The sequence below is a fragment of the Brevibacillus sp. M2.1A genome, assembly GCF_013284355.2.
In the GTDB taxonomy this organism is placed as follows: domain Bacteria; phylum Bacillota; class Bacilli; order Brevibacillales; family Brevibacillaceae; genus Brevibacillus.
The window spans coordinates 3,995,930-4,053,600 of the sequence record NZ_JABSUY020000001.1 but is presented as its reverse complement, the minus strand read 5'-3'; the positions used below and the strand labels follow the sequence as shown (position 1 = coordinate 4,053,600).

Genomic DNA, 57,671 nt, shown 5'->3' with positions numbered 1-57,671 from the left:
ATGCCAATGATGTTGTCTTTGGATCAGTTGTTTCGGGACGTCCTTCTGAACTCGTTGGTGTGGAAGAAATGGTTGGGTTGTTTGTCAATACGATCCCAATGCGGATTCGCAGTGAAGGCAAACAGACATTTTCGGAGTTACTCGGACAGGTGCAACAATTCTTCACAGCCACAAGTAGCTACCAATACTTGTCTCTGGCGGATATTCAGTCCGAAACCGCATTAAAGCAAAACCTGATTCAGCATCTTATGGTCTTTGAAAACTATCCATTGACGGAAGAGGCATTCGACGAAGATGGAAAAGGCGGTTTATTCGGAATCACGGATGTCCAAGGATATGAGCAAACCAGCTACGACTTCAACTTGTGCATTATTCCCGGTAAGGAACTAGAAATTCACTTTATCTATAATGCACTTGCCTACAGCGATTCCTATCTGCAAAAAGTGCAAGCGCATCTGAATCAGTTGGTTCAGAGTGTCATCCGCAATCCCGACCAGCCAATTGCAAACATGCAAATGGTTACGGACGAGGAGCAGGCTCTCATTCTGGAACAATGGAATGACACGGAGATGCTGGTTGACCAAACGCGAACCATTGACCAGCTATTTAAGGAACAGGTCAAAAAGGGGCCGCATCACATTGCCGTGGTCGATCAGGAAGGCAGCTACACGTATCAGGAATTAGATGACAAATCCGATGCGCTGGCCCACGTTCTGCGTGAGAAAGGGGTAAAACCTGGCAGCATTGTTGGTGTGATGGTGGAGCGCTCTACTGCTTACAGCCTCGCCATCTTGGCCGTTTTGAAAGCAGGCGGTGCTTTTCTCCCTATTAGCACTGACCATCCGAGTGAACGGATCAGCTATATGATGGAAGATAGCGGGGCCAGCATTGTTTTGGTCCATGATCCGACAGTAGCGTATGCAGAGCGTATTCTCTCTGCAGCAATGGTGATCAATCTTGATGGTAGGAGCGTATACAACGGCGTTACATCTGATGTAGAGTCCCTTCATCGTTCCAGTGACCTGGCCTACGTGATTTATACCTCCGGGTCAACGGGGAAGCCAAAGGGAGTAAGGCTGCACCACGTCGGAATTGCCAACCTCCAGCAGTTTTTCATCAACGATCTCGGTATCACCCAAAATGACAGGGTGTTGCAGTTTGCCAGCATCTCCTTTGATGCCTCTGTTTGGGAGTTTACGATGGGGGTATTGACGGGGGCGAGACTTGTCGTAGTTTCAAAGGATGTCGTACTCGATCCGCAGGCTTTCAGTGAGTATCTGCTGCGGCATGAAGTAACAGTCGCAACGCTTCCGCCTACCTTTGTGACGTATTTGGAACCGGAAAATTTCCCGAAATTGCAAACGTTAATCACCGCAGGTTCCGCAGCAAACTGGGAGCTCGTCCATAAATGGAGCGCCCATTGCCGCTACATCAATGCATACGGTCCAACCGAAACAACCATTTGTGCAACGACTTGGACGTATGAAGGGCAAGAGGAGCTGCCGCAGCAAGTGCCAATCGGAAAGCCCATTGCCAACACAAAAGTATACGTGCTGGATGCGCATGGTCATTTGCAGCCCCAGGGAATTCCTGGTGAGTTAGCGATCGCGGGTATTAGCGTCGCTGATGGCTACATCAATCGCGAGGAATTGACAAACGACAAATTCGTGGCAGATCCGTTTATTGCCGGTTCGAGGCTCTACAAGACGGGAGATATGGTGAAATGGCTTGCGGATGGAAGTCTGGAATATTTGGGGCGAATGGACAACCAGGTCAAGATACGCGGTTTCCGTATCGAGCTTGATGAGGTTGAAAACGTGATCCTATCCCAGGCGGGAGTGAAGGAAGCGGTCGTGTTGGCCAAAAAAGAGCAGGGAGGAGATGCCTGCCTGATCGCTTATCTGGTCTGGGAGCAGCCTGATTGGAACAGAGATTTGCGTCAGGAGCTTTTGGCCACCCTTCCAGCCTATATGGTACCAACGTATATCCACGTCCTTGAGAGAATGCCTGTCACACCGAATGGAAAAATAGATCGGAAAGCATTACCTGAGCCTGTCATGATCAGGGAGGCAAGTAAGCAACTGAATCCACCTGTTACAGAGCAAGAGATTAGGCTGGCAGAAATCTGGAAAGAAGTGCTGGACCTCCAGGAAATCAGTGTGGATGACCATTTTTATGATCTGGGCGGGCATTCTATCAAAGCGATCCAACTGGTAGCACGACTGCATAAGGAAGGCATCGAAGTGAAGATTCAAACGATCTTCCAATACGACACAGTCAGAGCGCTGGCAGGATATGTAGATACCGTAAATCGGATTCGTACCACAAAAGCGCAAGATAAAAAAGAGCTGGAAACCTTGATCTACGCCCATTTTCAAGTACGAAGCAACTATGTAGAGGTGCCGTTCGGCAGCAAGCACCGAGCTGTTCTGTACGTGGAAGAAAATGCGCGGGACAAACATCAAGAAATCCTGTCCTTATTGCGCAGGTCTTGCGATCCTGCGATACAGCCGCACGCCATTCAATTTCTGGATCTCTCGCAAAAAGCATGGGAAAAAGAGAAGAATCATTTGCAACAAGCTGCGTTCGATGAGAAGGAAACGATGCCATGGCAGGAGCGCCTCTTCAACGACCTCGATCAGAAGCTCCTTCATTATTCGGAGGCGATCGTGAATCAGCAAGCTTTCATCAGGCAGCCACTGTCACCTTCACAGCGCTATCATGTACAGGAAAAGGACATTTCTGGAACAGTAATTCGCTTTGAGCGGATGATCGATCCGAAGACGCTGGAAAAAGCCTTCCTTGACGTTTTGAAGCGGCATCATTTACTACGATGCACGCTAGCTTTTGAGGAAGCAGAGCCATATTGGAAAGAATATCCTTGCCCTAGTGAAATTGAGCTTCCAGTTGTTGATGTATCGGGCGAATCGGAAGAAAGAAAAGAAGCGGTGCGCCAACTTTTACTGAGCGAATATTTTTACCAGCAGCATGATTCGATCGGCTCCTTGTCATACAAAGTGATCTTGCTGAAAGAGAGCGAGAAAGAGTACTCGTTCATATTCCCGGCATCGCATCTCATTTTTGATTTGATTAGCAGCGAGGTTCTGCAAAACGACATAAACCTGTATTACGAAGCATTGGAGAATGGCACAGACCTCTCGGAAAATGATCGGAATACGTATTGGGATTTCGTCCAGCAAATTACGAAAGGTCCAATCGGAATCGAAGATCAACAGCTTATGGAGGAGTTTGATCTCCTCGGATTTGAGAATAGTCTTTTGTCCATCGAAAGCCAGCTTCCATCTTCATCTGCTTTGGACGGATACACGATTGTTACCTGCGAACTGGATATGGATAACCCGCAGGAGACAGAAAATACGCGAATTCCGATTGCTCTTTTAGCCAGATTTTGCGAAAGAAGTTATGGAGTCCAAAAGGCCCCCATCTTCCTTATGAACTTTGGCAGATCCTTTATGGGGAACCATTTCTTCGATGTTCTTGGCGAGTGCATCGATCATATTCCACTTCATATTGATTCGTCGTGGAGTCTCGATGAGTTGGAAACGTATGTGAAAGTTCGGTTGGATCTCGCAAAGGAGAGGAACATCCATTTCACCAATCTCGTGCAAAATCCTGACGTAACGGAAAACTATCCTCTTTCCCACCAATCACTCATCCAATCCTTGCAGATGACACCTATTATTTGCAACTTTTTGGGTGAGCAGAACAAGAGTCAACCAAGTGAATACGATCACCTGTTTATCAAGGGAAAGAAGCGTATTCTCTTTGAGGCTTCCTATACATCCATGGGCAAAATGACTATTTTTATGGCTCTGCCATATCAAGAGGATGAAAGGAAGCTGCGAGTGCTCTTAGAGGAAGAAGCGAAAAAATTGATAGGAATGCCTCTAGTCATACGCTAAGAGTCCGCTAGGCATCGTATTGGAAATCGGCAGATGGATTCCGCTCTATTCCGGGGGTATTGTCCGTGAAGTGTAGCGGGATCATCTTGCCGAAATAAATCATCACCTAGAGGGATTACTATTCAGGGAGGTTAAGATGGGCAACCAATCATACGGATTAAATATTTTTCTCTTTTCTTTTACTCGTTTCATTACGGAATTAGGTAGCGGTGTATACAAATTTGCTCTTGCCCTGTACATTGCGGATATGACGGGTTCTTCCGCTGCATTTGCAACTGTTTTGGGCTTTTCGTACTTGCCGGGGGTGCTGATTAATATTTTTGCAGGCGCCTATATTGATAGACACAACAAGAAAACGATCATGGTTGTCACCGAGCTGCTAAGCGGTGCGCTCGTTCTCTTGTTTTTACTGTTTTTCCTCCAGTTTCCCACGAATCTATGGCTGTTTGTAGGTTACGCCTTCGTGATTAGCACCATTCAGGCTGTTACGTATCTCGCTTTGCAAGCATCCATTCCAGAGCTGGTAGATGAGGACAGAGTAGGAAGTATGAACTCTATTTACCAAGCGATCAGCGCCATTCTCAATGTAGCGGGTCCTTTGGTAGGGGCGGTTGCCTATCGTTTAATGGGGATGGAAATGATTTTGCTGATTGATGGTCTTTCTTTTATCGGAGCAGGTATCTTGCAAATGTTCCTCCGTTTCCGCAAGGCCGAGGTAGTACAGGAAACAACACAAAGCTATACAGAAACAATCAAGGAAGTCTTCCAATATATCCGAGAACAGGTTGTTATCAAGTACTTGTTCCTGATTTTCCTTGTGCTCAACTTTATTTTCCCTCCGCTCATGTATGTGGGGCTGCTGCATATTGCCTATCGAGTCGAAAAGGTATCGATGGAGCAATTCTCCTTTATTCAGTCCTCCTGGTTTATCGGGATCATTATCGGAGCGGCTATTGTCTCTATGAAAAAGGTAAGCAAATACGTTGAGAATAAAATCTTTCTTTTGATTCAAGTGCAAGGGATTCTATTGATGTCGTGGATCTTTCCGATTTTTGTTCCGGAAACGAGTAACGCCTCGTGGATCATTACGGGCGTGTTTGTCGGGATTTTATTGGTCTCCGCCATCTTCAACTCCATGGGGAACATCCCGATCTTTACCTTTGTTCAATTGAACACGCCTGAGCATTTGCGTGCCAGCATGTTTGGTGTGGTCGGCACATTTACCGGTGTGGCCGTACCATTTGGGATCTGGTTGTACGGTATTTTACTGGAGGCCGTTTATTGGCCGTATCTCCTGTTGGCCTCAGGTGCTCTCATTTTCGTGATCGCCTTGATCGCTCATCTGAACAAGCAAGTGAGTCAATACTTTAAGAAAAAAGAAGAGCAGGTTGTTGCTACGGACAAGTCTGCTTGAGCAAAGTCACGATAACGAGAGAGAGAATAGGATGTCAGCTTCTTTCAAAAAGACAATGACAAAACTACTGGAGGACTCTACGTGAAGAGTATGCACTATGTCGTTTTGACCGTTGTACTGATGTTCATCACGGGGTGTGGAGTGGAAACGAAACAGGAAACGGAGCAAACCAAACAAAAGATCGTGCAGGTGCACACCGTAAAACAGACAGATTCCTTGCCGACTCCTCTTACTGCTTTCGTTGAATACAAACAGGAGAGCCACCTAGCCTTTGGGGCTTCTGGTACGATTGAACGAATGAACGTAACAAAAGGGGCAAAGGTAACACAAGGCCAGGTATTAAGTTCCTTAAATACGAACTATTATCAAAAAGGGCTGGAAGCGGCACAAAGCCAGGTCCAAAGTGCATCTGCGTTGCGTTCAAAAACGTTGCAAGGAGCAAGCGCGGATCTCATCAGCAAACAACGCTTGGCAGTGGACAGCCAGGAAAAGCGTTTGAAGGATGCCCAGCGGAAATGGGAGACAGCCCAGGAGCTGTTTAAGGGCGGCGCTATTTCGCAGAGTGAGCTGGACAGTGCCCAGTCGGAAAAAGAGCAAATCGAGATTTCGCTACAAGAAGCGCGAATTACATTGGATAAGTTGCTAAAAGGAGCGGAAGTCAACGAGATTGCCAGTGCAGATGCCGAATTAAAACAAGCAGCCAGTCAAGTAGAGCTCGCAAAGAAAACCCTTCAAGAAACGCAACTCGTCGCGCCGTTTAGCGGTACGGTCATCGATGTGACCCAAAAGGCAGGCAGTCTTGCCCAGCCAGGTGAAAGTATCATTCACTTGGTTGATAGCTCGGAAGTAAAGCTGAAGGTCGATGTCCCATTGGATGTGATAGAAAACTACAAGCAAGGGGACAAGGTGCCAGTGACAGTGGAGGGAAAGGCCAAAAGCACAGGGACCATAACATTTATCTCGCCCGTTCTTAACGCAGAAACGGGAAAGTATTTGGTAGAGATAGCTGTCTCCAATAAAGACAACGTGTTGATCGAGGGAATGATCGCGACTGTAGAGATGTCACGCAAGGTAAACGGGATGCTCGTTCCTGTCCAAAGCGTGGGCATTAAAGAAACACAGCGCTTCGTCATGGTTGTCGAAAATGGAGTCATCAAGAGACGCGACGTGGAAGTTGGGCGAATTTTTGGAAATAACGTCGAGATTCTATCGGGCTTACAGACGGGCAATCAAATCCTAATCTCCGGCATAACGTACTACGCCGAAGGAGAAGTCGTTACGGTGAAAGGGGAGTAACCGATGGACAAGGTCATTCTCTTTTTGCTGAAACGAAAAGTGATCCTCTATTTGTGCACATTCCTCATCGTGCTTACCGGAATCGGTGCTCTCTTTTCCTTCCACGTGGAGCTCGTACCGAAAACGAATTTGCCTTGGATTGAAGTGAATATTTCAGGAGGAGCGCTGCCGCCTGAAGAGATGGTGGAAAAGGTCACGGAAAAAATAGAGCAGGAATTGAAATCTGTGGCTGGGATAAAAAATTTCTCATCGAAAACAGGGACGGGGTTTTCTGGCATCTCGATCCTTGCAGAGGATGGGGAAGGTGAAAAGGTCAAGCAAGAGACCCAAAATATTGTGAATCGGCTGCGCAATGAATTTCCCAAAGTAGTGGATACCGTAACCGTCACTCAAACGAATTTAGGTGATGAGGACTTAATCGACTACGCAATGGTTGGTGCCGATACACAGACCATGCTCACCTTGCTGAAGACGACCATTAAGGATCGAATAGAATCCGTCCCGGGTGTGAAGGAAGTGGTCGTATCCGAGGACGGTTTTGAAAATAAGGTTGCGATAACATTTCGTCCTGAACGGCTTACTGCCTATCGAACGACAGCAGCGGATGTTGTTGGTCAGCTACAGGGGACCAATTGGAAAAAAGCTGTGGGGATATTGGAAAATCCCGGATTCGACACCGTTGTGATGATTGACAACAGCTTAAAGAATGTAGAAGGGTTCAAAAACATTTTGATCAAGACACCCAAGGGCAAGGTTGCACTCGAACAACTGGCAACGGTGAGTGACCTGCGCGGAAGCGTGAAGGACGCTATTTCCATGACAGAAGGCAACCTCTTTGTACAAATCAGTGTAAAGCGTGCTCCGGGGAGTGACCTGATCACCACACAGAAAAAAGTCGAGGAAGTTGTGAGGCAAATCAATGAGGAGGCAGGTGGAAACTACGAGCTGAGAGTCATGTTTGAATCCGTCTCCTTTATTAAAAAAGCGATCACCAATTTGAGTCGAGATGTTGTCATCGGGGGCATATTGGCAATCCTCGTACTCTGGGTATTCCTGCGAAACTGGCGTGTGACGATGGTCATTGCCACGACGCTACCTCTCTCCATCCTGATGACTTTCATCGCGCTGAAAGCTGCCGGTTACAACATTGACATGGTGGTATTAATATCACTGAGCTTGTCAATTGGATTGATTGTTGATGCGGCGATCGTTGTTCTGGAGAGTATTTATCATTTGAGAGAAAAGGGAATGCAGCTGAAGCAGGCCATCGTACAGGGCTCAAAAGAGGTGATAGCACCTGTTTTTGCTTCCCAATTAACCTTGATCGTTGTGTTTTTACCGCTAGTGGTCGCGGATTTTGAACAGTGGCTGAAGCCTATTCTTCATACCATTGCGTTTACCGTTACTTCTACCATTCTTGCGTCGACGATTGCAGCTTTTCTGTTTGTTCCGATTTTTTCCGAGCGTTTTCTCCAACATGATAAACAATTGCAGCCCCGTAGCGAAAAAGGGAAAAAAGGGATTGTTTCTCTCTTTCAGCGATTACTGTTGTTAACCCTTCGTCATCGCGTTCTCACATTGCTGGTGGCTCTTGCAATGTTTGTAGGGGCCTTGAGTCTCTTCCCGTTGATTAAAATAGGAAATGGCTTGAATGCCAATGAGAATCAGATTTTTGCCACGTTAACGATGCCCGATGGCACTAGCTTGGAACAGGCACAAACCGCAGCGGTTGAAGCGGAAAAAGCGTTAAGAGAGCTGTCTGACGTGAATCAAGTCTTTTTTACGGCAAAGAAAGAGACAGTGGAGTTAAATATTACATTAGTGACCAAGTCGCAACGAACGCAAGAGAAAGAAGAATTTATGCAAGAAGTAAACGGTCGCTTGAATGCCATTGACGGCGTGGAACAAACGAGTATGACATTTGGATTCTCGGGTAAATCGGCTCCTATTGAGTTGCAGGTCGCCGGCGAAGATTTGGAGGTCTCGCGGTCGATTTCCGCAAAGGTAGAAGAAATGCTGGCGAGCATACCCGGTGTAGTCAATATTCGGAATGATTTCGAAAGAGGGAAGGAAAAAGTAACGCTAATACCCAATCAGGAGGCAATGTCTCAATTGCAGGTTGACTCAGATTCGTTGGACAGCCAAATCAGCATGCTGCTTGGGGAGCAGCCCCTATCCACAATCAGTCAAAATAGTATCGAAACCTCGATTGTTGCCAGATTTCCAGAGACATGGGTGACACATCCTGACCAACTCCAGCAGATCATGATACGAACAGAAACAGGTTCGCATGTGCCGTTACACGAGCTGGTTGATTTTCATTTCAGCAAATCTCCGATTACGATCAAACATGAAAAAGGAGAACAAATCATCACGGTATCCGCAGAACTGTTGGGCACGGATATTGGTACGGCGGGCAGACAAGTAAATGAGAAGCTGGGTACAGTGGAATTGCCTGCCGGGTACAAGATCGAGATCGCTGGTGATTTGAAGGAACAAAATAACACCTTTACGCAAGGAATTATTGTCCTGGTAGCGGTCGTCTCCCTCATCTATGTGATTATGGTGGCACAGTTTGGGAGGTTGTCTCAGCCGTTTATTATCATGCTGTCGTTGCCAATGGCCTTGGTGGGAGTTATTCTTGGATTCGTGGTCACACAGCGAACGTTTGGTGAGATGGCGATGATTGGGCTCATCATGCTGGTAGGAATCGTTGTATCCAATGCAATCCTGTTAATTGACAGAATCAATCTGCTCCGCTCACGGGGGATGGGGTTGGAAGAAGCAATTGTACAGGGCACGCGGGATCGTGTTCGTCCGGTGATTATGACCAAACTGACAGCGATACTCGGTATGCTGCCGATGGGACTCGCTGTTGCGGAAGGAGCGGAACTAGAGGCGCCGCTTGCTACCGGGGTAATTGCGGGGTTGATTTTTCACACGCTCGTAACGCTTGTATTGGTTCCTGTTCTTTATTCGATCTTTGAGGGGATTCGCGAAAAGAGAGTAGCGCGAAAAAAAGCAACTCGCATTGCTGATATGTAAAAAGGAAAACGGGGCACGGCGCTTGCGAACCAGCGTTGTGCCCTCTAACCATTTCATAGAGCCGAATAGCTTGACGACAGGTGAGTCGACCAAGGGTGAAACACAACGATTTCTTTGCAACAAAATATTGGATGATTGCCATGTTGCTTGGTCACACTAAGGTGGGAGGTGTAACCATGGAACGAACTATTCAGGTCAATGGTGAGGATTATCATTTCGAGTCAACATATGATGGGGATTCACAGTACAACGTACAAGTACGATGTGGCAAAAAAGTGGTATCGAGTTTCAAAATCTCGGCCGGATCGGAAAGTGAAGTGTTTGAGGCAGCCCGTGCTCATTTTAGTGCAGATAAGGAATTGGGCAATCTAAATGGATAGAGATTGGTCTCGGAACGCAGCTTGCGAATGCAGGGCTGCGGTTTTTTCTTGCGTAAAAGGAAGTCTCATGATAAGGTTATTTTGTTTCCATGGAAACAAAGATAGAACATATAAGGAGCTGATGCTGCATTGGACCCTAAAAAGAAGCTTTGGAATCGATGGATCACCTTTCTACACAAACAGGAGGAGCGCAGCAAGCTACGTGAAGAAATGCTATTGCGCCAGATTAAAATCAGCGTACCTGATTACGATAGAGTTGGAAGGTTATCCGTAACAGAGCTCCACGTCCTTCAAGAGGTAGGGAGGAAAGATCGAGTCAATGTTACGACAATTGCACAGCATATTGGGGTAACAAAGAGTGCGATATCCAAAATAACAGTCAAACTTTTGAAGAAAGGATTACTCGAGCGGTATCAGCTCGAAGACAATCAGAAGGAAGTTTTTTTCAGGCTGACATCAGCAGGAGAGATGGTAAACGAGATTCATGAACACTATCATCAACGCCTGGAAAATGACATGTACCGATTCTTGGATAGGTATACGCCTACTGAATTGGCATTTTTGGAAAAGGTCATAAGAGAAGCAACAGAAGATTAGGGGAAACATACTACGGGTGTTCATTATTTTTTTTTGTGAAATTGTTTCCAAGGACACAATATTAGAGAGATAAGAGGAGAGCAACCATGAATCCAAAAAAAGTACTGTACCTACTTGGGATAACGCTAATGCTAGGTATGTTCGCGCAAAATTTGTTCATGCCTATTTTACCAGCCATGCAAAAAGAATTTCAGACGAGTGCAACCATGATTAACTGGACTGTTTCAATCTTTACCGTCATGCTCGCGATTATGCAAATCATCTACGGACCATTTATTGATAGGTTCGGTCGAAAGCGTGTTATGATACCTGCCCTGATCCTATTTACGATCGCGTCAATTGGATGCTATCTGGTCGATTCGATTTATGGGCTACTATTTTTCCGGGCTTTACAAGGGGCGGGATTTGCTGCCATTCCGATCGTAGCCGCAACGATTATTGGAGACATATTTACAGGAGTCCAACGTGCATCTGCGATGGGTACTTATCAGATGCTGCTTGCGCTTAGTCCGGCCCTTGGTCCACTGTTAGGAGGCTGGATTGGCGGCATCGGCGGACATTCTGCGGTCTTTTTGTTTTTGGCGATCTGCGCAGTCTTTCTTGTCTGCATCAATGCTGTATGGTTACCTGAAACGAAAAAGGCTCAAGCTACATCATCAGGCGGTTTTACACGAGGGTCCTTCCGTAATATTTTGCTCCACCCAGTCGGAGCATCTGTCATTTTAATCGGTTTTAGCCAAATGTACGCCTATTATTGCTTTCTGCTGTTTCTCCCAGTCCAATTGACGAACCACTACGCAGTCACCGTTGAAATAATCGGTTTGGTTTTCTTGCTCGTGTCAGTTGTCTTTATTATCAGTAGCAAGCTGTCTGCTGTGTTGCAAAATCGATGGGGAGCACGGAAAACATTACTGGTGACGACAGGTGCAAATGCTTTGGCGATGTTTCTTTTTATGACTGCGGCTGATGTTTCTTTTCTCCTGCTTGTGCTAACAAGTACGCTGTTTGCCTTAACCTTGGGTGTAGGTATGCCTGCACACACGATTTTGCTATCCGAAGTATTTGAAGCAGAGCGTGCAACGTCCATTGGTGTGTACAATTTCATCCGCTATACGGGCATGGCTGCAGGTCCGGTTGTAGGTGCGATGCTGTTAGAATGGGGAGGGGTCTGGTTTGAATTTGGTATGGCCGGTATCCTCATTGCTTTCGCGACCTTATTCGCACGACAAAAGGTGAAAAGAACCGCTGTGAACATTCAAGGGGAGCTCTAATGTTCGGACAGACTTTTCATGTTCGGCTAAATATGCTACAACAGGGATGAAACAATGGAGCGGGAGGAGCTATCAAAAGATGCAGCATCAAGAAGAACGGGACCCGAGGTTACTGATTGCAAGCTTTAGCGAAAATCCGTCCAGCATCCAGTCGCTAACCGAAGGCGAATGCCTGACATTCCTGCAAATGCTCGAACAGTATCGCCAAGAACATCCAGACGAAGAGCTTGATTTGACGGAAGCGATGGTGCTGACGCGGATGTCTGCTTTGCGGATGCACAAAACAGGAGGCCATACACTTGCGGCTGAATGGGTAGATCGTGCGCTTCAACTAGCCCCTGATTATCGCTACGCTGGAGAAGTTAAGCTTGAGCTGTACTTTACACAGTTGCGATCCCATGCCTTTCTCACTGAATTCAAGTCAGTGCGTGAAACGGATAACGTCGTCATGCGCAGGAGAACAGTTGAGGTACTGGAAGAGCAGGCAACCAATGAGCTAGCTGACATCACGAAGTGGCGCTCTCTTGCGGAGGAGACGCTACTGGCAGCGCAAAAGTGGAACGATTCAGAGGCGGAAACTACGGCTGCTGGCCTCGTGCTGTTATACACGGAACGACAAAATTTATTAGTACAATTGCAAGAACGTGTTCAAGCGTATGGAGCGTCTTTATCCGGGGTCTTTTACTCCAGTGAAATGCTCGTCCAATTGCAAGAGACGATTCGCGCTTTAACGAACCAGCAAGAACAGAAAGAAAAGCTTCTGCCGCAAAGGAACGAAAGGGTAGAAGATCGCGAAAAAGCTCCTCAGCAAGATAGGGGTGCTTTAGAGCAATTGGAGCAGTTGATCGGCTTGGACGAGATCAAGCATCGGGTTCGGCAGCTGGCGCAATTTCTGCAGTATCGCCAGCTGCGTGAAGAAAAGGGCTGGCATATGAAAGATCAGCTCCCCCTTCATCTTGTGCTGATGGGAAACCCAGGCACGGGGAAGACGACTTTGGCTCGCTTGATCGCCAAGCTGTATCAAGAGCTCGGGTTGTTGGAAAAAGGACAGCTCATCGAGGTGGATCGTTCTCAGTTGGTCGGCGCTTACGTGGGACAAACAGAGCAGCGCGTCATGGAGGCGATCAAGCAGGCAGACGGCGGCGTCCTGTTTATCGATGAGGCATACAGCTTGAAGCGTCCAGATAGCTCTGGCAGTGATTATGGACAAGTCGCAATAGACACGCTTGTATCCGCTATGACGAGTGGCGAGTATGCAGGACGCTTCGTCGTGATGCTGGCGGGCTATCCCGAAGAAATGCGTCACTTTTTGTACGCCAACCCTGGGCTAAATAGTCGTTTTCCAGAGACGGGCCACTTTTTGCTGCCGGACTATCAGGCGGACGAACTGGTGCATATTGCAGAAGAAGTAGCCGTACGGAACGATTTTACTCTGACAGAGGCGGCAAAAGTTACGCTGCGGCAGCGCATTGAAAAAGCACAAGTAGACGAGACGTTTGGCAATGCAAGGACAGTCACCAATATCGTGCTCGATGCTATCTTTGCCAAAGGACGCGAAACAGACGGTAAAGAACTGAAATGGGATGACTTTACGATTCTGAAGCCCGAGGATGTACGTGGCTTCGATCCGCCGCAAAAAGAAAGAAATGCGGAAGCTCGACTACAAGCGTTGATTGGTCTTGCTCAAGTGAAAACGGAGTTGAAAAAAATCGCGGCATATGTGTCCATCCAGCAAGAACGCGCAGCGAGAGGCCTGCCGAAAAGTCCGATTGAGCTGCATGCCGTCTTTACTGGAAATCCAGGTACAGGGAAGACGACGGTCGCCCAGCTGTACGCACAGATTTTGCAAGAAATCGGCTATTTGAAACGCGGTCATCTAGTTACGGCGAGTAGAGCCGACTTGGTAGCAGGGTATGTCGGTCAGACCGCAGCGCTTACTCGCAGAAAAGTTCGCGAAGCCTTGGGTGGCGTCTTGTTTATCGATGAAGCGTATTCGCTGCTCGGCGGAGGAGAGCGGGATTTTGGGCAGGAAGCGGTTGATACGCTCGTAGAGGAGATGACCAAACACGAAGAGAATCTCGTCGTGGTCCTCGCAGGCTACCCACTCGAAATGAATGCATTACTAATGAGCAACCCTGGACTATTGTCACGGTTTAAAAAATATATTGCGTTCCCCGACTACACGGTGCAGGAACTCGTACACATTCTTGAACAGGCTGCATGTGATGTGGGGTATGTGATTGAGAAGAACGTGTTGGAAATGATCGCACAGTCCTTGGATAAAGCAGACAGTGATCATCGATTGAATGGCAACGGTCGTTTTAGCCATAACCTGTTGCAAGAGGCGATCCAAAACCAGGCTGTGCGACTGATAGATATTCCGAAGCAGGAATGGAATCAGGAAATGCTCATGCAGTTGGCATGGGTCGATTTTCAACCGCTATTACAGTGGACGGCAGAAGAGGATGGGACAAAAAATTAGTTTTTGTCCCATGTCTATGCCTTCTTACTCTTTTGACAATTCACCCTTTCTCTTATAATGGATAGAAATGGTTTTATTATGCCATGGGGGGAAGGGTGTTTGGTTTGCGAAAAAAATGGCAGGCAGCTTTATGCGCGACACTTGTTCTGACACTTTCGCTGGAAGGCATTCCGGCGGATGCCAAACAAGAGGGAGAGCGTCGGGGCAATATCCAGATCGAAGCGGATGAGGGTCTGGCCCTGGACAAGCTTTCGTCGAAAAAGAGAGAGTCTGAGCTCGTCGTTATTCAGTTATCCGGTCCTGTTCGTGAGGAGTGGAAAGAAGAACTGGAAGAAATCGGCGTCACGCTTGGTGATTACATACCGGATTTTGCATTCATCGCAAAAATGGAGGATGAACAGGTAAGAAAGGAAGTCGAGAAGCTGTCCTTTGTCGAAGATGTAATGTCCTTTACACCGAAGTCGAAGGTATCGTCCGAGCTTCGTTTTGAAGGAGGCAAAAGAGAGCGGGTCGAGGTTGCCGTCGTCGGTTTCAATCAACGGGTGGACATGTATCGAGCGATGACAAAATTGACGGAGGATCAAGATATAGGAGACATTCAATCACCTGAGGATGCTCCGCATATATCAATCGCTAAGATGGATCAGGAAACGATTGAACAAGTGATCGAATCAGATGATGTCATTGCGGTTGTCCCCGTGCCAGAAAACAAGCTGCACAATGATGTGGCAGCTACCATCATTCATTCGGACAAGCTGGCCTCGACAGGGTACACAGGCAAGGGACAAATTGTCGGAGTCGCCGATACCGGACTTGATACAGGGAAGCTCCAAACGATGCATTCAGATTTTAAAGGCCAAATTGAGAAGCTCATTTCACTTGGCCGACCGAATGATGCGAGCGATGTCCACGGTCATGGTACGCATGTAGCTGGCTCCATTGTAGGCACAGGTGAAGCATCAGATGGACAGTATAAAGGAACGGCACCGGGTGCCAAGCTCGTATTTCATTCCATAGAGAACGGGAAAGGGAAGCTCGTTACGGATGTCGAGACCATTTTGCAGGAAGCATACGAAGAGGGAGCCCGCATTCACTCCAATTCATGGGGGGCGAATGATAAGGGAGAGTACAGCTTGTCATCGATGCTGTTTGATCGCTTTTTATGGGAGCATCCAGATATGACGGTGCTTGTTGCGGCTGGAAACGAAGGAGAGAAAGGTTTTAAAACGATCGGGAGCCCAGCCACCGCTAAAAACGTCATCGCCGTTGGCGCTACAGAAAATGTTCGTCCGAACTTGGGGAAGAACTCCGATAAAGCGGATGACGTGTGGGTATCGAGCAGTCGCGGCTTAACAGGCGACGGGCGTTTGAAGCCGGATATTGTCGCGCCTGGTACAGCGATCTTATCCACGCGCTCTTCACTGGCACCGAGCAAAAATTTCTACAAGCGTTTTAATGAACATTACGCGTATATGAACGGCACGAGCATGGCGACGCCGATTTTAGCGGGCGGTGTGGCACAAATCCGGGAATTTTTGCAGGAAGAAGGGGAAAAAAATCCGAGCGGTGCATTAGTAAAAGCCATGCTGTTGACGAGTGCAGACAACTTGGATGAAGACATGCGAGAGCAAGGCTTCGGACGAGCCAATCTGGCGAATGCGGTTGAAACGAACTACAAGGACGAGAAGGACGGCATTCGCACGCGTGAAAAAGTTACGTATAAGGTCAAGGTCTCGGATGATTCCAAGCCTTTGGCAATTACGCTTGCGTGGACGGATTATCCTGCTGCCATTGTCGCAAAGCGTGCACTCGTCAACGATTTGAATCTGAAAGTAACGACACCGAGTGGAGAAAAACTGAACGGCAACGACTTTTTTGAGGCCCCTTACAACGACGAAGTGGACAACCTGAACAACGTCGAGCAAGTATGGATTACTGAACCGGAAGAGGGAATCTACACCGTGACGGTCGAAGGCTATAACATCCCGAAAGGGCCTCAGCCGTATGCGCTAGCAACTACGGGAAAATGGCAAAAGGCCGATGACGAGGAAGAGGAGAAGCCATCGGTTGAACAAGAGCCATTCCGAACAGGAAAGCTGGCGAAAAAGCAGAAATACATGGACTATTCCATTCGCATCAGTGAGCCAGGGGATTTGGAATTGTCCGTAGACTGGAAAGAGGATGCAGATGTTGATTTGTACGTGTATAACAGTCGTTCCAAAGAGCTTGCGTCTGCTACAACGTCCAGCAATCCTGAGCAGCTAACCGTGAATATCGAACAAACCGGCTTGTACAAAATTCGTGTCGTGCTGACGGAAGGCAAAGAAGCGAAGTATCGCCTTTATATGAATAAGCCGGGGAAATAAATCTAAGACACAACCTCCATCTTCTGAACAGATGAAAGGTTGTGTCTTTTTTTAGTGCTGCTCTTCCTTGTTTAACCAGTCTCTCGCTCGCATGGCGATTTCCAAGCAAATCCGGTTTTGCGTTGCTGTGTAATCCTTTCCGAGAATTTCTTCGATTTTTTCCAAGCGATGATAGAGCGTTTGACGATGAATGAACAGTTTTTCCGCAGCTTCCTGTTTGGAGAGGTTACCATCCAAATAGACACGCAGCGTATGAACGAGCGAGGAGCCGTGTGCTTGGTCATGGGCTAGCAGCGGACCGAGGTAATCGCTTATGAAGGCCTTTAATACAGGCTCACTAGGGACGTGGAACAGGAGTCGGAACAATCCGAGATCAGCGAAAAACGGACTGGATGATTCCTGACAAAAAGCCAGTGCCTGTTCCGCTTCCGCGAGGTGCCGTCCAGCATCTGACAACCGTTTTCCGGCTCGACTGACGCCCATCCGTATTTGAATATCTGCTCCTAGCATTTGCGTCATGATCCTTTTGACATCGCGAAAGGCTTTTTCCAGGGTACGCCGGGAATCTGCAAGCGGACGCTGCTCGATCAGCAAAAAGTAAAAGCGATGGCCCATGCATCGTATGAAAGGCCGAAAGTGATGACGGGTCAAAAGTGAACGGAAAATAGCAGTCAGATCGTGCGGCGGAAGGGAGTCCTGGGCCAGGTTCTTCGGCTTCTCAAACGATAAAATAATCATGTGATAGGCCGAGGCTTTACCGCTGCCCGTGATACCAAGCAAGGAACGCATTTGTTCCTCTGGAATGGAGCGGTTGGCAATCAAATCATCAAACAGTCGGTTTTCGGTAGCAAGCGCCTGTTCTTCCACAAACATTTTCCGCATTAAAATTTGTGCCATCGCGCTGACCGTATTGTCTAAGGTCAGGAGCAAATACTCATCCGGACTGCGTTCATACAAAACAATGCCGACATAGGCGAGCACGTGCCCCATTGCCATCACGGGTTGATAGGCAAGCTGTCTGGTCGCAGATAGAGAAAGGAAGCGGACACCAGCTCCACTACTATCCAGTCCGGAAAAATGAGACCGCATCAAATCGCTCATCTCCACTGCAACATCATGTGGTACCACCGGAGCAAATTGTGTCGAGCCATCTGGTGCGTAATAGAAGACCTGCGTCTGAACCGCCACCTGAAAATGCTGCAATAGCTTGAGTATGCCCGCTGCCTGCAGGCTGAGCTGTTGCAAACTGCGAGAGTAGGCTTCGAGATTCCGGAGTGCTTGCATCTGCGATTGGATCAAATGCTCGTGCAAATCTTGCGTGATGTCCACAAAGCGGACAGGCTGATGGAAAACGAGCAACGGAAACTGGTGGTGGTTCGCCAGCTCTAGCATATCTTCCGGGATGGAGGGGATGTAACGTCCCAGCTCGATGCACAGCCCGACTGCTTTTCGCCGAATGAGCTCTGTTAAATACGCAAGTCGCTTTTCCTTTTCTTCGCCAAATCCTAGCCCGGTTGATAGGATCAGTTCGCCGCCATTTAAAAACTGTCCCGTATCGGCAGTCTCCAAGACGTGAACCCAGCGAACAGGACGGGACAGGCCACGATGCCCTGCCACCACTTGAGCATGTTGAAACAATGGACGCTTGATGATTTCTGCAATGGTCAGGCGCAAATCGTTGCTCAATAGGATCACCTCCTCCAGTTACACTCTGTAAGATTAACCCTACGTAATGCGTTACACTTTGTCTAGTGCTGACAGGCATTATTTTTGGATAAAATGGAATTGTCAATCAATTGAACGTGAGGAGTTGAAGGGATGAACACAGCTATCGTTGGAAATCCGTTGCAAAACTACATCGGGGGCCAGTGGGTAGATTCACTGACGACACGTTTTGAAGATGTACCCAATCCGGCAACAGGAGAATTGTTGTCACGCGTACCACTGTCGACGAGAGAAGATGTGGACAAGGCTGTTGCTGCTGCAAAGGAAGCGTTTTTGAGCTGGAGTAATACCCCTGTCGTGGATCGTGCGCGCATTATGTTTCGTTTTCATAGCCTTCTCGTCAAGCACGAGGATGAACTTGCCCGGATGATCACCATGGAGAACGGCAAAAATCTGCCTGAGGCACAGGCAGAGCTATTGCGTGGGTTGGAAATGGTAGAGTTCGCCTGTGGGATGCCGACACTGATGATGGGAGAAACGTTGCCTAATATCGCAAACAGCATCGACAGTCAGGTGATCCGTTTTCCGTTAGGGGTAGTCGGCGGGATTACACCGTTTAACTTCCCTGTGATGGTCCCGATGTGGATGTACCCGATTGCGATAACCGCAGGAAATACGTTTGTCTTAAAGCCCTCGGAGCGCACGCCGCTGTCTTCGATTCGGATTGCCGAACTGCTAAAGGAAGCAGGGCTCCCAGACGGTGTATTCAATGTGGTAAACGGAGCGCATGATGTCGTCAATGGTCTGTTGGAGCATCCGGATGTGAAAGCGATCTCTTTCGTCGGCTCACAGCCGGTAGCAGAATACGTGTACAAGACAGCAGCGGCGAACGGGAAGCGTGTGCAAGCACTGGCTGGAGCGAAGAATCATCATTTAGTCATGCCTGACACGGATTTGAAGCGCGCGGCAAAAACAATTACAAGCTCCGCATTCGGCTGTGCAGGAGAGCGGTGTATGGCAGCCAGCGCTGTCGTAGCTGTCGAGGAGATTGCCGATGAGCTGATCGCGCATCTAATCGAGGAAGCGAATGCTCTCGCGATGGGAAATGGTTTGGAGGAAGGTATCGATCTCGGTCCTGTCATCCGTGATTCGCACTTGTCTAAAGTACATGACTATATTGAAAAAGGTGTCGAGTCTGGTGCCGCACTGGTACGTGATGGTCGCCAGGATGCGGAAAAGCTGCCGGATGGCTACTTCCTCGGGCCAACGATTTTTGACAAGGCAGATGCCGAGATGGTCATTGTACGTGACGAGATTTTCGCGCCTGTCCTGAGTGTGATGCGTGTGAAGGACTTTGAAGAGGGCTTGGAGACCATTAGCCGCTCGCGTTTTGGCAATGGGGCGACCATCTACACGAACAACGGAAAATGGGGAAGAGAATTCGTTCAGCAAGTGGAAGCGGGGATGGTCGGTGTCAATGTAGGGGTGCCTGCTCCGATGGGCTTCTTTGCCTTCTCGGGCTGGAAACAGTCTTTTTACGGTGATTTGCATGCAAATGGAAAAGACGGCGTCCTCTTTTTCACGAAGAAAAAAACGGTCACATCCAGATGGTTCGAAGATGGCGATACCAGCATTGGCTCGCAAAAAGTGTTTGTAAAATAACCTCTTACGAAAAAAGAAGGAGGATTGCGCGATGGAGCAAGGACAAGTGACAAAAGATTTTGATAAAGAGAGCTTGCTGGATGCCGACCGTTCGCATATGTGGCACCATATGTCCCCGTACAACCCCAATCCGATGATCGTAACGGAAGCGAGCGGATCGTGGATCACCGATATCGACGGGAACCGATATCTAGATGGGATGTCTGGCTTGTGGTGCGTCAATGTTGGCTATGGCCGACAGGAGCTCGCAGACGCTGCTTACGAGCAACTGAAGCAATTGGCGTATTTTCCACTCACACAAAGCCACGTACCTGCTATTCGTCTATCCGAGAAGATCAGCGAATGGCTTGGAGAGGAGTATCGCGTTTTCTTTTCCAACAGCGGCTCGGAAGCGAACGAGGTCGCATTCAAGATTGCCCGTCAATATCATCATCAGAACGGGGAGCCGGGCCGTTACAAATTCATTTCGCGCCATCGCGCCTACCACGGGAATACGATGGGGGCCCTCGCTGCAACTGGTCAATCCATACGCAAGGAAAAATACGAGCCATTAGCGCCTGGCTTCCTGCATGTACCGCCGCCTTACTGCTATCGCTGTCCGGCAGGAAAATCGTACGGCAAATGCAATCTGGAGTGCGCCCAATATTACGATCAAGTGATCAATTGGGAAGGAGAAAAGACCGTGGCTGCCGTCATCATGGAGCCGACTATTACCGGGGGAGGCGTCCTCGTTCCTTCGCCGGAATACATGCCAAAAGTGCGTGAAATCTGCGATAAGTACGGTGTGTTGATGATCGTGGATGAGGTCATCTGTGGATTTGGTCGCTCTGGTCAAAAGTTCGGCCACCAAAACTTCGGAATCAAACCAGACATCGTGACCATGGCCAAAGGTATCACAAGTGCATACTTGCCACTTTCTGCAACAGCAGTACGGGCCGAAATCGCAGACAAATTCAATGAGCAGGGGAATAATCTGCATTTCCGACATGTCAATACGTTCGGCGGCAATCCGGCGGCATGTGCGCTTGCCCTGAAAAATCTCGAAATTTTGGAAGAGGAAAAACTGGTGGAGAGAGCGGAGGAACTCGGAGCAGAATTACGTGCCAAGCTTGCTTTTCTCGCAGATCATCCATACGTTGGAGACATTCGCAGCTTCGGTTTCCTGATGGGGATCGAGATGGTAGAGGATCGTAAAACAAAGGAACCTGCGGCGCCGGCGAAATTGACACAGGTCATTGCCGAGTGCAAGAAGCGGGGATTAATTATCGGGCGCAATGGCGACACCATTCCGAGCTTCAACAATGTGCTGACACTCTCACCACCATTTACCACGACGAGCGATGATCTCGATTTTATTGCGCAGGTTATGAAGGAAGCCTTTGATACACTGGAGTAGGAGTAGCTAGAACGAAAAGACGATTAGACGAAAGCAGCGGTAGACTAGGAGATGCGAAAATCCTAGACTGCCGCTGTATGTATTCAACGATGGAGCTGATAGCGCTTTTGCAGCTTTGCTCGATGTGCTTCCAAAATCTCCTCAAAAGGAACCTCGTATTGGTTTGCCAGCAAGATTAAATTCCCAAGTACATCGCCCAGCTCTTCCACCAGCTCCTGCCGCGCTTCCGCTGCGGGTTTCTCCCCTTCATCTGGACGATCTCGACCAATTTCAATGGCGCGTACAGCTCTTGCCAGCTCGCCAGCCTCTTCCATCAGAAAACCTACTCGAATAAACGGACCATACCCTGTCCAACCTCGTTCTTGATAAAAATCTCCTACCCATTTTTGGAACTCAGTTATATTCATATATATCTGTCCCTTCCTGATTTTAGTATAATTATATGACACGCAAAGAAATTTAGGAAAAGCCATTCTACTTCAACAAGTTTTGGGAGGATGACATGAAACGTATTTGTGTTTATGCAGGTTCCAATCCGGGTGTAAATCCACTTTTTGAGCGGTCCGCACAGGAGTTGGGAAAAGAACTGGTCGCTCGTGGTCTTGAATTGGTCTATGGTGGTTCCAGCATGGGACTGATGGGGCGCGTTGCAAATGCAGTACTGGAAAGCGATGGAAAAGCGATCGGCGTCATGCCTACAGGACTGTTCCGCGGAGAAATCGTACATAAAGGGCTGACAGAATTGCATGAGGTCTTGACGATGCACGAGCGCAAAGCGAAAATGATCGATCTGTCTGATGGCTTCATTGCTTTGCCAGGTGGATTGGGTACCTTTGAAGAAATTTTTGAAGTGGTGAGCTGGGGTCAAATTGGCATTCACCAAAAGCCAATTGGACTGCTGAACGTGGATGGCTACTATACGCCGTTGATGCAAATGGTAGAGCATGCAACTGAAGCCGGATTTATTCCCGCTATGCAGGGTGAATTGATCCTGTGCGAGAGTGATCCCGCTGTCTTGCTAGATCGGATGCGAGATTACACACCGCCAGTGAAAGTGAACAAGTGGTCGGAGCTGGATAAATAGAACGTGAAAAAATAACCCGAAGCCTTCCATGTGTGGGAGGAATTCGGGTTATTCTAGTTATTGACAGGATGAATGCAGAAGTGTTAATGTAGTTGATTATATCCCTAGTAAACATATAGGAATAATATCAATATGATTCTTCTTCATACGTCAGGAGGATACTTCATGAACAGATCAGCGAAATGGCTACAACTCTCCACTTCGGCAGCCGTACTCTCGGCGGCGCTCGTTTTTCCAACTGCAGTCGGTGCAACAACGAAAACAACGGTAGAAGCACACGTAGAGTGGAACAGCTTTTTGCAGCAGCAATACGGTGTGAAATTTGACAAGACGGTAACTCGCGAGCAATTCGAGAAAGCATTGCTCAAGATCGTATCTACTACCACAAGTATATCGGAAAAAGACTTGTCAGCCAAAACTTTCTTGCCTGCATCCAAAGATGCCTCCAAGCTGGTTGTATGGGAAGCAGTCAGTGCTGCCGTAAAAGCTGCAGAGTTAAAAGAGCTCGGGTATACATATAGCGAGGAAAAAGCAGCGGCTGCCTTGAAAAAAGCAGGGATTTCGTATAAAAAAGGCAGCACGCTTACTTTGCAGGCTGCACAAGAGCTGGCTGTAGCCATTGACACGGGGCTTGTGTCCGCCAATGCGTTGAAGTCAGCTTCTATAGAAGGAGCAGTATCCGCAGAGCTTGCTAGTCAATTGCTAGCAAAAGTAGCAGAGTTCCATGGCTCTGCCAAAAACTTTCTGGGAACAATCGCCGATGAAGAGATTTTTGGCAAGCTCGCACAGGCGTGGAATGAATCGCAAATCATTAAAGCAGGTGAATTACAAGAGCTCGTAGACAAAGGCTTGAAGCAAAATCTGATTACTGGCTACAATTTGAAGGATGCCGCATTCGATCCTCATTTTGATCCGCAGCGCACAATTACGTATGGGCATAGTGATATCGCTCACGCCATTCAATTAATCGGCCTGTTAAAAAGTGAAGGCGTCAATGCCAAGGTTCAATTTGAACCAAAAACATCTGCCTTCATTTACTTGAAGGAATGGGGAGAGCCCGTTCAAACAGCCGATTATGAAGTGGTTCAGATTGAAAACGGCAACTACATTGCGTATGCCAAGGAGTACGATCTCAGCCTGGAATTCGACAGCGTAGAAGCGAAGAAGAAATTCCAGCCACTTGTTTTGAAATATGCCAAACGGGATCAAGAGGACATGACTGGATTGCTCAAGGCTTCTTGGTGGCAGCCGCTTTATCATTCCCGTACAGAGCTGGCAGATTATGCTGTCATTACGAACAACGTGTTAAAAGATGGTCGTTATGTCGTGCAGTCTTTCTCGCTGAATGAAGAATCTCCAAAAGTTGTGGAAGGCTTCCATAAGCTGAATGACAAGGTAAAGGTAGAGACATACAAGTTTTGGGTAGATCAACCGTTCTTCAATTATCTCAACGGTGAATCGAAGTAAATCAAGTGCATTGAAAAGCGTCCTTCCCTTCAAAAAATGGGGGAAAGGACGCTTTATTCTGTTACATTGATAATGGATAAAAAACTTTTTAGCGGATTTTGTCTATTTCTGGTATAATTTAGGGATAACCGTTGTTTTATGGCGATGGTTGTATAGTCATGCTGATAGTTTGGGAGGGAATGAAGTGGAAAAGAAAGCGATAATGCTACTGTTGTCCTGCTGTTTGTTCGCTTCGACAGCATTCGCAGCAAGCGCATCAACGACAATGCCAATCACACCGCAAAGCGGTACTGGAACATCCGTGCAGGCACCAGCAGATTTGTCAAAAGGGCTGCTCGTGAATACCTTCACTTCCCATCAGTGGAAACAAGATTCGCTTACGAAGCTACTGGGAAAATCCGTGAAAGAATTTGATGATTATGTGTATTATCCACAAGGAATCAGCATGAAGTGGGACGAAAACAAGCAAGCGTTTGCCGTTCTCGTTGAACCTTCCTATAAAGGCGAAGTTGTCAAAGGGATTACGACCTCCAAAAGAAAAGACGAGATCGTCCGAGTCTTGGGTAAACCACATTTTTCCGATGAAAAGCTTGCGTTGATTGGCTATGCAGAACAGGGCTATTACTTGTTTTTCACATTTGCGCAGGATAAAGTAAAAGCCATTTCTATTTATCGGCGTGATCAGATCACCGATACGAAAGCACTTGTTGATATGGCAAAAAATTTACAAGACGATGGTGAGAAATTAGGGGCACCCGCCGAATATGCTGATTTTTCTATCTTTGGTGCTTGGGGTAAGCCGGATTTTACGTATCATCTCAGGGGAATCGGTACATATGCGTGGGAGTATCCATCCAGAGGCATCGCCTACGATGGTATGCCAGAGGATGCAACGCTAACCATCTACAGTAATTTTTCGAGCAAAGACACGCTCGCAGATTTGAAAAACGTAAAGAACATCGTCTTTTCCAAAGAAGATTCCCTGTTCTTGATCGAAAAACTGAGAATCGAAACGGAAAAAGAAAAAATCGAATTAGCGAAAAAAGCTGGAATCCCTTCACCAGACAAGAAAAAAATCGCAGTGATTGATTCAGACAATTTGTACAATACCGCGAATATTCGTTTCTACCAGCCGGATTACACACCTCAAGCTCAACTATTTCCAGGTTATTTTATCGATGAAGTAACATGGTTGGACAACAACTGGGTCTTGTATCAGACAATGATGGGTGTGGGAGTTTATCATGTCACAACACATGAAAAGATAGAAATTGTAGGGATGGAGAAAAAGGCAAACGAGCCTTTTGATATGCTGGATGTCAATGCAGTCAAGCCTGATCTGACGAAAAAAGCAATTGTGTTTGAGGTCAGCATGAAAGAGAAGAAACAGACTTTCACGGTTCGCTATCAAATCACGGGTGACAAAATCACGTTCTCCTGGTAGAGAATAGGGATTAGCGTTCTTTTTTTGCGCTGATGGGTGAGCTGGCTGCTTCCTTTTCAGCCAAATACGAGCGCATGCCTCGAACAAACAACTCACGAAGGACTTCCTGCTGCGTTTTGCTGCTGACGAGAGAGCGAATGAGCTCCAGCTCAGCTACCAATTCTGAATCAAGGTGAAGGTTGACAGTTTTCCCTTTGGTTCGTGGGTGCAGCTCGTAGTACTCCGTTGATTTTTTTACGATTCCTTCGAAGACAACAGCTTCGTCCAACCATTCCTGGTCGGGTATAAACAAGCATGGTGCTTCTAAAATAATATGGGTCAGTTCTTCGCTAAATCGAATAGCGAGGGTCTGGCCCTTTTTTTTATGCAAGTCGCGGATTTGTCGTGATCGCTCTTGATTGGCAACTGTATTTTCCAGCGTGATTACGGCCAGTTCCATAGTGCCTCCTTACGGGATGAGCAGTTCTTCTTCCGGTACCGACAACAATACTTCTCTCGTTTTTTCCAATTGGACTTGGTAGGTGAAGTGCTGATCGCTTCGCTCGACGGAGGTGATGATTCCCCAGTAGCAAGTGCTATCTTTTGTGAGCTGGACACGATCCAAAACCTCGTAGCTCGGGCGAAGATACCCTTTTTTATATAGATAATTGAGCACGGATTCACGAGGAAAAAGAAATCTTTTGTTTCCTTGTTTACTGACCAAAAGGGGGAAGGTCTCCCGTTCGTCTATACAATCCCCTAAATAACCTTGATCTGCCCAGCGTTTGACGGTAGCCATACTGCCGATACGGCCAACCTTTGTCTCCAGGATGTCGAGTATTTCGCGTGAAGAGAGAAACGCTCTGCGCCTTTCGAGTTGCATCAGGTAGTTTTTGCGCTCGGTTTCCAAGTGGCTGAGAAGCGCTTGTGCTTCCGCGATTTTTTGTTTCACTACCTTGATCTCCAGATCGTAATCCTTCATACGGGACGGCCCTTTCTTCCTTGTTTGTTTTTATCCTATTCGATCATGAAATCATTCATGTCAATTCCAGCAGATTGATTTCGTTTCCTCACTAGGCAAATACGAAATGTAACAATCATAAAAAAGCGATTTCGCACATTGATTAATAGCAAGCATGTTTAGATCTGGTGAGGAGGTTGTGGACCGATGAGCATATCGAATGAGCTCGCGAAAAATTTCGCGGAAGTCGTGCCTGCCCTAAAACCGATGGAAGCCATCCATGAGGCGAATCGCTGCCTGTATTGCTACGACGCACCCTGTATCAAGGCTTGTCCCACGTCGATTGACATCCCTTCCTTCATCAAAAAAATTGCGACCGGAAATTTGTTCGGATCAGCCCGGACGATCATGGAATCGAATCCCGTCGGGGCGAGCTGCGCGCGCGTATGTCCAACAGAGGAGCTGTGTGAAGGGGCCTGTGTACTCAATTCGGCCTCCAAGCCCATCATGATCGGCCTTCTCCAGCGTCATGCGACAGACTGGGCAATCGAAAATCAAGCAACGCTTTTTTCAAAAGGCGAAACAAATGGTAAACGGGTAGCCATCGTCGGAGCAGGCCCGGCGGGATTATCAGCAGCGCGTGAGCTTGTGCGTCTCGGCTACACGGTTACGGTTTTTGAAGCAAAGGAAAAAGCGGGAGGATTGAACACGTACGGCATCGTGTCGTTCCGGCTGCCACAGGAAATTTCGCTATGGGAAGTAGAGCAAGTAGAGGCATTGGGGGTAGAGATACGTACGAATACGCGAATCGGCGTGGATGTAGGGACAGAGGAGCTATTGGACCAGTATGATTCTATTCTGTTGGCAGTCGGTATGGGCAATGTCCCTCAGCTTCATATCCCGGGAGAAGAAGTGGAAGGTGTCCTCGATGCCATTGCACTCGTGGAGGAGACCAAGACTAAACCACTGTCAGACGAGATGCTCGGCAAAAAAGTCGTCATTATTGGTGCGGGCAATACGGCGATTGACGCTGCCACCTGTTCCAAACGGCTGGGTGCAGACAATGTTCAGATTTTGTATCGGCGGACCGTTCAAGAGATGTCCTGTTATCAGTTTGAATACGAATTCGCCAAGCAGGATGGCGTAGAATTCCGCTGGCTCGTTGCCCCAACCCGTGTAATCGAGGAAAACGGCCGAGTGAAGGGACTGGAACTCGTGCGAATGGAGCTAGGTGAGCCGGATGAGAAAGGTAGAAAGCGTCCAGTAGAAATTCCGGGCAGTCATTTTGTCATCGAAGTAGATTATGTCGTGAAGGCGATCGGACAAAACAGACATTTGTCATTGATTGAAGCATTCGGGCTCCAGCATCGCAATGGGATTGTTGAGGTCGAGGAAGGCACCTATCGAACCTCCCATGTCAAAGTTTACGCAGCGGGCGATGTCATTTTTGGTGGAGGCAAAACAGATGCGATGGTAGTCGATGCAGCCAATCACGGGAAACGAGCGGCTTATGCCATCCACCAATCGCTCCGTGATCAAAAACAGCCAGTATAAAGGAGGAGACCTATCATGGCAGATCTCAGCATTAATCTGGCGGGAATCCAGTCCCCGAATCCATTCTGGTTGGCCTCTGCACCACCGACCAATTCAGGCTACCAAGTACAGCGTGCCTTTGAAGCGGGCTGGGGTGGCGCGGTCTGGAAGACACTCGGAGAGCCGATCATCAACGTCACTTCTCGCTTTGCCGGTCTGAACTTCGGGGGACAGCGCGTCTTTGGTTTCAACAACATTGAACTGATTACGGACAAACCGCTTGAGGTCAATTTGAAGGAAATGGATGAAACGAAGCGTCGCTTTCCGAAGCACACGTTGATTGCTTCGCTCATGGTTGAACATAAACAGGAAGCATGGCACGAGATTGTCAAAAAGGTGGAGGCAATTGGTGTAGACGGTCTGGAGCTGAATTTCGGCTGTCCGCACGGCATGGCAGAACGCGGGATGGGCTCTGCGGTCGGTCAGCATCCAGATTTGATCAGGCAACAGGTCGAATGGGTAAAAGAAGTCGCCCAAACCCCTGTCATCGTCAAGCTCACCCCAAATATTACGGACATTCGCTTTACTGCACGGGCCGCGAGTCAGGGAGGAGCCGATGCCATTAGCATGATCAACACAATTAACAGCTTGATGGGGGTTGATCTCGACAAATGGCTGCCGATCCCACATGTGGATGGAAAAGGGGCACACGGCGGCTATTGTGGACCAGCAGTCAAACCAATCGCTCTGAACATGGTCGCAGAATGTGCACGCGATCCCAAGGTTGGTATCCCGATCTCTGGCATTGGAGGTATCTCGGATTGGCACGATACCGTTGAATTTTTGCTGATGGGTGCAACGGGTGTTCAAGTATGTACAGCCGCCATGCATCATGGATTCCGGATCGTGGAAGACATGATTGATGGGCTTAATAATTACCTGGATCAGCGCGGAATTGCCTCCGTGATGGACATTATCGGAAAAGCCGTGCATACGTACTCGGATTGGGGACATCTGAATCTGAATTACAAGGTCGTGGCGCGCATTCATGAAGAGACCTGTATCAATTGCAACAAGTGTCATATCGCTTGTGAGGACACCTCGCATCAATGCATTGACATTGTTCCTGATCCATCGACTGGCAAAGAGCGTTTGGTTGTACGAGAAGAGGATTGTGTAGGCTGTAATTTGTGCTCCATCGTTTGCCCAGTGGAAGGAACGATCGAGATGGTCGAAATCCCGAGCGACAAAGCCCCTCTTAGCTGGAATCAGCGACAGGCTGCTTTGGCTGCGGGTGGCAGCTGTGAGCTGTAGTGTAGTCATGTTTTCGGCGTGGGGTGCATAGCGTGTACAAGAGAAGGCATGTCTACTCGGTGACGGGTTGAAGGGGAGATGATCATCGGATGAAAAAATGGATTCGAAATGGCACAGTCGTGACAGCGTCAGACACGTATCAGGCGGACATTTTGATCGAAGGGGAAAAAGTAGTCGCAATCGGCTCCAATCTGGATGGGAAAGATGCCGAAATGATCGATGCTACCGGATACTATGTTTTCCCAGGAGGGATTGACCCACATACCCATCTTGATATGCCTTTTGGCGGAACGGTTACTTCCGACAATTTTTATACAGGCACGAAGGCAGCGGCATTTGGAGGGACAACGAGCATCATCGATTTTTGCCTGACGAATAAAGGAGAGCCGTTGCATTCATCTATTTCGACCTGGCACGAAAAAGCAAGGGGCAAAGCGGTTATCGACTATGGCTTCCACTTGATGGTTTCAGATGCGAACGATCAAGTGCTCGAGGAATTGGGAGCAGTCGTACGAAATGAAGGGATAACTTCGCTCAAGGTATTCATGGCCTACAAAAATGTGCTGATGGCCGATGATGAGACGCTATTTAAAACGCTGGTTCGGGCTAAGGAACTAGGTGCCCTGGTACAGGTTCATGCAGAAAATGGAGATGTTCTGGATTATTTGATCAAGCAGGCGATTGCAAAAGGGCAGACAGACCCCGTGTACCACGCTTACACTCGTCCACCTGAAGCAGAAGGAGAAGCGACAGGACGTGCGATTGCATTGACTGCACTGGCAGATGCCCAGCTGTATGTCGTGCATGTATCGTGTGCAGAAGCGGTGCGCCGGATCGCAGAGGCTCGCGAAAAGGGATGGAATGTGTACGGGGAGACATGCCCGCAATATTTGGTGCTCGATATTACGGATCTACAGAAGCCGGGCTTTGAAGGAGCGAAGTACGTCTGGTCCCCTCCGCTCCGGGAAAAGTGGAATCAAGACGTCTTGTGGAGCGCGTTGAAAAACGGCATCTTGCAAACGGTTGGCTCTGACCATTGCGCCTTTAATTTCTCCGGTCAAAAAGAGCTGGGGCTAGGGGATTTCACGAAAATCCCGAACGGTGGACCAATCATTGAGGATCGGATGCGCCTCCTTTTCTCGGAAGGGGTAGCGAAGGACAAGATCAGCCTCAATCAATTCGTCGATATGACCTCTACAAAAGTAGCCAAACTGTTCGGGATGTTCCCGCAGAAAGGAACGATTGCGGTAGGCTCAGACGCGGATATCGTATTGTTTGATCCAAATTTGAAACGAACGATCTCCGTTGAAACTCACCACATGAATGTCGACTACAATCCATTTGAAGGAATGGTGGTGAACGGCGATATTATCTCGGTACTTTCGCGCGGCTCTTTTGTCATTCGCGATCAGCAATTCTTCGGGCAAGCCGGGGCTGGACGCTTTGTAAAACGATCGACCTTTGCAAGACCGTAATAAGGGAGAGCGTAAAAAGGCGAGGAGGGCGTTTATGGCAGATATCATTCGTATCGGCTTGATTCAGGCGAAAAACGATGTCGACGGAGACGAACCGGTTCATTTGCACAAAGAAAAAGCCATTGAGAAGCATGAGAGGATGGTGCGGGAGGCTGCGGCCAAGGGGGCACAAATCATCTGTCTGCAAGAAATCTTCTACGGCCCGTATTTTTGTGCCGAACAGCAACCGAAATGGTATGAGTCAGCAGAAGAAGTCCCAAATGGGCCGACTGTGCAACATTTCTCTTCCCTAGCTCGCGAGTTAGGAACCGTACTCATTTTACCTGTGTACGAACGCGTCGGGATCGGTACGTATTACAACACCGCCGCAGTGATTGATGCGGACGGCACGTATTTGGGCAAATATCGCAAGCAGCATATTCCGCATGTCGGAGTGGGCAGCAGTGGCTGCGGATTTTGGGAGAAATATTACTTTAAGCCCGGCAATCTCGGGTATCCCGTTTTTGAAACCGCTTTTGCCAAGGTCGGGGTCTATATATGCTATGACCGTCATTTTCCAGAAGGCGCACGATTGCTTGGCTTGAACGGAGCAGAGATTGTCTTTAATCCGTCCGCGACGGTAGCGGGCTTATCCGAATACTTGTGGAAGCTTGAGCAGCCTGCTCATGCGGTAGCCAACGGTTATTATGTGGCTGCGATCAATCGGGTAGGGACTGAAGCACCGTGGAACATGGGCGAGTTTTACGGACAATCGTACTTGGTCGATCCGCGCGGACAATTTGTCGCTATGGGGAGCAGGGATCAGGATGAGGTTATTGTCGCTGAAATGGATCGCAACAAAATTCATGAGGTGCGGGATACGTGGCAATTTTACCGGGATCGCAGACCGGAGACTTACGAAGATATGGTAAAGCTATTACCTTAATAAAAGAGTGAGGGAGGTGCTGGATACGCGCCTTCCTCCTTTTCGCATCATTGGAAGGATTCCATCAGAGTCAAAAGGAGCGTTCAGGGATGAGGCAGACTGTATATCGAGGGGTCGAATATGGCGAGGGACTTCGCGTCGTGAAAGCGCAAAAGTATGAGAGGGCAGAACGGCGTCATTTTACAAACGGTGCGAGTGCAAAGGCAGTGTTTGGGGCAGGTGTTTACTTGGTGAGCAATCCCGAAATCGCCGCACAGTATGCGATTTGTCATGCAGAAACCAATGGGGAGAAGGCAGTGGTGCTAAGCCAGCGGCTTCATTTGCAGGGTCTCGTTTGTTTGGACGAGCGCTATGGGGAAAATGAACTGCGCATCGATGCATTGCGTGCTGCTTTTTCAGAAGAGGAACTCGAACAGAGACAAAACGGAATGGGCTATGAAGAGTGGCTGAAATGGACAGGGGATAAGGTGCGTGCGTATCTGATTGCCTGTGGATACCGGGGGATTCGGTACCGGATCAGCCCGGAGCTAACGTATTATATTTGCTATGAGCCTGATGTTCAAATTGAAGAGATTGCGATTCTATCTGTGCTTGATGTGTGAGAAAGAGACGGTGACTATCGACTTATGTAAGTAAGGAAAACGAAAGACTGGCAAACCCAACGAGGGCAGCCAGTCTTTTTTGGTAGCTTGCTATTAGGAAGCAATCGTTTGTTTGTTGTTTGCCGTGATTTTCTCGTAATCGTTGGCACTCAAGATCGAAGCATCATTTTTCATCATCCACGTGTAAATCACGAGTGAGATCAGTAGTCCGACAGTCCAAGCATTGTCCCAAATAATGGTTAAGCCCGGAATGTATTTACTTATAAAAGGAATCGCAATCCCGATTAGCATTGCCCAGATGGCTCTGCCATTAAAGCCTGTTTTGTAGTTGTAGATCCCGTTTGTTTTGTACAACTCTGTTAAATGAATGCGCCGCTTGCGCACGAGCCAATAGTCGGCGATGGCTATTCCATCAATCGGGCCTAACAAGGCTCCATACGTTCCGAGCCATAAAAAGATGTAGTTGCCGAAGTTCTCTAAAATGTACCAAGGCTGCATCAAGAGTGACACGACCCCGGCGATGACGGCGCCAGCTTCATACGAGAGACGGCGAGGGGCCAGATTCTCCACTGCCCGGGCGGGAGCAACGATATTGGCCGCTACGTTGGTCGTCAATGTGGCAAGAATAATTCCAATTGTTCCGAGGAAAATGGCGAAAGGCGAGAATTTGGCCAACACGGCAGCAGGGTCCCACAACGCTTCTCCGTAAATAACGACAGAAGCAGAAGCGACAGCAACTCCGATGAACGAGAAGAAACCCATCGTGGTCGGCAACGAAGAGGATTGTCCGATGACTTGGGCTTTTTGACTTTTGGCATACCGACAGAAATCCGGAATGTTGAGGGCCATTGTTGCCCAAAAAGCAATCGCTCCCGTCAATGCTGGGAAGAAAACCTTCAGGAATTCTGCAGTGGTAGTGAATTTCGAAGGGGCAGAGAGCATCGGTCCCCATCCGCCTGCTTTCGTAAGCGCCCAGACGAGGAGAGCCAAACTCATAATGATCAGGACGGGAGCAGCCCAAGCCTCCATTTTTTTGATCGCTTCGGGACCTCGATACGCGACCCATACGTTTAACAGCCAAAAGCCAAAGAAGGATATCCAGAGATGTCCGGGAACATTTGCCCAGCCTGTCATCGACATGAGGAGTGTATCGATGGCAGCACCTCCGAACCAACAGTTGATGCCAAACCAGCCAGCACCAATCAAACCGCGTGCAACAGCAGGGATGTGCGCTCCTTTGGAGCCGAACCAGAGGCGCGCAAAAACAGGATACGGAATGCCGAATTTCGTCCCGGCATGAGAATTGAGAAGAATAGGAATAAGGACAATACAGTTACCGAGAATGATCGTCAAAATGGCCTGCCACCAGTTCATACCCAAGGAAATTAACCCTGCCGCCATTGCATACGTCGGCAAACAGATCGACATACCAATCCACAAGCTGGCGAAGTTGTAAGATGTCCATGTGTGCTCTGCTGTCCTCGTCGGCCGCAGCCCTTCATTATAAAGCGGACTGTTCTTGATTGCATCTTCGCCTTCTTTTGTCAGGGTAACGATTCCATTTGATACCGTTTGCGTCTTCACTTCTTTCCCTCCTTTGCTTTTCAAGATGTCTCGTATTCGGACAAGCGCCCTAGTTTGTCTTGAATACAAGTTGTAACATTATATTGGGGGAAAGAAGGCCTAATACCTGATTTTTTGTCGTAAAAACGCAGCCTACAACGACAAGATTCGTCATTGACGATGGGAATGATTCTACCTTTTTACCTAATGGGGATGGTAAGATGAAGCAAGGGGGGAGCAAGCTGTGACGACAAGAAAAATCCGAATGTCTTTGCAAACCAGAATGATCTTATTGATTACTATTGTCATTATTCTGATTGTTTCGTCAGTTGGGGCGGTGTGTTCTTCCATTGTTGCGTCTTCGATCGAAGAGCAAGTAGGCAAAAAAGCATTGAGTGTGGCGAAGATTGTTGCCAGCGATCCAGAGCTGCGTAATGCATTTTCAAGCGATTACCCTCCTTCACTCATTCAACCCATCGCTGAAAACGTCCGTGTGCAAACCGGAGCAGAGTTTGTGGTCGTGGGAAACCATGAGGGAATTCGGTATGCGCATCCGATTCCGGAACGGATTGGAAAGGAAATGGTGGGTGGAGATAACGAGCCGGGACTTTCGCAAGGTCAATCTTACATATCGAAAGCTGTTGGCAGTATGGGCCCTTCATTACGAGGGAAGGTGCCGATCAAAAATGATCAAGGGGAAATCATCGGGATCGTATCCGTTGGGTTTCTGCTGGAAGATATCGAGGAGGCCATTGACCTCTATCAAGACCGCATATTGATTTTGACTCTTCTCGCCTTGTTGTGCGGTGTTGCTGGTGCCATTGCACTCAGCCGCTATTTAAAGCGCTTAATTTTAGGATTGGAGCCGGAGGAGATCGCATCCTTGTACGTAGAGCGAAATGCTGTCCTGGAGTCAGTCCGCGAAGGCATCGTGGCGATTGACCGCAATAATCGCATCACGATGATGAATAAGGCTGCCATTCGTATTTTGAACTTACCGGAAGAAGAGTTTCATCGCAAAGAAATAGTGGAAGTGCTACCAGACAGTCGCATGCCAGAAGTTCTGGAATCCGGCGAGCATCAATTAGATCGCGAGTCGATTATGGGCGGAAAAGAAATCATTGTGAATCGACTTCCAATCAAGTTCGGTGGGAAGGTCGTAGGAGTAGTCAGCAGCTTTCGTCCCAAATCGGAAATTGACCAGCTAGCTTCAGAATTGTCCCAGGCGAGGCGTTATGCGGATGTACTTCGCGCCCAAACACATGAATTTCACAATTTGTTGTATACCATTTCCGGTTTGTTGCAGCTTGGTTCGATTCAGGAAGCGGTCGAGTTGATTACGAGTGAAACGTCCGCACAGCAAGAGATGATTTTGTTTTTGGCGAAGCAAATTCCCGATCCGTTAATAGGGGCTTTGCTGTTAGGCATGCACAATCGAGCCAAGGAGCTGAAAATACAATTCGTCATCCATCACGACAGTCACTTGAAGGAGCTCCCGCCGACGATTAATCGGCAGCAGATCGTGGTTTTATTGGGGACGCTGATCCAAAATGCGTTGGAAGCCGTCAATGAGCCAAGTGTCGAATACAAACGAGTGGAGTGCTATTTGTCTGACACGGGCGATGAGATCATGTTTGAAATCGAGGACTCAGGACCGGGAGTTGGGGAAGAACTGCGAGAAAAAATATTCGAACACGGTTTCTCAACGAAAAAAGGTGAAGATCGTGGAATTGGTCTGGCCAAGGCGCATGGAATCATTAATGAATTGGACGGCTATATTCTCGTTGGCAAAAGCGAGCTAGGAGGCGCACTTTTCACAGTATCCCTACGCAAAAGAATGGAGGTGGCGTCTTGAGAAAGCTGGAGGTTCTCATCGTCGAGGACGATATGCGAATTATCGATATCAACAAGCGGTTTGTCAGCAAGATAGAAGGTTTCGAAGTCATTGCTACAGCAACGAATGGTACGGATGCCAAAGAATTGCTGTCTTGTACGCGACCCGAGCTCGTTTTGTTGGATGTGTATCTGCCTGATATGTTGGGAACGGAGCTGGTCTGGCATATTCGGCAACATTACCGCGAAGTTGACGTGATTATGATCACCGCAGCCAAGGAAATGGAAATGGTACAGGAAGCGCTGCGCGGCGGCGTATTTGATTACATTGTCAAGCCGCTGGTTTTCGAGCGTTTTCGTGAACGGCTGGAAAGCTATCGTGAGCATGTCATTCGAACGAGAGAAGCTGTCGAGGTAGATCAGGAAGTCATTGACCAAATGCTGACCAGAAGACTTGTCACTCCGAAAAATCGAGATGTGAGCGTCCCAAAAGGAATTGACCTCCTAACGCTGGAAAAAGTAATCGAAGCGATCAGACAGACGGGAGACAAGGGGGTCTCGGCGGAGGAGATTGGTCGCGAGATTGGAACCAGTCGAACAACGGCCAGAAGGTATTTAGAATACTTGGTCCTGGAAAAAAAGGCGCGTGCTGACTTGATTTATGGCACCGTTGGCAGACCGGAAAGAAAATATCGCTATCTTCCATAATGTACCATGAACAATATGAACAAAAAGTGATTAATTTTCAAAATAGACCTTATGCACGAAAACTATTCCCCTAGCTTCCGCGGTGGTACATTATGTTCAAGCGTGATAGCGCTTACAAATAAGCGGGTTAAGGGGGATATTTGCTTGATGAAAAGAAAAAAAGTGCTAATCACAGTGTCCACTTTTCTTACACTAGCACTGGCTGCTTGTGGTGGAGGTACTGGAAATACGGGAACAGCAAGTCCAGGAGCACAGCCTGCCACAGAGACATCCAAATACCCGGAAAAGCCGATCGTATATGTAGCTCCATCCGGTGCGGGTGGGGGCTGGGATAAGACAGCTCGCTCGGTAGCAAAGGTATTGGCGGAAAGCAAGCTGGTGACAGAAACCATCACCGTTGAAAACAAGCCGGGTGGCGGAGGAACAGTGTTCTTGGCTGAGTATGTAAGCAAAGACAAAGGCAATCCTTATAAATTATTCGTGAGCTCTCCTCCTATCTTGATTAACAATAACAAAAAAGAGGGGAATAGCCCATTTGGCTACAAAGATGTCACACCCTTGGCGCAAATGACGAAAGATTTCGGCACCCTCGTTGTGAAAGCGGATTCACCTCACAAGGACATCAAGAGCGTGCTGGACGCGATCAAGACTGATCCAGGCAAAATTACACTGGCAGGTGGCTCTGCTCCCGGATCGATGGATCATCTGATCGGGGTATTGCCAGCAGCTAAGTATGGAATTGATCCGAAAAGCGTTAAGTACGTCTCTTATGATGGCGGCGGAGAAGCAATGGCAGCCTTGTTGGGCGGTAATGCGGATATCATTGCAACGGATGCTTCCAGCGTGGGTGAATATTTGAAAGCAGGTAAAATCCGTGTACTGGGCGTTACTTCTGATGAACGTCTCGGCGGTGATTTGAAAGAGATTCCGACGTTAAAAGAGCAAGGCATAGAAGCGACGTTCACGATTTGGCGAGGTGTCTTTGGACCGGCTGATATGCCAGCAGACGCAAAAGCTTACTGGGATGCAAAGTTGAAAGAACTTTCCACGCACGAGGCATGGACAAAAGAATTGGCGGCAAACGGTTGGGAAAGCGAGTACAAGGACGCTGCTGCTTTCTCGGCATTCCTGGACGAACAAGATAAGCAGGTCAAAGAACTGTTGACATCACTGGGTATGTCGAAGTAGGGAGAGGAGGGGCATCCCCTCCTTTTTCCACACCTTAGGAGGTATACATGAACCTGATGTTTGATCGTATCGGCAGTCTGTTTTTTGCGCTAGTAGGTGCATTCTTTATTGCCGAAAGTCAAAATATTTCGTCTAGTGCATACGGCAGTCAGGTTGGGCCGAATATGTTTCCATTTGGGCTTGGCATCATCCTGATCTTGTTGAGCTTGCGACTATTGTGGGAGACCTATAAGAAAGGCGTGGCTGCTTCCTCATCCGAGTCACAGAGTCCACTGCGATACAAGCGGTTTTTATTGATTTTGGCAGCAACAGTCTTGTATGTATTGTTGTTGGAGAAACTCGGTTATGTCATCTCGAGCTTTGCTTTCCTTATGTTCGCCTTCACCATGATGGGAAGTAAAAGCGTTCTGAAATCGGGAATCGTTTCCTTGCTGTTTTCAGTAGCCGTTTATGTCATCTATGTGCATTTGCTAAAAGGTACGCTTCCAGGACTACCTGTCTGGCTAGGCGTCTAGGGAGGGGATAAATTAGCATGAGTGCATTGCAATTTTTGGCGGATGGTTTTCTCGTTGCCCTACAGTCGCATAATCTTGTTTTTGCCTTTATTGGCGTTCTGATCGGTACTGCGGTAGGGGTCCTTCCCGGCATCGGTCCAATGAGCGGAGTCGCGTTATTGATGCCCGTTACGGCTTCCTTGACCTCTGGCTTACCTCCTGAAAGTGCGGCGGCTAGCGCACTGATTTTGTTGGCAGGCGTTTACTATGGCGCGATGTACGGTGGTTCCACAACATCCATTTTGTTAAATACACCGGGTGAATCCTCCTCTGTCGTTACGACATTGGACGGCTATCAGATGGCCAAACAGGGACGTGCTGGCGCAGCGTTGTCGATTGCAGCGATCGGTTCTTTTGTCGCGGGGCTTGTGGCGTTGATTGCTCTTGTGTTTTTGGCTGATCCATTATCCGATCTCGCTTTGAAATTCGGCCCTGCTGAATATTTCTCCCTCATGCTTCTCGGCTTGTGTGCGGTCAGCGGACTGGGGGGGAAGTCGATGACCAAAGCCCTCATTATGACAGTCATGGGACTCTTGCTTGCGACAATTGGGATGGACACCGTTTCGGGTGTGGCGCGGTTTACATACGATATTCCCGATTTGTACCAAGGCTTGGAGTTCCTCACGATAGCAGTTGGTTTGTTTGCCCTTGGAGAAGTGTTCAAGACGATTATCGAAGACGATCAATCCTCAAAGGAAATTATGAAAGTGGGGCGGGTACTGCCATCCAAGCAAGACCTAAAAGAAAGTGCCGGACCGATTGCACGCGGTTCGTTGCTCGGATTTTTCATTGGTGTTTTGCCTGGTGCTGGCGCTACCCTCGCATCGTTCTTCTCGTATATTTTTGAGAAAAAGCTGAGCAAAGATCCTAGCCGTTTTGGAAAGGGAGCGATTGCAGGTGTAGCAGCGCCGGAGTCTGCAAACAATGCTGCTTCTGGTGGTGCGATGATTCCACTGTTGACGTTGGGTATACCGGGGTCTGGTACGACTGCGATTTTAATGGGTGCATTGTTAATGTATAACGTACAACCGGGACCCCTCTTATTCGCTGATCATCCACAAATTGCTTGGGGTTTAATTGCAAGTATGTTTATCGGGAATGTAATGCTGCTCGTTTTGAATATGCCCTTGGTTAAAGTATTTGCCAAAATTATTGAAACACCGTCCCAATTCCTGATTCCCCTCATTATCGCGATTTCCGTTTTCGGAGTGTACGCTGTGCAAATTAGTACGTTTGATTTGATTTTGCTTGTGATTTGTGGGGTAGCTGGCTATTACCTGACGAAAAACGACTTTCCGCTGGCACCGCTCGTCCTCGGCCTTGTGTTGGGACCGATGATTGAAAATAACATGAGAAGAGCATTGACCACCTCGAATGGTGACTTTTCCATCTTCCTGACAAAGCCGCTTTCTGCTGCTTTTCTGGTTTGTGCCCTTCTGTGGTTGCTGATCCCTATCTTCTTAAAGCGCAGAGGGAAGCAAGTCATTATCAGTGAAGAAGCGTAACCTCAAATCTTTATCTTGACAGCGTCCTCGCAAGCCCGTATCATTGGAAAAATTTCGGGGAACTGTTCTGTTTGATGATTGAAGCAGAACAGTAGAGGAGAGACAGACATGTTAACGATTGAACCTGTAATCTTGGAAGGCAAGCTGGTCCGATTGGAGCCGCTCAGAATGGCCCATGTGGACGGAATCTGGGAAGCAGGCGCATACGAAGAGATTTGGCCGCATATGTCCATTACCATTCGAACAAGAGAAGATGCTCAGGCTTTTATCCTGCAGGCTTTAAAAAATGAACAAGCCCAAACAGAATTGCCATTCGCCATCATTCGCAAAACAGATGAGCAAATCATCGGAAGCACGAGATTTTTAGGGATAGCGAAAAAGGATCGCGGATTGGAAATCGGGTTTACATGGCTGACCCCATCTGTGTGGAAAACGGGCGTCAATACAGAGTGTAAATGGCTTCTCTTGCGCCACTGCTTCGAACAGCTAGGATGTATTCGCGTACAGCTCAAGACAGATTCGCGCAATTTGAATTCGCAACGTGCCATTGCCCGAATAGGTGGCATTCGAGAAGGTGTGCTTCGCAATCATATGGTGATGCCAGATGGATACATTCGCGACTCGGTATACTTCAGCATACTTGACCGTGAATGGCCAGAAGCCAAGCAAAAGCTGCAATTGTTGCTGTTTGGTGAATAAAGGCTTGGATTGATTGAAGGGCTTTCAGAGCATGTGTACAATAGGGGTGAACCAAGAGGGTTTACTCTGACAAGACCCGGAAAAGAGGGTATACATGAGACAGCGTTTGTCTACGCCGGGCTATTTATTGTTGCTCGGGGATCTGATCGCCTTTGTGCTTTTTGTTTATTACGGAAAAATCATTCATAACTACCCTGTCACGACCATGGGGATTATCGAAACATTAGCCCCTTTCCTCGTGGGATGGATTATCGCGATTCTGCTTTTCAAGAGCTACGGACAACGAACGTATGAATCTGCGGGCAGACAATTATTATCGGCACTGATTACTTGGACAGTAGCGGCACCAATTGGCTTACTGATCCGCTCCTGGTGGACTGGTGTACCGACTACGCTTATTTTTGCAGGTGTGACTTATTTCATTACGCTGGCATTTTTGTTCGGATGGCGTGTACCGTTTGCCATCGGCTATGCGATCTACAAACGCAAGAGACTACTCGTAACCAGCTAATAAAGTGACCCGAATTGGTTACGCTATCCTATGAACGACGTAGGAGGTGAAACAATTGGGGAAGAATAACAACAGCAAAGACCTCGGGAAAAATCGTGGTAAAACGCTGGATGAAAATGATCGCAACACAAATTTGCGACAATCGAATCATAATGATCGAAATGAAGGAACTGCAAAAGACCGCTGAGCAATCAGCGGTTTTTTACATGGATACAGGTCGTGATGTGATATAATAGATTTTGTTTTTCTAGCGAGTGGAGGGAAACGTATGACGGAACCGATGCAGAATGTACAGCCGGTGACCTTGTCGTCACAGGCGTTTTTACTTTTGTGTAGACTATATGATGGCTGCTATGACGAATTGAAGCAAAATGAGCAGGTTCGCGAACTCGTGGAGTCCATCGGTGATATTTTGCTGGCGGGCGTAGAGACGTTGGAGAAACAGGAAACCAAGCCGAAAAATATCACTTTTCCACTTACCGTGCAACAAGCTTTTTTCTTGCGTCGACTTGTAATTGAGCTGTTGGCTCAGTCGCCGACGGACAAAGAAGACCGAACGACACAATGGCTGCAGGAATGTGTGACAGCACTCGCTGGAGGCGGTGTCCAACCTAATGTCAAGCACTCGTGAGCTGCATGTGATTACAAGCGGACGGCATTCGCTTGATGAGGTATTGCGAATGGCAGAAGCTGCTTATGCAGGTGGTATGAACTTTTTACACATACGGGAAAAACAGCGTACCGCAAAGGAATGCATGGACTGGGTAAAGGCATTGGCGAATGTCATCCCCCTTTCGTCCTTGATCGTGAATGATCGGGTGGATGTGGCTGCTGCGTCGGGTTGTGCTGGTGTTCACCTGGCATACCATAGCCTGTCTCCTGCGGACGCGAGAATGGTACTGAAGACTGGTCAAAGAATAGGGCGTTCTGTCCATTCCGTGGAAGAAGCACAGCAAGCCATTGCTGCACAAGTCGATTATTTGCTCTACGGGCATATTTTTGCGAGTGGTTCGAAGCCAGGTCTTGCACCAAGAGGAACAATCGAACTCGCGCAAATGACGGCAAGATGGCATGTGCCGATTATCGGACTCGGTGGTATCACACCGGACCGGACCGAGCAAGTTTTGGAAGCTGGGTGTGCGGGCATTGCTGTCTTATCAGGGATCACAGATGCAACTGATGCCAAGTCAGCAGCCAGCGCTTATCGAGAGGCATTGGATCGTTGGGAGGGAAAATAAAGCATGCGTGATATACAAAGACTTCGGGAAAAAATGGGTGTATACTTTGTCATTGGTACGCAGGACTGTGGGTATTCCAGCGAAAAGACCATGCAAACCGTGAAAGCAGCATTACGCGGAGGAGTAGGCACGCTTCAGCTACGTGATAAAGGAAGCAAGCTAACTGCTCAGGAACAATATGAGTTGGGTAGAGAATTGCAACAGCTATGTCGTGACCATGATACCGTATTTTTTGTGAATGACGATGTGGATCTGGCGATTCGCTTGCAGGCAGACGGCATCCATGTCGGGCAAGATGACATGGCATTGTCAGAAGTACGAGCCAAAGTTGGCTCCGAGATGTACATCGGGGTTTCGGCAGGTACGGTCGAAGAGGCGCTCGCTGCACAAAACGGTGGCGTCGATTGTATTGGTGTAGGAGCGATGTTCGCTACCCGTTCTAAGGCAGATGCTGGAGAGCCTATCGGACCAGTGGGGCTAGCGGAGATTCGTAAGGCAGTCGGGAATGATTTGCCTATCGTCGGTATTGGTGGCATCACACTGGAAAATGCCTCTGAAGTGCTTGCTGCGGGGGCCGATGGCGTCGCGATTATCAGTGCGATCAGCCAGGCCGAATCACCTGAAGCAGCAGCGCAAGCGTTACAGCGGATTGTACGATCTCGTTAGCACGGACAAAGCGACGATTACATATGGTAGGGTAATAGAAACAAACCAGGATGATGCAATAATGGCGATCAAAAGGAGGTGAAGCCGATGAAAAATCGGATTTACCGCATCGGATATGAATGGGTGAGCAAGCGGGAATTGCTCGAGCGGTTGTTGATGACCGACTGCATTCTTATCGAACACAAGCGAATGCAACCCCCACCGGAGGATCAAGATACGGAATTGCCACCAGAAAAAGAAGTTCACGCTGTTTTAGTTCGCAGCCAGCGCCGCCCGGGCGAATGGGTGACATTTAACGGGCTATATGAAATACAGACGAGAGAGCCTATTCCCTGGATAGATTCACCGCTGGAGTACCATCAATTCGGAGTAGAATTGATTCCTGGTAATATTCGCAGGGAAAAGGCACCTCAAGGCAGGATACCAGCGCGAACCAAGCTGCAAATCGCAGCTGTGCGACAAGATACGGTATTTGTCACGGTTCCTGGGCATCCGTCCAGACGTTACGAAATGTCGTTGGCTCACGCTCGTTTTGCCAAGGATAACCCGACAGAATTGGAAATGAAGCTGCAAGTATACGCTTTTCCTCCACGCAACGATATTTTTGTGGATTGGTTATTGAAAGAAGGACGCAAAACAGGAATCATTACCCGCCCCAATCAGGAAAGGGTAGAAAAATCAGCTTTTCAGGTGTGGGAAGATCTACGCCAAGAATACGGCATTAGTGTCAGCGCGGCATTGATAGCGATTAAACAGGCACTCATTGTTCTGGATCGTGCTGGTGTCGAGACTGACTTCCCATACCCGACACAAGAGCGATCAGATATTTCTTTGTTCAGTGAATCAGAGCGAGATGCCTTTTATTCCTACCAATCCGTTCGATGTGCGATGGCTGCTGTCGCTGCCCTGTTGACGGTAGACCCGAAAGATCCGTTGCAGGATACACTCTTGATGGATATCATGCTCGAGCAACAAATCAACCGCAGGCGCGAATAGCGTTTGCGGTTTTTTAGCTTTATAATGGAATTGGTAGATGAACCCAATGAAAAGGACGTGTGACCATCATGTTTGTATCCATGAACAGACTGACTGTACCAGCAGACTATCAATCCCATTTGGAACGCGCATTTGGAAATGGGGGAGAACGGATGAAGGAGGTTCCTGGTTTTTTGGAGTTCCTTTTCCTGGCACCTACGGAAGGTGACGAATACATCGTTTTTACGAAATGGACAGATGAGGAATCGTTCAAAAATTGGACAGAAAGCGAGGCTTTCAAGCGCGCGCATACAGGAACCAACCCGAATAGCCCGGTAAAATCGGATTTGCGCAATTACGCTGTCAAATCCCATTCATAAAGCGAAAGCATTTGTCTCTGCGGGGGCAAATGCTTTTTGGATGGTTGAATAATAAACATTCTTGACCTTTTTATGCTCGATCGTGATATGATAGAAAATGGTGGAAAGCGTTTTCAGTCAAACATGTTCAGGAGGTGAGGGTGTCCGAAAAAGGCAATGTGAAAGCTCGCGATAATAGGATGCTGGCCGAGATTGTTTGTCTGTAAGGATAAGAAGAGAACCTGATTGGATGGTGTCATTCTCTGCACCATGATATCATCAAGCCGCTTTACATCTTGTCTCATTTACGTCCATAATAGAGCCTATACATACTTGGAAAAATAGCCTCAATGAAGCACGGAGAAAAGGAGCCAGAGTGTTTTGAAAAATCGAATAAGTAAGTATCTTACTCATTTGGTCCCTGCGGCGGTGGCCAAGACGTTTTCCTTTCTTTCAGATCATCATTACTCTGCTTTGCTTCTAGAAGACCGCGAAAATACAGAGGCTTTGTTTGTTCAGCAAATCACGAAATGGATTGAAGTAGTAAAAGTAGTCGACACGTATGCATTCGAGCGAGAATGGAGCGAAATTGCATACAAATTTTCGCTGCTCGGAATGAATCTTACGTATTTGCAGCAATTTTTGCGCAAGTGTCGAGACGTTATTATTGAAGAAATGAATAACAACTCATTTTCTCTAGCCACGACGGAAATGGAGCGAGTGGAGCTTTTGCAAGCACAGATTCGCCTCTATCAGTCGATGGACTGCATTTTGCATCAATTGGACGATGTCTTTAACAAAAATTCGCATCCATTTCCGGTTGAGAAAACACCAACTTCTCCTACAAGTTCGGCCAAAGGAGAAGATGTTTCAATGCTCGCTGAACAGGAGCTTGTCCAATTGGTTCTGCAGTCCAGTGATATTGCCGTCTTGATGATCGACCGCCAGTTAAGAGTCATTGAAGCGAATTACGCTGTCTGTCATTTATTTGGCGTAGATCGGCATCAACTCATTGGTAAAAACATTGATCATGCTCTCCGCCCTCATGTAAGCGAGCGTTTTGTCCAGTGGGTGATTGAACGTGGGCAGTCTGGCCATTATGTTGCGGAATACAGAGGCAAATGGACGACAGTGAGTACGAGCCCCATTTACTACGGTGGAGAGATGTGGGGAGCGATCGCTGTTCTTCGGAATGTTACGGAAAGCAAAAAATACGAAGAAGAGTTGAGCAAGCGCGAAGCACTGGCAGCAGTTGGGCAACTGGCTGCTGGGATGGCACATGAGATTCGGAATCCACTGACAGCCATCAAGGGCTTCATTCAGTTGCTGCGGGAGCAAGGGGAAGCAAATCGTAGTGAATCTTATTTTTCTGTAATCTTAACGGAAATTGAACGCATTGATGGGCTATTGAACGATGTTCTTGTTTTGGCCCGGTACAGGGATGATAAAATCGTATCGGAACGTTTCTTAGTGATGGACGAGTTATATGGCGTCATTCGTTTACTGGAGCCAGAAGCGAATCGAAGAGGAATCAAGCTTGAGCTGGACATTGCACAAGGCGAGTGGCATGTGTTTGGTCATCGTTCACGAATCAAGCAAGCCATCTTGAATATCTTGAAAAATGCGCTTGAAGCATTGATGACCCAAGGAAACCTCGTTCATGTAAAAGTGTACTCATCTCTCAATCAAGTAATCATTGTTGTGGAAGACAACGGACCTGGTCTATCAGATTCTTGCCTGCAAAATTTGTTCGTTCCTTTTTATACGACCAAACAAGAGGGAACGGGGTTAGGTTTGTCTACGACACAACGCATCATCGCGGATCACGGTGGCGAACTCTATGCGGAAAACTCTCCGAAATTGAAAGGAGCTCGTTTTGAGATTCGTTTACCCCTTTCCACTTCCTAAAAAAACAAAAAAGGATTGTGACTGTAGACGGATCGAATATCCGTCTTTTTTACGTTCATATAAGAGAAAAGTCCTATACGCGAAAAAGTTGCAAGTCTTTCGAATCAATCTTTTTGTAAGTTGTTGTCAAGGTCTGTCGATCAGTGGAATAATTTACAAAACGGTTACAATTTGAACGGAGTTGAACAACTGTGATTCGGATGCTGAAAAAAAACGAAACGAGGTGGAGCTACTGGGAGGTTTGGTATGAGGAATCAGAGCGCCTTTATACCGTTCATTACGGAAATGTAGGGGAAATTGGCGACTATTTTGCTGTAGTGGCGGAGCAGATTGAGGGAAGGCCTGATGAGGTTTTGCAGAGCTGGGCGGAAGAGATGAAAGTACAAGGATATCAGGTTATGAAAGAGAACGATTTCCACCCGATGGTTATTCGATTTCCCCATTTGTGTGAGTCAGAGATTGAAATGCGTTATTTGATCGAACAGCTGTTGGACGAATGCTTGGGAAAGACGGGGAACGGGCACAGCGACGGTGGGGAAGACAGCGAGAGGACGTTGGCAGTGATTTGCCGGGTGATCGATACGAAGAAAGCGGCTGCTGCGGTATTTGAAGCGATGTCCAGCGCACAGATGGCAGAAGGATTTTCTATCAGCATAAAGCAGGAGGATGGAAACTTGATTCCACTTAATCCTCCTGCCTGAAATTATCTGATTTATTTCACGATTTTGTGCCGCAGTGCTTTTGCCACTGCCTGTGTACGATCCTCGACACCCATTTTTTGCAAGATCCGATGCACGTGTGTTTTTACAGTGCCTTCAGATATAAACAAGTTTTGCGCAATCTGATCATTTCGATAGCCATCTGCGATCTGTTGGAGTACATCCAACTCTCGATCCGTAAGTTCATCTAGCAAAACTGATTGGGAGGTGGTCGTCGAATCAGGTGTCTCACGTTGACCTTGCAGAGCTTCGGCAAGGGCTTTTGCAGCTGTCACGGTGTGGAAGAGGGCTTCTCCCTGGTGGGCTCTGCGAATCAGATCAAGCATTTCCTGAGAGTCAGCATCTTTTAGCATATAGCCGACAGCCCCGGCGCGAATCCCTTCCACCACATAATTGTGGTTATCAAAGGTGGTAAGAATCAATACCTTCGTGCGAGGATGCTGCAGCATGATTTCTCTTGTGGCCTCAATACCCGACTTGTTGGGCATCTGAACATCCATTAAAACGACATCAGGTGCGAGGTCGCCAATAAGTTCTACTGCTTCTACGCCATCGGAAGCTTCCCCGATTACTTCCATATCGGATTGCATTTGAATGACATAGCCTAAACCTTGGCGAATCATGGTTTGGTCATCTACTAGGACCACGCGAATGGCTCCTTCTTTTTGTTTACCGGTCATGTTCGCATGCTCCTTTCAGGTTCAGTCTGGTGAATCGGAAAGCTGAAATCGAGTTGGAATCCGTGGGGCTCTCGAATGCGATACGCGAGAGTTCCGTTCAATAATTGAATTCGCTCAGATATGCCAGTTAGGCCAAAGCCAGGTTTGATTTTTTGGTCGCTCGTGATGCTTCCATCGTCTCGGATTGACAACAAAAGGATGTCCTTCTTTTGTTCAATGATGACGAGAATTTCTTTTGCGTCAGAGTGACGGAGGGAATTGGTGATCGCTTCCTGCAAGATTCGATAAAACGTTATCGTCATTTCCTGGGAGAGCGGGATGTCCAGATCGGAGCATATCAGTTCCATTTTAATACCTGTATGCTTTTGGGCCTGCGACAAAAGAGCTCGCAGAGGCGTAAGTCCCAAGGAGGTTTTATCCAGAGCAAGTGTATGGACAGACGTGCGAATATCCTCCAGACTTTGCTTGGCGACACCGAGCATGTTGCGCACGGCTTCTTGTGCGTTGTCAGGTCCATCCTGCAACATATACTTCAAGGCATGTAGCTGGACAATGAGTGAAGTCAAACTATGACCCAATGCATCGTGAATATCACGGGCAATTCTCGTTCGTTCCTCAAGAACAGCTACTTGAAGGGAATGAAGCGCTGCTTCTTGAAGCTGTAAGTGTGCCTCTTGCAACTCTGTATGTGCTTTTTGCAGCTGCTCCAGATGCTGTTGGTTGGTTTCATATGCTTCTGTTTGAATCCGATAGCCTCGTGCGCCGATATAGCAGCCCACATACGTAAGAATATAAGAGATGATGTGCGTGAATCTCAGGTTTTCTTCAAAATATAAAAAAAGCGTACTGCACGTACCAAAAAAAGTAGCATACGCCAACGCTCGGCGTCCATGAATGTGAAAACCGATAAAAACAGCGAGTGGGAGCATCAAGCCGAAGCCCTCTCCACCCAAGATGAGGGACTTTAGCAAGGAAACGATTCCTAGCGCGACTGCCACTAATTCGAATTGGAAAGGCTTCCATTTTTTCTTGGAAGTCCAAAATACCACAAGGTAACAAATAAATAGTACAATGGTAAGGGAAAATTGCAATGGAGTTTCCCGTTTAAATGAATCAGGAAGCAAAGCTAATACAAGTAAGATGGAAAACCACATGATCAGCAAACGTTTTTGTATGGCTTTCATCATTATCTTCAACAATGAGAAGTCCTTCTTTCTCTGCCGGATAATCACTTAACTTCATTCTAGCATGCGTTGTCGTCTATCTCCAGATAGATAAATCCTTGTCAGAAATCTACCCCTGGGTAGACTTCACTACATATAGATTTCAGTAGAATTATTTTTGGGAAATAAACGATTAGTTATGGGTGTGAAGTGGTTAAGTAAGGATGGCAAGGGAGGTTCTCATGAAAGAACTGATTCAGTTGGCAAAACTCCTGCAAGAAGCCAGTGTTTTGTTTAGCACGATTTCTGAGCAAGAGCTGGATACAAGCGATGTAACCTGGCAACAGGTCTTGATTCTGGAGCAGCTAGGAAACGGGCCAAAAACGATGGGGGACATAAGTAAGACTGTCGGTCTTTCATACAGCACAACTTCCGGTCTCATTAACCGGTTGGAGCAGGAAAACCTGGTACGAAGATTCCGCGACCAAGCAGATCGACGAGTTGTGTGGGTGTCACTGACAGAGCGTGTATACCAACAGCGAGATGTGAAATGGGGAAATTCACAAACCGTTTAAAACGGTTTCACCCCTTTATATTTCGTTAAACGAAATGTCACGACGAGATTCACCTTATTCATTTCGTTATGCGAACTATTTCTCACAAAAAATTAGCAGATATATAAAGAAGAGGTGAGTGGATTGAATCTTTCTGAACTATCGATTAAACGCCCGGTCACCATGATTATGTTGACTCTGGCCATGCTGATTTTTGGTTTCGTCTCACTGCCTCGCTTGGCGATTGATCTCATGCCGGACCTGAACTTCCCGGTTGCTGTCGTAGTTACCTCCGTTGACGGCGGATCGCCAAGTGAGGTAGAAAAACTGGTAACGAAGCCGATTGAGGACGCACTTGCAACGGTATCCGATTTAGATAGTATACAATCGGTATCGATGGAAGGCGCTTCGCAGGTTATCCTCATGTTTAACTGGGGGACAGACCTTGATCAGGCGACTCTCGACATGCGGGAGAAGGTAGATCAGGTTCGTGGCTCTTTGCCTGACTCAGCTAGAGCGCCACGTGTACTGCGCATTGACCCGAACAGTACACCGATCATAGAGTTTGCGGTGACGGGTGAGCAAGATATCAACAAATTGAAAAAGATGGCCGAGGATATGATCCAATCACGCCTGGAGCGTATTGATGGGGTCGCATCTGCTTCCATCAGCGGTGGACAAAGCCGGATCATCGATGTTACCGTCGATCCAGCCAAACTGGCGGCGTATGGATTGTCCCTTGACCAAGTTCAGCAGGCTCTACAGGGCAGCAACTTGTCAGGTTCCGGTGGAGCGGTACGCGAGGGTGATGCCAAGCTCAACATCCGTGTACAAGGTGAGTTTGCCGATGTCGATCAAATCTCGCTGACACCAATCTCTGTTGGAGGAAACTCCATCAGGCTCAGCGATATTGCCGAAGTAAAAGACACGCATCAAGATGTAACGCAATTGAGTTACGTCAACGGAACACCGAGCTTGGGTATTAAAGTGACAAAAGCTTCTGGCGGAAACACCATTGAGGTAGCAGATGATGTAAAAGCTGAGCTGGAGAAAATCAAAGGCGAGCTGCCAGAAGGCGTTAAAATCATTACGACTCTGGATACATCCACTTACATTAAGGATTCCGTTTATACGACCGCTGAACATGCCCTGTTGGGTGGCGGTATCGGTATGATCTTGCTGTTCTTCTTCTTGGGCAGCTTGCGATCCATGGTAATTGCGGTCATCGTTCTTCCTGTATCGATCGTTGCTACATTCTTGCTGATGTATATGTCTGGACAAACGATCAACCTGATTTCCCTCTCCGGTTTGACATTGGGATTGGGATCATTGATTGACTTTGCGGTTGTTATGCTCGAGAATGTTTTCCGTCATCGAGAACAGGGAAAAGGTATGATGGAAGCCGCCTTGGATGGTTCCAAAGAAGTAGGTACGGCAGTAATGGCTTCGGCTTTGGCGCAAATTTGCGTATTCTTGCCGATTGCCCTCACGGAAGGTATTGCTTCTGAGTTGTTTGGACCACTTGCATTGACGGTTGTTTACTCCCATATTGCTGCGCTAGTATTCTCTATTTTGCTCGTGCCGATGCTGAGTTCGAGAATTTTAAACAAAATTCCGTCGCATACACATCATGAGAACTATCGTGGAATTAATCCGGTTACTTGGTTCAACATTGGATTTAGCAAAGTAGAAAAAGGCTACCAAAGACTGTTAAAATGGTCATTGGGCCATCGTAAAACAGTCATGATTTCTTCGGTTGTGCTGATGGTGGGCTCTCTCGCATTAACACCGATGATCGGGGCAGAGTTTATTCCAGCCATGGACCAAGGTCAAGTAAATATCTCTATCAAAATGCCGAATGGTACTGTTCTGGCTGAAACTGAGAAAGTTACCAGACAAGTAGAAGAAATTGTCAACACGGTTCCGGAGAAGAAAATTGTAGCGACTTCGGTTGGTAGCAATGCATCACCGATAGCTAGCACATTGTCATCCAATCAGGGGACGATCACCCTGATGCTGGTAGATCTCGACCAGCGAACTCGTTCCTCCAATGAAATTGTGATGGATCTCCAGGAAAAGCTGAAACATATTGCTGGCCCGGAAATTAAGGTAAGCGCACCAGCCGGCATGTCTACCGGTTCCCCCATTCAACTGAAGGTTAGCGGGGATGACTTGGCCGTACTGAAAGACATCAGTGGTATCATTAAAGGTGAAATTGAGAAGGTACCTGGTACGAGTAACGTAACAACCAGCTTGGAAGAATCAAGACAAGAGCTGGAAGTGAAGATCGATGCTGAGAAAGCGAGCCTGTACGGATTGACGACAGGACAAATTCTCTCCAGTGTTCGCACTTCCTTCCAAGGTCAAACGGTAACGTACTATCGCACAGGGGATGATGAGATTGACGTCAACCTCAAGCTGCCCAAATCGTATCAGGAAGACATCAACTTCTTGAACAATATGCGAATTTCCGCTCCTGGTGGGGCACAGATCGCGCTTACCTCGGTTGCGACTATCAATAAGGTAGATGTGCCAGTATCGATTAACCGTGCCAACTCAAGCCGTGAAGTTCAAGTAACGAGTGATTTGGCAGGGCGTGACCTGAGCTCTGTCACACGGGAAGTGCAAGAGAAAATTTCGAAGCTGAATCTCCCGGATGGCTACACAGTCGATTTTGGCGGGCAAAGTGAAGAAATGATGGAATCATTCAGCAGCCTTGCTCTCGCGATTGTACTGTCTGTCGTGTTGCTTTATATGGTAATGGCAGCGCAGTTTGAATCGTTATACACCCCATTTATCATCATGTTCTCCGTGCCACCAACCGTTACAGGTGTTCTGCTTGGACTTTTGGCGACAGGTACAACGATCAGCGTTGGGGTTTTGATCGGGTACATCTTGTTGATCGGTTTGGTCGTGAACAACGCGATTGTATTGATCGACTACGTGAACCAATTGCGTGCTAAAGGTATGGAGCTGTATGATGCGATCCTGCATGCTGGCCCGATTCGTCTTCGTCCGATTTTGATGACGACACTTACCACTATTCTGGCGATTGGACCACTCGCATTCTCTGGCGGCGCTGGTTCTGAAACGAACGCACCAATGGCCGTGACGGTTATTTTCGGTCTTGGATTCTCTACCTTGATTACACTAGTTCTGGTTCCTGTCGTTGCTTCCTGGTTTGATGACGCAGGGAAAAAGAGACGCTTGAAGCGCCAATTGAAACTCGAAAAGAAACTTGCTAAGAAACAAAAGAAAATCAATCCCGCTTTGGAATCGTAAGACGTTTGTGGGAAGAGGAGGGACATACATGAAACTAAATAAAAAACCCGTCATTTTGGCATTGCTGGCCATCACTCTAGTGGCAGGGTGCTCCAGCCCGCAAGCGGAAACGCCGCCTACGGAAACGGTGGAAGCAGCAACCCCTGTACAGGTTGAAACGGTTGCTTTAGGCACAGTAGTATCAGATTCTGGTCTCACGGCAAAGCTGGCTCCGAGTGAAGAAGTGCAAGTTTCCCCGAAAATGGGCGGGAAAATTTCTTCCCTGCCAGTGAAACTGGGCCAATACGTGACAAAAGGTCAAGTATTGTTCAAGCTCGATGAAAAAGATCTCGTGAACGGTGTCAAGCAAGCAGAAGCAGCTTACAACGTATCAAAAGCCAGCTTAAACCAAGCAGGCAGCAGCTCTGATCAAGGCTTGGTTCAAGCAAAAAATAGCCTGAAGCAGGCAGAAACTGCCCTTCAGGATGCCAAAGTAAACCAGCAGCGGATGCAACAGCTCTTTTCTCAAGGAGCGATTTCCGCACAGCAGATGGAACAGGCAAACTCCCAACTGACAACGGCACAGACTTCTTATGATAACGCACAGCAGGCTTTACAATCTGCTGGGCAAAAAACGAGCGTGCAAGTTTCCGAAGCCTCTGTGCAGCAAGCCCAAGTGAGTCTGCAAAATGCTCGTGAGCAATTGGCGAATGCAACTGTGACGTCTCCGATCAACGGATATATTTCCAGCGTAAATGGCGCAGTTGGTCAAATGGCAGGTCAGCAGCCGGTTGTGGTTGTCGTTAACACGAACCCACTTCTGGTAAAAGCGAATCTGTCAGAAGCTGATATCACAAAAGTAAAAGTAGGGACTACTGTAAAAGTAAACGTACAATCATCAGGAAAAACGATTGATGCCAAAGTAACGGCGATGAGTCCAGTCATGGATTCACAGCTCAAGGCATACCCGGTGGAGATTACAATTCCAAACCCATCCAATGAGCTGAAGTCCGATATGGTTGTGAATGTGACCTTCCCATCGGTTGGGGAAAGCGGAGCGAAATCGATCGTTGTAACACGCGGTGCAGTTTTTGATCGCGATGGTAAACAGTATGTATTCAAGCTGGAAGGTGACGTTGCAAAACAAGTCGAGGTCACTACAGGCAAATCTTCTAGTGATCAGATCGAAATTTTGACAGGCTTGTCTGCCGGCGATAAGATCGTGGTAAAAGGGCAAACACTGCTTCAAGATGGCGGTAAGGTTACGATTCAGTAAGAAAAAAAGAATAGCAGGAAAGGGGCGGAGTACATCCGCCTCTTTTTTGTGTACAATGGAAGTATTCATGAAGGGGATCTGAATGAGCTATTATACAAAGGAAAATGTCACGGATTTAAGACAAAGTGTCTTTGCTACTTTTGAAGGGGGAAAAGATTCGATACAATGAGAAGATAGTGGATAAAATACCCACCGGAGGTACATATGACTGGCGATATTACTGTCTTTTTGGCATTTGCAGCAGGTTTTCTCTCGTTTATTTCTCCTTGCTGCCTGCCGCTTTATCCGTCCTTTTTGTCTTACATAACTGGGGTAACGATTGATGAAGTAAGGAACGGGAGAGCGGTTTTTCGAAAGCAAGCCTTCTTGCATACCTTTTTCTTCATTGTCGGGTTTTCGATCATTTTCGTTGCGCTTGGGTTGTCTACATCATGGATCGGAAGCTTGTTCACCGACCAGCAGGACTTGATTCGTCAATTGGGCGGTATTTTGCTTGCTGTTATTGGTTTCGTTATGCTTGGCGTGTTTAAAATGGATTGGATGATGCGTTCTTTTAAAATCGATTTAAAATCGAGACCATTGGGGTATACTGGGTCCATACTGGTGGGAATGACGTATGCAGCTGGATGGACACCTTGTGTGGGACCGATTCTTTCTGGCATTATCGTCATGGGCGTATCCAATCCTTCAAGCGCCTTGGCTTACACATTGGCGTATACACTCGGTTTCGCCATTCCGTTTTTTGTCATGACGTTCTTCATCAGTAAGGTGAAAGCGATTGTGAAGTATTCCGACCTGTTTATGAAAATCGGAGGAGCCATTATGATTTTGTTCGGTGTTCTTCTGTATACAGATAAACTGACGGATATTACACGCGTTCTCATTCAAATGTACGGAGGCTTTACGGGATTCTAACTCAGTAGGGCAGAGGTGACAAAATGAAAAAGCTGTTGCTCGCGGTGATCGTATTATTGGGCGTCGGACTTGCTGTGTGGGAAAAGCCTCAAGAAACAGCCGCAATCGTAGCAGAGGTTCAAAAACCGGAAGTTGGCTTTGCGGCTCCTCATTTTACACTGACCGGACTGGATCAGCAGACGTACAAGGTAGAAGGAAAAAGGGCGAAACCGTTGGTCTTGAATTTTTGGGCTTCCTGGTGTGGACCATGCAAGCTGGAAGCGCCTGATTTACAAAAAGTCTATGAAAAATACGGCGGACAGGTTGATATGTTTGGTGTGAACGTCACGAGCAATGACAGTCCGGAAGCAGCTATGGCCTTCGTCACCAACTACAAGCTGACATTTCCGATACCGATGGACGTAGCTGGAACTGTGTCGAACCGTTACAAGGTGATGGCATTCCCAACGACTTACTTGATTGACGCGGATGGGATCGTACGAAAGAAGATCATTGGCATGGTGGATGCTTCTACACTGGAGCTGGAACTGCGCCAGTTGTTAAGTCCAAAGCCATAATGAAGTCACATAAGTCGCTGGGAGAGAATTCTCCGGCGGCTTTTTCTATTTGTGATATGTATGACAAGGCCCATTTTGCAGGTGAATATCTTGATTTTGTATGCTTGCCTAAAGAGCGGGGGTTCTCTCCTTCATAGACTGGAGTGATCCAGGGCAAAGGGAGGAAAACAGATGGCCAAGGGCAAAAAGATCAAGAAGAAGAATACGCGACAGCACCCCAATCAAGTACAGATGAAAATCGTAACATCCCATACATGTCAAGTATGCAAGCAGCAATGTGCACGAGGTTTGGCATATATGGAGCAGATGTCCCAGCCCGGCGCGATCGGCTTTGGTGTACCATGTATCCTTACTAAGCAAAAGCCATAGTTCGTCCTTTTCCATTGTGCGGGATATTCTGTTCACGAGATAGTCCCTTCGCGTACGGTGAGCAGGGATCAAACAGCCTGACTCCATTTTGGAGCTACCTATGGGTGGCTCTTTTTTAATTTTTCATTAAGAATTGGCCTGAGCAAATGTGAAAGAGAGGATCAGTAGAGCCAACATGTTACAAAGGTTAAAGGCTCTCAAGTGCCAGGCTTGTATGCTGGCAGGTTTAACGGCTGTGTATTATACTGAAGGAACTGATAAAAGCAAGGGAAAGGAGCAAAATAACATGCGTCCATTACAAATATCACCGGAGACCGCTGTCAAGCTGGCGGAAGCGCTTCAGGTACCCTTGGAGCGTCTCATGCACATGCCGCAGCACATCTTGTTGCAAAAAATGATGGAGCTGGCGAATCAAGAAAAGGAAGCAAACGAAGCAACGGATAAAACCCAAGAATAGGCGAGCGATACAAAAGGAGGAGAAAAGATGGGGGCAAACGTAGCACATAAATTCCGTACGGGGCTTAAGCCACAGGCGTTTGTGGAAAGCATGACGAAAAATCAGGATACATACCAAAACTGGTCGGATGCATTTTCATGGGAGGATGAACAAGAACGTGCTTTTTTTGCCTCTCTCCAGCATCGTGATGACCTCAGATGTTTGATTTTGGCTGCAGATTGGTGTGGCGACGTCGTTCGCAACTTGCCAGTCGTCTTACATGCCCTGAAAGAAACGGACATGCCAGTGGAAATTATGGTGATGGAAGAACACCTCGATCTGATGGATGAGTTTCTTACGATGGGAGGTCGGGCGATCCCTGTTGTTATTTTCGCAGACACGGGTGGTCATGTTCTTGCCAAATGGGGACCGAGACCAAAGCATGTCCAAGCTGTCATGACGGCATTCAAACAAGATAACCCGGACCGAACCGCAACGGATTATGAAGACAAGATCAAGGTAGCGCGTGCCGAAATGCTTGAGCAGTATGGAGAAGGCACTGGCTATCAACAAGTGATTGTCAAAGAACTGAGAGAGCTACTTTCCTCGATCTAACGATCATATCAAAAACAGGGCGGAGTCCCGGCTCCGTCCATTTTCATGCAGAAGGGCTGAATATTCATGTATTACTACGGCAATGAAACCATTATGTCCTTGGAGCAGGTGCTTCGCTTAAAAGCATCGGAAGTTCGAATCCTGGAGTGGGTACGTACCTACGAGTTTTTAGAAAACAGTTATGGGATCGATGAAGCCGTTCCCTACTTCTTGGAGATAAAATGTGAAGAAGGGCATGTCAAGATTCGCAAAAACCGCATACTAGAATTCCCGGAATACTCCTGTGAGGGAGAAGCAACATTTCAAGAAGTAGACGAAGCATTGCGTGTCTTTCACGAGTGGGCACAGGAGATTTTGGCGAAAAAAGATAGTCAATTTAAATAAATATATTGACGTCAAACAAAGTTCATGATAAATTAATAAATGTCGCTTCTGGTTGAAGAGAGTAGACGCAGAAGATAGACAGCACATATTGTGGGGAGATAGTGAAGTGGCTAAACACGGCAGACTGTAAATCTGCTCCCTCCGGGTTCGGCGGTTCGAATCCGTCTCTCCCCACCATTGATTTTCTTTCGAAGATGTGCTAATTTATTCATAGTTTCACTTGCCGGTGTGGCGGAATGGCAGACGCGCGCGACTCAAAATCGTGAGGGAAACCGTGGGGGTTCAAGTCCCTTCACCGGCACCATATCAAAACGAATGCACACTAACCATGATGTTTACAGACACATGGAAGGTGTGCTTTTTTAATATACATACGGGAAACAATCCAAACAGCGGCGAGTCTAAGACTTGGTTTTCAGGTCTTAGGTCGCCGCTGTTCCCTTTTTGGGTAACGAAAACTCGCTAAAAATTTAATTCGGCAATCGTCTCGCCAAACAGAACCATACCATTTTTTTGAAATCCGAGTGAGGAGTAAAGGTTTTCGGCTGCGACGTTGGCTGGAGCATAACCAATGACAATTTTTTGACAATCTTCCTTTGCCTTCAAGATATCAATGACTTGCGCAATCGCAGCACGTCCGTAGCCTAGTCGTTGGTACTTCGCATCAATTAAGAGTCTGTAAATCCAGTAGTTGCCATCGTCAGGGTCAAGCCCATACATGACAAAGCCAACCATGGTGTCATCATGGTATATG

General features: G+C 47.6%; 51 protein-coding genes and 2 tRNA genes (2 of these 53 running past the window's edge). 45 read left to right on the top strand and 8 right to left on the bottom strand.

The annotated features are described in order from the left end of the window. The 9 genes from HP567_RS19355 to HP567_RS19315 all read left to right on the top strand — a co-directional run. Nucleotides 1-3,923, top strand: partial view of a non-ribosomal peptide synthetase gene (locus HP567_RS19355; RefSeq protein WP_173607867.1) — the 3' portion only. 802 nt of this gene lie to the left of the window's left edge; 3,923 of the gene's 4,725 nt are visible here — the last part of the coding sequence; its start codon lies off the left edge, out of view; it ends in the stop codon at nucleotides 3,921-3,923. A gap of 136 nt (nucleotides 3,924-4,059) precedes the next feature. Then, nucleotides 4,060-5,337 carry an MFS transporter gene (locus HP567_RS19350; protein WP_173607866.1) on the top strand — a complete coding sequence of 426 codons (1,278 nt, stop codon included), beginning with the start codon at nucleotides 4,060-4,062 and terminating at the stop codon, nucleotides 5,335-5,337. 90 nt (nucleotides 5,338-5,427) lie between these two features. Then, nucleotides 5,428-6,633 (top strand): efflux RND transporter periplasmic adaptor subunit, encoded by a 1,206-nt coding sequence (locus tag HP567_RS19345; protein ID WP_217366885.1) that lies wholly within the window; start codon nucleotides 5,428-5,430, stop codon nucleotides 6,631-6,633. A gap of 3 nt (nucleotides 6,634-6,636) precedes the next feature. Further along, complete coding sequence (locus tag HP567_RS19340; RefSeq protein ID WP_173607864.1) at nucleotides 6,637-9,678, top strand: efflux RND transporter permease subunit; 3,042 nt, start codon at nucleotides 6,637-6,639, stop codon at nucleotides 9,676-9,678. A gap of 176 nt (nucleotides 9,679-9,854) precedes the next feature. Beyond that, nucleotides 9,855-10,058 (top strand): hypothetical protein, encoded by a 204-nt coding sequence (locus tag HP567_RS19335; protein ID WP_026043127.1) that lies wholly within the window; start codon nucleotides 9,855-9,857, stop codon nucleotides 10,056-10,058. Nucleotides 10,059-10,187: 129 nt separating this feature from the next. Continuing rightward, nucleotides 10,188-10,655, top strand: coding sequence for a MarR family transcriptional regulator (locus tag HP567_RS19330; protein WP_173607863.1), 468 nt, complete (start codon nucleotides 10,188-10,190; stop codon nucleotides 10,653-10,655). Between the two features lie 86 nt (nucleotides 10,656-10,741). Further along, a complete protein-coding gene (locus HP567_RS19325) occupies nucleotides 10,742-11,926 on the top strand; it encodes an MFS transporter (RefSeq protein ID WP_173607862.1) in 1,185 nt (394 codons plus the stop codon). A gap of 79 nt (nucleotides 11,927-12,005) precedes the next feature. Beyond that, nucleotides 12,006-14,408 carry an AAA family ATPase gene (locus HP567_RS19320; protein WP_173607861.1) on the top strand — a complete coding sequence of 801 codons (2,403 nt, stop codon included), beginning with the start codon at nucleotides 12,006-12,008 and terminating at the stop codon, nucleotides 14,406-14,408. A gap of 95 nt (nucleotides 14,409-14,503) precedes the next feature. Then, complete coding sequence (locus HP567_RS19315; RefSeq protein WP_173607860.1) at nucleotides 14,504-16,774, top strand: S8 family serine peptidase; 2,271 nt, start codon at nucleotides 14,504-14,506, stop codon at nucleotides 16,772-16,774. A 51-nt stretch (nucleotides 16,775-16,825) separates the two neighbouring features. Here HP567_RS19315 and HP567_RS19310 read toward each other — a convergent pair whose 3' ends face one another. Next, nucleotides 16,826-18,460: a PucR family transcriptional regulator gene (locus HP567_RS19310; RefSeq protein WP_173607859.1), complete on the bottom strand. Its 1,635-nt coding sequence runs from the start codon at nucleotides 18,458-18,460 to the stop codon at nucleotides 16,826-16,828. 132 nt (nucleotides 18,461-18,592) lie between these two features. Here HP567_RS19310 and HP567_RS19305 point away from each other — a divergent pair, with 132 nt between their 5' ends. Together HP567_RS19305 and HP567_RS19300 are read left to right on the top strand one after the other, a co-directional pair. Continuing rightward, nucleotides 18,593-20,101, top strand: coding sequence for a CoA-acylating methylmalonate-semialdehyde dehydrogenase (locus HP567_RS19305; protein WP_173607858.1), 1,509 nt, complete (start codon nucleotides 18,593-18,595; stop codon nucleotides 20,099-20,101). Nucleotides 20,102-20,132: 31 nt separating this feature from the next. After that, on the top strand, nucleotides 20,133-21,497 hold the full coding sequence (locus tag HP567_RS19300; RefSeq protein WP_173607857.1) for an aspartate aminotransferase family protein: 1,365 nt from the start codon (nucleotides 20,133-20,135) through the stop codon (nucleotides 21,495-21,497). Nucleotides 21,498-21,580: 83 nt separating this feature from the next. Here the strand turns inward: HP567_RS19300 and HP567_RS19295 are convergent, their stop codons facing one another. After that, the gene (locus HP567_RS19295; RefSeq protein WP_173605206.1) at nucleotides 21,581-21,904 is read right to left on the bottom strand and encodes a MazG nucleotide pyrophosphohydrolase domain-containing protein; all 324 of its coding nucleotides are present in this window, start codon (nucleotides 21,902-21,904) and stop codon (nucleotides 21,581-21,583) included. Nucleotides 21,905-21,999: 95 nt separating this feature from the next. Here HP567_RS19295 and HP567_RS19290 point away from each other — a divergent pair, with 95 nt between their 5' ends. From HP567_RS19290 to HP567_RS19280, 3 genes are all read left to right on the top strand, one after another. After that, a complete protein-coding gene (locus HP567_RS19290; protein WP_173607856.1) occupies nucleotides 22,000-22,581 on the top strand; it encodes a TIGR00730 family Rossman fold protein in 582 nt (193 codons plus the stop codon). A gap of 165 nt (nucleotides 22,582-22,746) precedes the next feature. Next, nucleotides 22,747-24,048 carry a hypothetical protein gene (locus HP567_RS19285; protein WP_173607855.1) on the top strand — a complete coding sequence of 434 codons (1,302 nt, stop codon included), beginning with the start codon at nucleotides 22,747-22,749 and terminating at the stop codon, nucleotides 24,046-24,048. Nucleotides 24,049-24,232: 184 nt separating this feature from the next. Next, on the top strand, nucleotides 24,233-25,492 hold the full coding sequence (locus HP567_RS19280) for a hypothetical protein (RefSeq protein ID WP_173607854.1): 1,260 nt from the start codon (nucleotides 24,233-24,235) through the stop codon (nucleotides 25,490-25,492). A 10-nt stretch (nucleotides 25,493-25,502) separates the two neighbouring features. On the opposite strand, the gene HP567_RS19275 is transcribed toward HP567_RS19280, so the two are convergent. Further along, entirely contained in the window at nucleotides 25,503-25,931 is a 429-nt protein-coding gene (locus tag HP567_RS19275) for a hypothetical protein (protein ID WP_173607853.1), read from the bottom strand. A 9-nt stretch (nucleotides 25,932-25,940) separates the two neighbouring features. Further along, nucleotides 25,941-26,453 (bottom strand): hypothetical protein, encoded by a 513-nt coding sequence (locus HP567_RS19270; RefSeq protein WP_173607852.1) that lies wholly within the window; start codon nucleotides 26,451-26,453, stop codon nucleotides 25,941-25,943. A gap of 186 nt (nucleotides 26,454-26,639) precedes the next feature. On the opposite strand from HP567_RS19270, the gene HP567_RS19265 reads away from it, so the two are divergent. The 5 genes from HP567_RS19265 (at nucleotide 26,640) to HP567_RS19245 (ending at nucleotide 32,281) form a co-directional block, all read left to right on the top strand. Further along, complete coding sequence (locus tag HP567_RS19265) at nucleotides 26,640-27,986, top strand: NAD(P)-dependent oxidoreductase (protein WP_173607851.1); 1,347 nt, start codon at nucleotides 26,640-26,642, stop codon at nucleotides 27,984-27,986. Between the two features lie 15 nt (nucleotides 27,987-28,001). After that, nucleotides 28,002-29,279, top strand: coding sequence for an NAD-dependent dihydropyrimidine dehydrogenase subunit PreA (gene preA, locus HP567_RS19260; RefSeq protein WP_173607850.1), 1,278 nt, complete (start codon nucleotides 28,002-28,004; stop codon nucleotides 29,277-29,279). 89 nt (nucleotides 29,280-29,368) lie between these two features. Then, a complete protein-coding gene (gene hydA / locus HP567_RS19255; RefSeq protein ID WP_173607849.1) occupies nucleotides 29,369-30,754 on the top strand; it encodes a dihydropyrimidinase in 1,386 nt (461 codons plus the stop codon). Between the two features lie 34 nt (nucleotides 30,755-30,788). Further along, on the top strand, nucleotides 30,789-31,679 hold the full coding sequence (locus HP567_RS19250) for a nitrilase-related carbon-nitrogen hydrolase (protein ID WP_173607848.1): 891 nt from the start codon (nucleotides 30,789-30,791) through the stop codon (nucleotides 31,677-31,679). A gap of 89 nt (nucleotides 31,680-31,768) precedes the next feature. Then, entirely contained in the window at nucleotides 31,769-32,281 is a 513-nt protein-coding gene (locus HP567_RS19245; RefSeq protein ID WP_173607847.1) for a hypothetical protein, read from the top strand. 93 nt (nucleotides 32,282-32,374) lie between these two features. On the opposite strand, the gene HP567_RS19240 is transcribed toward HP567_RS19245, so the two are convergent. After that, nucleotides 32,375-33,865 carry an NCS1 family nucleobase:cation symporter-1 gene (locus tag HP567_RS19240; protein ID WP_173607846.1) on the bottom strand — a complete coding sequence of 497 codons (1,491 nt, stop codon included), beginning with the start codon at nucleotides 33,863-33,865 and terminating at the stop codon, nucleotides 32,375-32,377. Nucleotides 33,866-34,088: 223 nt separating this feature from the next. On the opposite strand from HP567_RS19240, the gene HP567_RS19235 reads away from it, so the two are divergent. From HP567_RS19235 to HP567_RS19170, 15 genes are all read left to right on the top strand, one after another. Continuing rightward, nucleotides 34,089-35,699: an ATP-binding protein gene (locus HP567_RS19235; RefSeq protein ID WP_173607845.1), complete on the top strand. Its 1,611-nt coding sequence runs from the start codon at nucleotides 34,089-34,091 to the stop codon at nucleotides 35,697-35,699. A 32-nt stretch (nucleotides 35,700-35,731) separates the two neighbouring features. Further along, the gene (locus HP567_RS19230) at nucleotides 35,732-36,385 is read left to right on the top strand and encodes a response regulator (RefSeq protein WP_229088232.1); all 654 of its coding nucleotides are present in this window, start codon (nucleotides 35,732-35,734) and stop codon (nucleotides 36,383-36,385) included. 147 nt (nucleotides 36,386-36,532) lie between these two features. Then, complete coding sequence (locus tag HP567_RS19225) at nucleotides 36,533-37,573, top strand: tripartite tricarboxylate transporter substrate binding protein (protein ID WP_173608367.1); 1,041 nt, start codon at nucleotides 36,533-36,535, stop codon at nucleotides 37,571-37,573. 47 nt (nucleotides 37,574-37,620) lie between these two features. Next, nucleotides 37,621-38,088, top strand: coding sequence for a tripartite tricarboxylate transporter TctB family protein (locus tag HP567_RS19220; protein ID WP_173607843.1), 468 nt, complete (start codon nucleotides 37,621-37,623; stop codon nucleotides 38,086-38,088). 17 nt (nucleotides 38,089-38,105) lie between these two features. After that, the gene (locus tag HP567_RS19215) at nucleotides 38,106-39,632 is read left to right on the top strand and encodes a tripartite tricarboxylate transporter permease (protein WP_173607842.1); all 1,527 of its coding nucleotides are present in this window, start codon (nucleotides 38,106-38,108) and stop codon (nucleotides 39,630-39,632) included. Nucleotides 39,633-39,740: 108 nt separating this feature from the next. Next, on the top strand, nucleotides 39,741-40,331 hold the full coding sequence (locus HP567_RS19210) for a GNAT family N-acetyltransferase (protein ID WP_173607841.1): 591 nt from the start codon (nucleotides 39,741-39,743) through the stop codon (nucleotides 40,329-40,331). Between the two features lie 94 nt (nucleotides 40,332-40,425). After that, nucleotides 40,426-40,842 (top strand): DUF3054 domain-containing protein, encoded by a 417-nt coding sequence (locus HP567_RS19205; protein WP_173607840.1) that lies wholly within the window; start codon nucleotides 40,426-40,428, stop codon nucleotides 40,840-40,842. 55 nt (nucleotides 40,843-40,897) lie between these two features. Beyond that, on the top strand, nucleotides 40,898-41,029 hold the full coding sequence (locus HP567_RS29865) for a hypothetical protein (protein WP_255413062.1): 132 nt from the start codon (nucleotides 40,898-40,900) through the stop codon (nucleotides 41,027-41,029). Nucleotides 41,030-41,110: 81 nt separating this feature from the next. Further along, on the top strand, nucleotides 41,111-41,473 hold the full coding sequence (locus tag HP567_RS19200; protein ID WP_173607839.1) for a hypothetical protein: 363 nt from the start codon (nucleotides 41,111-41,113) through the stop codon (nucleotides 41,471-41,473). Next, nucleotides 41,457-42,080, top strand: a complete 624-nt coding sequence (locus HP567_RS19195) for a thiamine phosphate synthase (RefSeq protein WP_173607838.1) — start codon at nucleotides 41,457-41,459, stop codon at nucleotides 42,078-42,080. The genes HP567_RS19200 and HP567_RS19195 overlap by 17 nt, the downstream gene beginning before the upstream one ends. 3 nt (nucleotides 42,081-42,083) lie before the next feature. Next, nucleotides 42,084-42,746: a thiamine phosphate synthase gene (thiE, locus tag HP567_RS19190; protein ID WP_173607837.1), complete on the top strand. Its 663-nt coding sequence runs from the start codon at nucleotides 42,084-42,086 to the stop codon at nucleotides 42,744-42,746. Nucleotides 42,747-42,833: 87 nt separating this feature from the next. Then, nucleotides 42,834-43,742, top strand: a complete 909-nt coding sequence (locus tag HP567_RS19185; protein WP_173607836.1) for a hypothetical protein — start codon at nucleotides 42,834-42,836, stop codon at nucleotides 43,740-43,742. 68 nt (nucleotides 43,743-43,810) lie between these two features. Beyond that, nucleotides 43,811-44,101 (top strand): antibiotic biosynthesis monooxygenase family protein, encoded by a 291-nt coding sequence (locus tag HP567_RS19180; protein WP_173607835.1) that lies wholly within the window; start codon nucleotides 43,811-43,813, stop codon nucleotides 44,099-44,101. A 360-nt stretch (nucleotides 44,102-44,461) separates the two neighbouring features. Next, complete coding sequence (locus tag HP567_RS19175; RefSeq protein WP_173607834.1) at nucleotides 44,462-45,988, top strand: two-component system sensor histidine kinase NtrB; 1,527 nt, start codon at nucleotides 44,462-44,464, stop codon at nucleotides 45,986-45,988. Between the two features lie 191 nt (nucleotides 45,989-46,179). Beyond that, nucleotides 46,180-46,689 carry a hypothetical protein gene (locus HP567_RS19170; RefSeq protein ID WP_173607833.1) on the top strand — a complete coding sequence of 170 codons (510 nt, stop codon included), beginning with the start codon at nucleotides 46,180-46,182 and terminating at the stop codon, nucleotides 46,687-46,689. Between the two features lie 11 nt (nucleotides 46,690-46,700). Here the strand turns inward: HP567_RS19170 and HP567_RS19165 are convergent, their stop codons facing one another. Continuing rightward, on the bottom strand, nucleotides 46,701-47,387 hold the full coding sequence (locus HP567_RS19165) for a response regulator (RefSeq protein ID WP_173607832.1): 687 nt from the start codon (nucleotides 47,385-47,387) through the stop codon (nucleotides 46,701-46,703). Next, on the bottom strand, nucleotides 47,384-48,619 hold the full coding sequence (locus tag HP567_RS19160; protein WP_173607831.1) for a sensor histidine kinase: 1,236 nt from the start codon (nucleotides 48,617-48,619) through the stop codon (nucleotides 47,384-47,386). The genes HP567_RS19165 and HP567_RS19160 overlap by 4 nt, the downstream gene beginning before the upstream one ends. A gap of 173 nt (nucleotides 48,620-48,792) precedes the next feature. On the opposite strand from HP567_RS19160, the gene HP567_RS19155 reads away from it, so the two are divergent. From HP567_RS19155 to HP567_RS19105, 11 genes are all read left to right on the top strand, one after another. Continuing rightward, nucleotides 48,793-49,125: a MarR family winged helix-turn-helix transcriptional regulator gene (locus HP567_RS19155; RefSeq protein ID WP_173607830.1), complete on the top strand. Its 333-nt coding sequence runs from the start codon at nucleotides 48,793-48,795 to the stop codon at nucleotides 49,123-49,125. Nucleotides 49,126-49,248: 123 nt separating this feature from the next. Next, nucleotides 49,249-52,386, top strand: a complete 3,138-nt coding sequence (locus HP567_RS19150; RefSeq protein ID WP_173607829.1) for an efflux RND transporter permease subunit — start codon at nucleotides 49,249-49,251, stop codon at nucleotides 52,384-52,386. 28 nt (nucleotides 52,387-52,414) lie between these two features. Next, on the top strand, nucleotides 52,415-53,641 hold the full coding sequence (locus HP567_RS19145) for an efflux RND transporter periplasmic adaptor subunit (protein ID WP_173607828.1): 1,227 nt from the start codon (nucleotides 52,415-52,417) through the stop codon (nucleotides 53,639-53,641). A 204-nt stretch (nucleotides 53,642-53,845) separates the two neighbouring features. After that, complete coding sequence (locus HP567_RS19140; protein ID WP_173607827.1) at nucleotides 53,846-54,556, top strand: cytochrome c biogenesis CcdA family protein; 711 nt, start codon at nucleotides 53,846-53,848, stop codon at nucleotides 54,554-54,556. A 23-nt stretch (nucleotides 54,557-54,579) separates the two neighbouring features. Then, nucleotides 54,580-55,113 (top strand): TlpA family protein disulfide reductase, encoded by a 534-nt coding sequence (locus tag HP567_RS19135; RefSeq protein WP_173607826.1) that lies wholly within the window; start codon nucleotides 54,580-54,582, stop codon nucleotides 55,111-55,113. 171 nt (nucleotides 55,114-55,284) lie between these two features. Next, entirely contained in the window at nucleotides 55,285-55,482 is a 198-nt protein-coding gene (locus HP567_RS19130) for a hypothetical protein (protein WP_173607825.1), read from the top strand. 286 nt (nucleotides 55,483-55,768) lie between these two features. Further along, nucleotides 55,769-55,939: a YycC family protein gene (locus HP567_RS19125; RefSeq protein WP_173607824.1), complete on the top strand. Its 171-nt coding sequence runs from the start codon at nucleotides 55,769-55,771 to the stop codon at nucleotides 55,937-55,939. A 27-nt stretch (nucleotides 55,940-55,966) separates the two neighbouring features. Beyond that, nucleotides 55,967-56,533 (top strand): thioredoxin family protein, encoded by a 567-nt coding sequence (locus HP567_RS19120; protein ID WP_173607823.1) that lies wholly within the window; start codon nucleotides 55,967-55,969, stop codon nucleotides 56,531-56,533. A gap of 66 nt (nucleotides 56,534-56,599) precedes the next feature. Beyond that, nucleotides 56,600-56,917: a hypothetical protein gene (locus HP567_RS19115; RefSeq protein ID WP_173607822.1), complete on the top strand. Its 318-nt coding sequence runs from the start codon at nucleotides 56,600-56,602 to the stop codon at nucleotides 56,915-56,917. 92 nt (nucleotides 56,918-57,009) lie between these two features. Then, a tRNA-Tyr gene (locus HP567_RS19110) sits at nucleotides 57,010-57,094 on the top strand. 45 nt (nucleotides 57,095-57,139) lie between these two features. Beyond that, nucleotides 57,140-57,221 (top strand) — tRNA-Leu (locus HP567_RS19105). A 158-nt stretch (nucleotides 57,222-57,379) separates the two neighbouring features. On the opposite strand, the gene edeQ is transcribed toward HP567_RS19105, so the two are convergent. Continuing rightward, nucleotides 57,380-57,671, bottom strand: the 3' portion of a protein-coding gene (edeQ, locus tag HP567_RS19100; RefSeq protein WP_173607821.1) for an edeine self-resistance N-acetyltransferase EdeQ. 146 nt of this gene lie beyond the right edge of the window; only the last 292 of its 438 coding nucleotides appear in the window; its start codon lies off the right edge, out of view — the gene reads right to left on this strand; its stop codon occupies nucleotides 57,380-57,382.

Coding starts and splice junctions, on each gene's coding strand:
- HP567_RS19350 (WP_173607866.1), top strand. CDS start 4,060: ATGGGCAACCAATCATACGGATTAAATATTTTTCTCTTTTCTTTTACT.
- HP567_RS19345 (WP_217366885.1), top strand. CDS start 5,428: ATGCACTATGTCGTTTTGACCGTTGTACTGATGTTCATCACGGGGTGT.
- HP567_RS19340 (WP_173607864.1), top strand. CDS start 6,637: ATGGACAAGGTCATTCTCTTTTTGCTGAAACGAAAAGTGATCCTCTAT.
- HP567_RS19335 (WP_026043127.1), top strand. CDS start 9,855: ATGGAACGAACTATTCAGGTCAATGGTGAGGATTATCATTTCGAGTCA.
- HP567_RS19325 (WP_173607862.1), top strand. CDS start 10,742: ATGAATCCAAAAAAAGTACTGTACCTACTTGGGATAACGCTAATGCTA.
- HP567_RS19320 (WP_173607861.1), top strand. CDS start 12,006: ATGCAGCATCAAGAAGAACGGGACCCGAGGTTACTGATTGCAAGCTTT.
- HP567_RS19305 (WP_173607858.1), top strand. CDS start 18,593: ATGAACACAGCTATCGTTGGAAATCCGTTGCAAAACTACATCGGGGGC.
- HP567_RS19300 (WP_173607857.1), top strand. CDS start 20,133: ATGGAGCAAGGACAAGTGACAAAAGATTTTGATAAAGAGAGCTTGCTG.
- HP567_RS19295 (WP_173605206.1), bottom strand. CDS start 21,904: ATGAATATAACTGAGTTCCAAAAATGGGTAGGAGATTTTTATCAAGAA.
- HP567_RS19290 (WP_173607856.1), top strand. CDS start 22,000: ATGAAACGTATTTGTGTTTATGCAGGTTCCAATCCGGGTGTAAATCCA.
- HP567_RS19285 (WP_173607855.1), top strand. CDS start 22,747: ATGAACAGATCAGCGAAATGGCTACAACTCTCCACTTCGGCAGCCGTA.
- HP567_RS19275 (WP_173607853.1), bottom strand. CDS start 25,931: ATGGAACTGGCCGTAATCACGCTGGAAAATACAGTTGCCAATCAAGAG.
- HP567_RS19270 (WP_173607852.1), bottom strand. CDS start 26,453: ATGAAGGATTACGATCTGGAGATCAAGGTAGTGAAACAAAAAATCGCG.
- HP567_RS19265 (WP_173607851.1), top strand. CDS start 26,640: ATGAGCATATCGAATGAGCTCGCGAAAAATTTCGCGGAAGTCGTGCCT.
- preA (WP_173607850.1), top strand. CDS start 28,002: ATGGCAGATCTCAGCATTAATCTGGCGGGAATCCAGTCCCCGAATCCA.
- hydA (WP_173607849.1), top strand. CDS start 29,369: ATGAAAAAATGGATTCGAAATGGCACAGTCGTGACAGCGTCAGACACG.
- HP567_RS19250 (WP_173607848.1), top strand. CDS start 30,789: ATGGCAGATATCATTCGTATCGGCTTGATTCAGGCGAAAAACGATGTC.
- HP567_RS19245 (WP_173607847.1), top strand. CDS start 31,769: ATGAGGCAGACTGTATATCGAGGGGTCGAATATGGCGAGGGACTTCGC.
- HP567_RS19230 (WP_229088232.1), top strand. CDS start 35,732: ATGCGAATTATCGATATCAACAAGCGGTTTGTCAGCAAGATAGAAGGT.
- HP567_RS19225 (WP_173608367.1), top strand. CDS start 36,533: ATGAAAAGAAAAAAAGTGCTAATCACAGTGTCCACTTTTCTTACACTA.
- HP567_RS19220 (WP_173607843.1), top strand. CDS start 37,621: ATGAACCTGATGTTTGATCGTATCGGCAGTCTGTTTTTTGCGCTAGTA.
- HP567_RS19215 (WP_173607842.1), top strand. CDS start 38,106: ATGAGTGCATTGCAATTTTTGGCGGATGGTTTTCTCGTTGCCCTACAG.
- HP567_RS19210 (WP_173607841.1), top strand. CDS start 39,741: ATGTTAACGATTGAACCTGTAATCTTGGAAGGCAAGCTGGTCCGATTG.
- HP567_RS19205 (WP_173607840.1), top strand. CDS start 40,426: ATGAGACAGCGTTTGTCTACGCCGGGCTATTTATTGTTGCTCGGGGAT.
- HP567_RS19200 (WP_173607839.1), top strand. CDS start 41,111: ATGACGGAACCGATGCAGAATGTACAGCCGGTGACCTTGTCGTCACAG.
- HP567_RS19195 (WP_173607838.1), top strand. CDS start 41,457: ATGTCAAGCACTCGTGAGCTGCATGTGATTACAAGCGGACGGCATTCG.
- thiE (WP_173607837.1), top strand. CDS start 42,084: ATGCGTGATATACAAAGACTTCGGGAAAAAATGGGTGTATACTTTGTC.
- HP567_RS19185 (WP_173607836.1), top strand. CDS start 42,834: ATGAAAAATCGGATTTACCGCATCGGATATGAATGGGTGAGCAAGCGG.
- HP567_RS19180 (WP_173607835.1), top strand. CDS start 43,811: ATGTTTGTATCCATGAACAGACTGACTGTACCAGCAGACTATCAATCC.
- HP567_RS19165 (WP_173607832.1), bottom strand. CDS start 47,387: ATGACCGGTAAACAAAAAGAAGGAGCCATTCGCGTGGTCCTAGTAGAT.
- HP567_RS19155 (WP_173607830.1), top strand. CDS start 48,793: ATGAAAGAACTGATTCAGTTGGCAAAACTCCTGCAAGAAGCCAGTGTT.
- HP567_RS19145 (WP_173607828.1), top strand. CDS start 52,415: ATGAAACTAAATAAAAAACCCGTCATTTTGGCATTGCTGGCCATCACT.
- HP567_RS19140 (WP_173607827.1), top strand. CDS start 53,846: ATGACTGGCGATATTACTGTCTTTTTGGCATTTGCAGCAGGTTTTCTC.
- HP567_RS19135 (WP_173607826.1), top strand. CDS start 54,580: ATGAAAAAGCTGTTGCTCGCGGTGATCGTATTATTGGGCGTCGGACTT.
- HP567_RS19130 (WP_173607825.1), top strand. CDS start 55,285: ATGGCCAAGGGCAAAAAGATCAAGAAGAAGAATACGCGACAGCACCCC.
- HP567_RS19125 (WP_173607824.1), top strand. CDS start 55,769: ATGCGTCCATTACAAATATCACCGGAGACCGCTGTCAAGCTGGCGGAA.
- HP567_RS19120 (WP_173607823.1), top strand. CDS start 55,967: ATGGGGGCAAACGTAGCACATAAATTCCGTACGGGGCTTAAGCCACAG.
- HP567_RS19115 (WP_173607822.1), top strand. CDS start 56,600: ATGTATTACTACGGCAATGAAACCATTATGTCCTTGGAGCAGGTGCTT.